Source organism: Rhizobium sp. BK212, assembly GCF_014197475.1.
Lineage (GTDB): Bacteria > Pseudomonadota > Alphaproteobacteria > Rhizobiales > Rhizobiaceae > Rhizobium > Rhizobium anhuiense.
Genome location: NZ_JACIFS010000009.1, coordinates 228,594 through 284,491, shown reverse-complemented (window position 1 = coordinate 284,491; position 55,898 = coordinate 228,594). Strand labels below are relative to the sequence as shown.

The following is a 55,898-nucleotide window of genomic DNA, read 5'->3' as shown; positions in this document are numbered from 1 at the left end:
CAATCACATAGAATACCTTGTTGACCGCCCCGACAGGCGGAAAAGCCGGCACTTTGTTGTAGACGAGCCAATAGGCTGCCAGCAAGGCAGCAGGCATTAGGAGGTCAGTGGGGCGCATCAGGCGGCGCCAGCGCATCAGGCCCGACGCGACAATGCCGACGAGCACCATGGCGAGCAGGGACGCGGCCAGCGCCTCCTGCGGGGAGTTGCCAAATCCAAACATGCGAAGTCTTCCGAATTGCGAGATGTATATCCTGCAGCGCCAGCACGCTGACGCGTGCACCCGGCGCCGACAAAACCGGTGCCTTAGCCTCCGGCTTGCGTGCTTCGACAGTTCACTGTCATCTTACCTTTGCTCATAATCCCCCCCATAGCCCGCATGCTCCTCAACAGCGGTCGACGCAGTCTGTAGTTTAAATACCAGACGGTTTTCACATACCAAATAGACTTTGAATGAAACCTAGTCTTTGAATTTTTAGATGTCAAGCTTGCTATAGGCGCAATGTGGGTGCTTTCCCCCCGCAGCGCCGCAGCTTCGACGATCGACAGAATGTTGACAGGTTAAGTGCGTGCGGGACGACTAAGGCAGAGCCGCCCGTTTCTCATGTCGACGGCAGATGGCCTCTGTCAGGCTTTTGCAGGGACACCGGGCGTGGTTGCCCGCGACGAGCGGTACATGTCTCGCAAGACGACCCGGACCATGTCCCCAGGCGCTCCGTCCTTGAGGAAGCTCGAAATGCCGCCATAGGTGAGCTCGAGAACGATACCGCCGATATAGAATGGGCTTGCAGGAGGCTGCATAACGAGATCCAACTTGTCGATGAGGATCTTACCTACGCCTTCCCATTGATCCCGGAAAAGCTTGATGTGACGATCTCCCAGCGTGTGATCATGCTGTGCCATGCGCAGCAGCTCGATCGCCAACATCCCCCACTTGCGGTCATCTCCGCGATTGTTCGCCCACGTTGCGAGAACGTCGATGAGGTCCATCGGGTCATCACATTTCCCGAGAAGTTCCGTCAGTTGGACCACGTCGCCACCGGCATTGCCGGCGAGGAGTTGGAGGAAGATGTCTTCCTTATTGGCAAAGTTCGAATAGAACGCTCCTTTCGAATAACCGGCCTCCTCGGCGATCCGCTCAATCGAAGCCCCAGCGTAACCGTAGCGTGCCATGACTTCATACGCCGACGCTAGAAGCTTCTCTTTCGTTCGAGCCTGACTTTGCTCACGTGTCAGCCGTGCCATTCGCAATTCCCGTTCTCGCGTATCCAGACACCGAGGCGTACCTCAAAATGCAGTGATCATACAAGAGCCGTTAGCAGACAAATGAGTGCCCAGAAGATCGGATACTCCGGCCCCATCTTCTGCCAGCGCCAGTTCATGCCGTTGATCTTCACGACCGCGTAGCCGGCCCCGAGCAATACCGAGGCACCTACGACGGCTGCAACCCTGGGGTAGACAGTAAAAGTCATGCCCACTGCGGCACATGCCTCAGCAACCATGGTAAGGCCCACGAAAAGTCTTCCGGGCTTGAAACCCGCCGCTTCGAATGTACTCCCGGCTTTCTCATAGTGCAGGCCCTTGCCGATGAGATGCGGAATGAACCAGACGCCGCAGAGAATGCGGAGCCAGTCAACCAAAACGAAATCCATTTCTCCTCCTTGACGCCGGCCTCCGCCGGGTCGGCGAGGATAGTTGCCATTCCCCGCTTGCCTTTTCAGATACTAAACGGTATTCACAATCTATATAGGATGTCAATACGACGCAATCTTTGAGTTTGGGAGGAATACCAATGGAACTGATGCGTGCCGCCCGGCTTCATGCCGTGGGTCAGCCGATGAGCATTGATGAGGTCGAGCGTCCGAAGGCCACCGGAAGTGACGTGATCGTCCGCGTGAAAGCCTGCGGAATGGTTCCGAATCTCGCGAATGTTCTGGCCAACTGGGAGACTTGGTATCCGCAGATGCCATTGCCGCCACGGCCCGCGATTCATGGCCTCGATCCAAGTGGAGTGGTTCACGAGGTCGGTCCCCAAGTGGTCAGTATTAAGCCGGGCGACAGGGTGTACGTGAATCCCGGCCGCTTCTGTGGTGCATGTCATCATTGTTCTTCGGGCAAGCCGCAGGCCTGCGAATATTGGACGCTTGGCGGTTACTTCGGCTACAACCAAAAAAGCATGGATATGTTCGCCCGTTATCCTTACGGCGGGTTCGGCGAATTCATGCTCGCACCGCAGGCTCAGGTCATCAAAATCCCCGACAATATGACGTTCGTCCAGGGTTCCCGTATGGGCTATCTCGGCACCTCCTATGCCGCGCTCAAAAAATGCGGTCCGCTCATGGGCAAGACTCTGATCATCAACGGCGCCACTGGGACGCTAGGCTTGGGTGCAACGCTGTTCGCATTGGCGATGGGCGTTGCCAAAATCTACGCCGTGGCCAGGGGCGAGACCTTGCTCAAGCGGCTGAAAGCGATCGCGCCGGACCGGATCGTCACGTTCTCGAACGTGAAGGGATCCTCAGGAGCTTTCGTCAAGGAGCAGACTAACGGGAGCGGCGCGGACTTGATGCTTGATACGCTCGGCGCCAAGGCGCCGCTCGACTCCATGCTGGACGCCATGGGTGGCGTCAAACGGGGAGGGCGCGTCGTCAATATCGGCGGCACGTCTGGGGCTTTGCCCGTCGACGTCAAATGGTGGATGGACGAGCAGATGGAATTGATCGGCTCGGTTTGGTTCACGGCCGCAGAAGGGGTGGAGATTGCGGCGATGGTCGAAGCAGGGATCATCGACATGTCGGTCATGTCACCGATGGTTTGGCCGCTGGAGAGGATCAATGAAGCCATTTCTGGTGTCGGAAAGGACGAAGGCGGCTTCACCTACTACGCTGTCGAACTGTAGCGAGTTCCAATCGAGCGGCCTAATCGCTGATCGGCCACCTGCCGATCTGAAAGCCGGGCGCAGTTGTCTGGCCAAATAGGAGGAAAGAAGCAATGGCAACCATACACCCTTATGTCGATGGGGGATTGAAAAAGGGCGGCGGCCCGTTCGCTGGAGGCACTCTCATATGTGAGTGCACGACGAACCCTGTAAAGGTGAAGATCAACGGCGATATCGCCCATAATCATGCCTGCGGCTGCACCAAGTGCTGGAAACCGGTAGGCGCAAACTTCTCGATTGTTGCAGTGGTACCCACGGAAGCCGTGGAAGTCGTTGAGAACGGCGATAAGCTCACGGTCGTCGACGCAACAGCCCTCATCCAGCGACACGCCTGCAAGGAGTGCGGTATCCATATGTATGGGCCGGTGGACCGGGATCATCCGTTCAAGGGCTTATCCTTCGTCCATCCTGAGCGTTTCGAAGAAGAAGGATGGGCGGAACCCGGATTTGCCGCTTTCGTATCCTCAATCATCGAGGCTGGCTATGACCCCTCGAAGATGGATGCAATCCGTGAGCGTCTCACCGAGCTGGATCTTGCGCCTTATGACTGCCTCTCACCTGGTCTGATGGACTACATCGCCACGTGGACGGCAAAGAAGAGCGGTGTCCTGGCGGCTTAGATCGCAAAGAGCCGGACAGCGGTCCGGCTCCCAACCGGAGCCAGTTCAGGAAAGTTCCATAATTCAGCTTATGCCGCAAATTGTTGTAGCCGCAAAGTTGAAGCGTCCTGTTTCTGCAAAAGTTGGAATGTCACTCTCCCCGAGTCTGAACGAGATCTGGGAGACGAGCGGATGGGATTGATAGCGACTTGAATACGTGATGACGGCGTCGTGTCTGGCGATCAGGCATCAAAGAATTTGGGGCCGTCATCTAGAACGAGACAGGACGCATTACTCGATATCCTTCAACGCATCGAGTGGGCCGATCAGCGCCGTGCGCGGCGGCACGAGTGTCGGCTGCACCAGATGGGTGATTGCCGGGCCGCGATCCGCATCGAGGATCGCAAACCCCCTGGTGATCATCGCCTCGCTATCCTGCCGGATCATGAAGACGGGGAAAGGCAGGAAGGAGCCGAAGGGATCGTAGTCGTAGCAGCCGACGATGATATCGGCGAAGGTCTCGTGCGGATGCAGCGCGAGGAAGCGCATCAGCCCTTCGAGATTGATCGAGGAATTGACGAAAAATGCGCGTGGCAGCTTTCCGTGGCCTTCGTAGAAGGCTTCGAAGGCGCGGGCAGTCATGGCGGGGGAATAGCCGGTCGGCTGGATGCAGATGTCCGGATCCGCGCCCAGCAGGGCGCGCTTTACGTCGCGGAACCCGCGAATTCGCTCATGGCTGGCATGGTCGTTGCGGCCGCCGAACAGGTACAGATCGTCGGGCGAAAGCGGGCCATCCTCCTGTGCGCGCTCGATGATCGCCTGTGTCAGCATGCGCGCGCCTTCATAATTGTCGCTGATGATCGACGGCGCCAGCGTGCCCGGCAGATCGATGTTGACATGCTTCAGCCCCGCCTTTTCGCAGACCTTGTGCACGCCATCCGGATCGGTCGCGCCGGCGATGAACAGCTCGTCGATAGAATAGGAGATCAGCGTCTCGACGACCTGGCGCTCCTCCTCCGGGTCGCGACAGGCGCTGACGACGAGCGGGCACTGGCCGCGGCTTCGGACCTGCGCCTCGAAAGACTGCGCCATGGAGGAGAAATAGCGGTTGTCGTGCACCGGCAGGAGAAGACCGACGAGGCCGGAGCGGGACGACCGCAGGCCACGCGCCTGCAGATTTGCCTTATAGCCGTGCTCGTTCGCCAGCTTCTGAATGAGCTGGGCCGTCGCCTCTTTGATACGCCGCTTCCGCCAGCTTCCGTTCAGCACGGCGCTCACGGTGGAAGGCGACGCGCCCGATAGGATCGAGAGATCGTAGATTGTCGCCTTTTTCTTGCTGATGTCCGTCATTCCCAGCCCTTCCTCTATCGTTCCCTTAGAAACAAACCCCTCTTGACGAAAGCCCCACCTTGATCGATAGTTATTGCACCATCGATTGTGCAAAAAAGAAAGATCGATTGTGCAGGATGGTTCGCCGGAGGAGGCGAGACGGGAGGCAAGGGTATTCCCTCGCCATGAAACAACCAGGAGCAACCTGCCGTGAAGCCGGCCGGTGGTCGTCGTTCGCATGAGCGACCTTTGAGGAGGAGTGAGGATGAGGAGCCTTATCGTAGCGGCATTTGCCGCATCGCTGTCGCTTGCCGGGGCGGTGGTCGCGTTTGCACAGGACGCGCCGAAGGTCGGCATTGTCGTCAAGATCGGCGGCATTCCCTGGTTCAACGCGATGGAAGCCGGCATCAAGGAACAGGGCCAGAAGTTAGGGGTCGATGCCTTCATGATCGGCCCGACCAGTGCCGACCCGGCGCTGCAGGTACGCGCCATCGAGGATCTGATCGCCCAGGGCGTCAAGGTCATCGGCGTGGTCCCGAACGATGCCAAGGTGCTCGAGCCCGTGCTCACCAAGGCGCAAGCCGCCGGCATCAAGGTCATTACGCATGAATCGCCCTCGCAGAAGGGCGCCAACTGGAATTTCGAGCTCGCATCGTCGACCGGATTTGGTGAGGCCCATGGCAAGCTGCTCGCCGAAAAGATGGGCGGCAAGGGCGAATATGCCGTCTTCGTCGGTTCGCTGACCGTCCCGCTGCACAATGCCTGGGCGGACGCCGCAATCGCCTATATCAAGGCGAACTATCCGGACATGAAACTCGTCGGCGATCGCTATGGCGTCGCGGAAGACGTCGACAAGAGCCGCTCGACGGCGCTCGACCTTATTGCCGCCCATCCGGATCTGAAAGGCTTCCTTGCCTTCGGCAGCCAGGGTCCAATCGGCGCCGGGCGCGCTGTCGAAGAACGCCGCAAGACGGGCAAAATCTTCGTGCTCGGTCCGTTCTCGCCCGGCCAGGGCCAGAAGCTGATCAAGTCCGACGCGATATCGGGCGGCTTCATGTGGAATCCGAAGCAGGCCGGCGAAGTCTTCGTCACGCTCGCCGATCGCTTGATCAAGGGCGAGAGCGTCAAGGAAGGTGATGACATTCCGGGTCTCGGCGTGATCAAGCCGGTTGGCAACGACATCATCGTCGATCAACTGCTGCCGATCAACAAGGATACGGTCGACGACCTGGCCGCAATGGGCCTCTGAAGAGGCCCCCTCCCCGGGTGTCGGGCCGGTCGACATGGACCGGCCCGACGTTCGGGAAAAGAGCGGTATCCGGCCATGGCTGGACCATTGACCTTTCATGGCATTCGACTGGACAGGCAACCGGCATGAGCATGGCAACGGATGATGGTGTGAAGGCCCCGCCGCTTCTTTCGCTTCGCGGCATCAACATGACATTCGGCGGTGTGAAGGCGCTGAAAAACGTCTCCTTCGAAGTCTTGCCCGGCGAAGTGCATTGCCTGGCCGGCGAGAACGGTTCCGGCAAGAGCACCCTTATCAAGGTGATATCAGGCGTCTATCGGCCTGCAGACGGCGCCGAGATCGTCTTTGACGGCGAGACGATATCCCACATGACGCCAGGCATGGCCCAGTCCCGCGGCATCCAGATCATCTGGCAGGACCTCGCGCTCTTTCCGGAAATGAGCGTGGCGGAAAACATCGCCTTCCAGACCCTTTCCGGTTCGCGCCCGCGCTTCGTCAATTATGCCGCGATCCGCGGAATAGCCGAGGAGGCGCTCGCCCGGCTTGGCGTCACCCTCGACGTCGACAGGCCGCTCAAGGATTTCGCCATCGCGCAGCGTCAGATCGTCGCCATTGCCCGCGCGCTGGTCGGAGAGGCCCGGATCGTCTTCATGGACGAGCCGACCGCCTCGCTCACCCAGTCTGAGACCGACCATCTGCTGGCGATCGTGCGCACGCTGTCGGCTTCGGGTGTTGCCGTGGTCTTCGTCAGCCATCGCCTTGCGGAAGTGCTGGATATCTCCTCGCGCATCACGGTGCTGCGCGATGGCGCGCTGGTCGGGGTCTATCCGGTGGAGGGCATGACCCAGTCTGACATCACCGAGCTGATGACCGGGCGCACCTTCGACCAGAATGTTCTCGCCCGCGACGTATCGCAGAACCCGGTGGTGCTCTCGGTCAGCAAGCTTTCCCGGCCTGGCGAGTTCGACGACATCTCCTTTGATCTGCGCCGTGGCGAGACGCTCGGGATAACCGGCCTGCTTGGCTCGGGGCGCACCGAACTTGCGCTTACGCTGTTCGGCATGCGCCGGCCCGCCGCCGGAACGATCGTGTTGGAGGGAAAGCCGGTGCGCTTTGCCTCCAACCGCGAGGCGATCACATCAGGTGTCGCCTATCTCTCCGAAGACCGCCTTTCGCTCGGTCTCAACCAGCCGCAATCCATCGCCGACAATCTGGTCATGGCCTCGCTCAACCGCATCCTGGGCCGGCGGCTCATTTCGCCGGAAAAGAAGCGCTCGCTCGTCGCTCGCTGGATCGCTGATCTCGGCGTCAGGATCGGCAAGCAGGACGATGCGATCTCGACGCTTTCGGGCGGCAATCAGCAGCGCGTCGCGATCGCCAAATGGCTCGCCACCGATCCCAAGGTGCTGATCCTCGATGCGCCCACGGTCGGCGTCGATGTCGGCGCACGCGCCGGTATCTTCGAAATCGTTGCGCGTCTCGCCGAGGCGGGGCTGGCTATCATCCTGATTTCGGACGAGGTGCCGGAGGTCTATTTCAACGCCGATCGGATCATCCATATGGAAAAGGGCCGCATCGCCGGCTGGCATGATCCGCGCGCGACCACACTGAAGGACCTGGAGGCGGCGGTCTATGCGTAAGCTGTTCCTGGCCCATACGACTGAATTCGTGCTCATCGCCGTCATCATCGCGATGAGCATTGTCCTGGCTTTCATGACCGACCGTTTCTTGACGCTCGGCAATGTCTTCGACCTGCTCAATATCAGCGCGGTCAACATTATCTTTGCCGTTGGCCTGCTCGTGGTGCTGATATCAGGCGGGATCGACATCTCCTTCGCCGTCGCCGCCTCGATCGTGCAATACGTCACTGCACTTGCGCTCGAGCGGATCGGCGGGGGTGGATGGATATCCGGCTTCCTGATTGCGGCCGGCATCGGCATCGTGCTCGGCGTGATCAACGCCTTCCTGATCCACCGCTTTCGCATCATCTCGATCGTCGCGACGATCGCAACCTTCAACGTCTATTTCGGCTTGCTGATGTTCTTCACCAAGGGTGTGTCGATCTACAATCTGCCCGACTGGCTGACGAGCCGCGTCATCATCTACGAGCGCGAAATGGCCGATGGGAGCTGGGCTGAGATCACCTTGCCTGTTGTGGTCATGGTCGTCTGCACGCTCGCCACCTGGTTCTTCATTACCCGCACGACGACCGGCCGGCAGCTCTATGCCTTCGGTGACAATCCGGAAGGCGCGCGCCGCTTCGGCATCAATATCGGCGCCATGCAGTTCATCGCCTTCGGCTGGCTTGGATTGATGGCAGGCATCGCCGGGCTGATGCAGGCGCATTATGCGCAGGAGGTCGTTCCGAACGCACTCTATGGCCGCGAGCTCGATGTCCTGGCCGCAGTGGTGCTCGGCGGTGCGCGGCTGGGCGGCGGCAAGGGCTCCGTGCTCGGTTGCGTGTTGGGCGTGCTGCTCGTCTCGATCACCCAGAACGGCCTCAACCTGATGGGCGTTTCGCCCTTCGCCTTCAAGATGATCGTCGGCGCGATCATCCTCGTTGCGATCACCTTGTCGAGCGCTCGCATCGGCAATCTGGTGCCGGTGTTTGCGACCCGCAAATCGACCGGTGACAGACCTGCAGAAAGGGGAGAGAGCTGATGAACGCGCTCGCCGCCCGCTTCAACGCCATCTTCGGCGCCGACATGGCCGGTCCCCTCGCCGCGCTGGCGGCGGTGCTTGTCGTCTTCGGTTTCGCTTCGCCCCATTTCCTGACGGGCGCGACCTTCGGATCGGTCGCCTTTCAGCTTCCGGAACTGGGCGTCTTGACGCTTGCGATGCTGATGCCGATCCTGACCGGTGGCCTCAACCTTGCGATCACCTTCACCGCCAACATCGCCGGCCTGACGCTCGCCTGGACGCTGCAGGCCAATGGCGGCATCGACGCCGGTCCGGGCGCCTTTCTGCTCGGCTCGGTTCTGGCGCTTGCCGTCGGCGCGGCAAGCGGCCTGGTCATGGGACTCGTCATCGCCTTTACCCGCGCCCACCCCATCCTCGTTTCGCTGTCGATGATGATCTTCCTGCGCGGCCTCGGTGAGTTCCTGACGCGCGGCGGCGATATCTCGGGCTTCCCCAGCTTCATCGCTCCCATCGGCCATGGCAGCATCCTCGGCATCCCGGTACCTTTGTTGATCCTGATCGCCTGCGTGATTGCCAGCCACATCCTGCTCTCGCGCTCCAAGCTCGGCTTTTCCACCTACATGATCGGCTCCAATATCGAGTCTGCCCGCTATTCCGGCATCAACACCCGCAAGATCCTGGTGCTGGTCTATATGCTCTCCGGGGTGATGGCTGCGGTTGCCGGCATCATCATGCTTGCGCGCTTCAATTCGGTGCGCGTCGGCCACGGCGAATCCTATCTGCTGATCACCGTGCTCGCCTGCTTCCTCGGCGGCATCAATCCTTTCGGCGGCTTCGGCCGCGTCCTGCCCGTCTTCGTGGCGCTCATCGTGCTGCAGCTTCTCTCTTCGGGGCTCAACCTGCTCGGCGCCAACCAGCATCTCACCACTGCCGTCTGGGGCATCCTGCTCATCGTCGTGATGGTGCTGCGGTGGTTCTCGGCCAAGTTCATCAGAATCATGAAATAGGAGATACGACCATGGAAGGTTTCGGCGTTCACACCAGCATGTGGACCATGAACTGGGACCGCGCAGGCGCCGAGAAGGCGATTGCCGGGGCCGTGCACTACAAGATGGATTTCATCGAGATCGCGCTGCTCAACGCGCCTGCCGTCGATGCCAAACACACTCGCGACCTGCTTGAAAAGAACAAGCTGCGCGCCGTCTGCTCGCTCGGCCTGCCGGAGCACGCCTGGGCCTCCATCCGCCCGGATGCAGCAATCGAGCATCTGAAGGTTGCGATCGAAAAGACCGCGGAAATGAGTGCCGAAGCCCTGTCCGGCGTCATCTTCGGCGGCATCGGCGAACGCACCGGCGTGCCGCCGACGCAGGGCGAATACGACAACATCGCCAAGGTGCTCGACGTTGCGGCAAAACACGCCAGGAAGTACGGCATCCAGCTCGGTGTCGAGGCCGTGAACCGCTACGAGAACCACCTGATCAATTCGGCGCAGCAGGCCGTCGACATGGTGGAGCGTGTCGGCGCGGATAACATCTTCGTTCATCTCGACACTTACCACATGAATATCGAGGAGAAGGGCGCAGCCAACGGCATCCTCATCGCCCGGGATCACCTGAAGTACATCCATCTTTCCGAAAGCGACCGCGGCACGCCGGGTTACGGCAACATTCCGTGGGATGCGATCTATGCCGCGCTCGCTGCAATCGGTTTCAAGGGCGGACTTGCCATGGAAAGCTTCATCAATATGCCGCCTGAGGTCGCCTATGGCCTGGCTGTCTGGCGCCCCGTTGCACGCGATATGGAAGAGGTCATGGGCAATGGCCTGCCATTCCTGCGCAACAAGGCGGAACAATACGGGCTGATCTGAGCGGATTGCCGGGTCACTTGAACACTCCGGTGGTGACCCTTACCGTTGTCGTAGGCCACCTGCCGTTCAAGTGCCGTGGACCCTTGCGCGGCGTCGCAAAGGTCATCTTGTCAGCCTGGTTCTTGCCTCGAAAAACCAGGCTGACCAAGTGGCGAAAGGCGTGCGGCCGCATGCTGGTGACGAGCAGCAGGGCAGCCGCGTCGAAAGAAGCGAAAATAGTTGATTGCTGCTCTCATCTTTAGTACCGACCTATCACCCGGTTAAAGGATGTCACGTGGCCATACTCCCCCCGATGCAAGATCCGCCTCGAGCGGCCGAAACTTTTGTCGCCGAAAATATAGGTCTTTCGATCGAGGGGAACGCAATTCTCTCCGCCGTAAGCCTGACATTTCCGGCAGGAGAAGTCGTGGCACTGGTCGGCCACAACGGCTCCGGTAAATCCAGCCTTCTCAAAATGCTGGCGCGCCAGCTCGTGCCGAGCGCCGGATCGATCTCTTACGGAAACCGCGATCTGAGGACGTATAGCGAACGCGCCTTCGCGCGTTCGGTCGCCTATCTGCCCCAGGACGTCACGACCGGAGCGGACATGACGGTCCGCGAGCTTGTGGGATGCGGCCGCTACCCGTGGCACGGCGCGCTTGGCCGCTTCACCAAGGACGATGAAGGGAAAGTCGAAGAGGCCCTTCAAGCAACGCATATCGAGAAGTTCGCCGACCGTATCGTCGGAACACTGTCGGGCGGTGAGCGGCAACGAGCCTGGATCGCCATGCTGATCGCTCAGGATGCCCGCTGCCTGTTGCTCGATGAACCGACGGCGGCACTCGATGTTGCCCACCAGATTGAGGTGCTCTCACTTGTGCGACGCTTGGCGCATGAGGGCGGAAGGAGCGTCGTCATCGTTCTTCACGACATCAACATGGCCGCGCGTTTCTGCGATCGGATCCACGCATTGAAACGCGGTGGCGTGGTTGCCAGCGGAACACCGAGCGCGATCCTCGCGCCGAAGACGTTGCAGGAGATCTATGGGATCGACATGGATGTGATCTCCGCGCCCACCCTGCCCTACCCGCTCGCCTATGTTTGCTGAGGTTGGGTGTTCAATGGGTGTTTCGCGGCGCTTCCTTCTGCAGTTCGCGGCGGCCTCGGCCATTCCGGCTCCGCTGTTTGCGCAGTCGATCGGCCCAAGGGTCGTCAGCCTCGACTACGGTCTTGCGTCCACGCTTTTATCCCTCGGATTGGCTCCGGTCGGGATCTCGGACCTCGCCGATTGGGACAGATGGGTTGTCGAGCCGCGAATGCCAGAATCCGTCGTCGATATCGGCAGTGCGTTCGAGGTCAATTTTGAAATTCTCGTCGCGCTGAAGCCCGATATCATCTTGACCACACCCTACCTCGATGAGCTCTTGCCCAAGCTGCAGTCGGTGGCGAAAGTCGTTCGGCTGGAAATCTTTGTGCCGGGCATTGGAGCTATTCTTCCCGCCGCCATTGCGGCGACGCGCAAATTGGCCGTTGAGCTTGGTCGTCAGAATGAGGCGGAGCAGTTCCTCGCGCGCGCCGACGCCTTCTTCGAGCGATGCCGCAGCCGCCTGGCGGACAAGAACCTGCCGCCGGTCGCCCTGGTGAATTTCATGGATGCCCGCCATGTCCGCATCTATTCGAGTCCCGGGCTGTTCCACAATGTGCTCGAGCGCATCGGTGTCCGGAACGCCTGGACCAGAGAGTCGAATTATTGGGGTTTTGAAACGATCGGCATTGAAGAGCTCTCCAAGATCACCGATCCAGATGCGCGTCTGATCGCCTTCGACCCCGTTCCTCCGGACGTTCTTCCGAAACTCGCTCAGAGCCCGCTGTGGAACAGGTTGGCCTTCGCGCGTCCCGGCCACCTGTCGATTCTGCCGCCGGCCCTGATGTTTGGCATGGTGAACGAGGCCATGCGCTTCGCGGGCCTTTTGACAGATCTTCTGGAAAAAGAAGCATGATGATATCCCGCCGCGACAATATCGGGCCAGCATTAGTCTTCCTCCTCCTAATTGGCGGTGGAGGCGTGGCATCGTGGTTTCTTGCCGCTCCTGCGCTGTCTGAAATGGCGCTACCGAATTACGATGTCACGCGAATGGTATTGTACTATTCGACGCTTCCCCGCCTTGCGACGGCGCTCGTTGCCGGCGCTATGCTTGCCTTGTCTGGTGCGCTGTTTCAGCAGGTTTTGCGAAACCCGCTCGCCGACCCTACCACCCTCGGCGTGTCGGCCGGAGCAAACCTGGCGCTGGTGGTAACATCGTTGTTTCTCCCGGACCTGCTCGGGGTCGGCCGTGATCTTGTCGCTCTGACCGGCAGTGCGACCGCGGCCGTGATCGTCGTTAGCCTTGGCGCGCGCCGCGGTTTTTCGCCTTATTCGCTTGTTCTGTCGGGGCTGGTTCTCAGTCTGTGGTGTGGCGGCCTCTCTGCGATCCTGATCTATCTGAACCAGCGCTACCTCTCGAGCCTGTTCATCTGGGGCGCCGGCTCGCTGGCCCAGCAAAGTTGGGTCATTCCCGTATCGCTTCTTTGGAAGTTGGGCGTCGCCGCCATCGTCTGCACTTTCGTGATCAGACCGCTTTCGCTGCTCGATCTTGGCGAGAGCAGTTCCACGGCGCTCGGCGTCCGATTGGTCCGTCTGCGTTTCATTGTCGTCGCCCTTGCTGTCGCGCTTGCTGCATTTGTCACCAGCGCTGTCGGGGTCATTGGGTTCATTGGACTGGTCGCGCCGACGATTGCACGATTGTCCGGAGCACGACGTCCCGCGCAGCTCATCTTCTGGTCTCCCCTGATCGGCGCCGGGCTGCTTCTCTTCGCAGACTCTGTTCTGCAACTGGTCGCAGGCGGGCTTGGTGATTTCTTGCCGACGGGAGCGGTAACGGCCATCTTCGGTTCGCCGCTGCTCCTCGCGCTCCTGCCGCGGCTGAAGATCCGTCATAGGTTGCAGCAATCGCCGGCGTTCGGACGGTCACGTCGATGGGATGGAACCGCACCGGTCGTCATCGCTGCTGCCGGCCTGCTTATGCTGTTGATGGTCAGCGTTTTTCTCGGACGTGACGTCAATGGCGGCTGGGCCTTCGCTTCCGGCGAATTCTCGTACGATGTCCTTGCCATCAGGATACCTAAAATCCTCGCCGCTCTGGCATCGGGCGCGATGCTTGCGGTCGCGGGCTCGATCCTTCAGCGGTTGACCGGAAATGAAATGGCAAGTCCCGAAGTTCTCGGGATCAGTGCCGGCGCGACCTTCGGCGTTGCGATTGCCCTCTTTGCCGTCGCTCCCGGATTTTCCGGTCAATTTGCGTTTGCCGTGGCCGGTGCGATCAGTGTGCTTGCCATCATCTTCGCCAGTTCCCGGCGATCGGCCTTCGCTCCCGAGCGGGTCCTGCTTGCGGGCATTGCCTTAAGCGCGATGGTCGATGCCGTCGTCGGCGTGTTGAGCTCGACGGGAGATCCGAGAGCCGTTCTGCTGATGCGGTGGATGAGCGGGTCCACCTACCTCATCGAAGGGTCGACCGCGGCAACGGAGGCAGCGCTCGGCGCTGTGCTGATTGCCGTTGCGCTCGCCGCCCGCCGCTGGCTTGACATACTTCCCCTTGGGCCGTCGCCTTCGGCGGCGGTCGGCGTACCATTGGCGAAATCGCGATTTGCGCTTTTTGGCCTCGCAGGATTGTTGACGGCCGCCGCGACGCTGACGGTCGGCCCCTTATCATTTATCGGCCTGATGGGACCTCACCTGGCGCGGGAGGCGGGACTGACGCGCGCGTTGCCGCAAATGGCTGGCGCCGCTCTGATCGGCGGGGGGCTTATGGTTGCCGCCGATTTTGTTGGTCGCACGATCGTATCGCCCTATCAGATCCCGGCCGGTCTCGTTTCCGCACTCATCGGAGCACCGTTCCTGATGCTGATGATGCGCAAGCGCGGTGTCGGCTGAGGGTTGCCACAGGAAGGCCGGTCATGAGGCAGACACCAGCAGGATACCGGTGCGATGTTCGGCTTCTTCCGACGATAGGGCGCTGGCAGCACCGATAGCGAATAGCTTCTATGGTCGAAGACGGTAAGGGCGGCCGTTCATCGAAAGATGAACATTCACCATGGCGTTCGGTATAGATGCCTTGGAACACTGGCTACAGCGCAGCGATCCTTATAACTTCGACGTTCAGATTGCGGACGCCGCCTTGATCGGACAAGGCGGCGTCCGTCACCTTTACCAGGAATACTTCAGCGTGCCGACGACCTTGCGCCGATCGCCGTAGAACTCGGTTCCGTAGTAGCTGCTGGCGATATATTTGCGATCGAACAGGTTCGTCGCGTTGACGGCGAGCGTCACGTCCTCGGTCACCTTGTAGCTGACCGCGGCATCAAACAGCGTGTAGGCGGCAACCGATACGGTATTTGCATCGTCCCCATAGGACTGGCCGATATAACGCACACCGCCGCCGAGCGTCAGGTCGCCGCGCTTTCCGTCTCCGGGGATCGTGTAGTCGAGCCAGGCGGATGCCAAGTGCCGCGGCACGCGTGAAGGCCGGTTACCGATGTTGCCGCCGGTGCCGTCCTCGCGGATTTCGGCGTCCCAATAGGAATAAGCAAGCGTGAGATTAAGCCTGTCGTTGATTGCGGCTTTGCCTTCGAGTTCGATGCCGCGCACACCCACCTTGCCGATCTGCTCCTGAACCAGAGGGGTGACATAGCTCGGCACATTCGTTTGGGTAAGATCAAACAGCGCCAAGGTGAAGAGGCCATCAAACCCATCAGGGCGATATTTGAGGCCAATCTCGTATTGTTCACCTTCCTGTGGCTTCAGCGAGCCCGTCACGGTGTATCCGTTTGCGGTCTGCGCGACGAGCGGCTGGAAGCTTTCCGAATAGTTCGCATAGGCTGCGAGATTCGGCGTAAATTTATACGTCAGCCCGGCACGCTTGGTGAAGGCTGACGCAGTGTCGTCGTCGCTTGTCCCGCTGTCGAGGTAATCCGCAGTCGTGTGGACATGGTCCCATCGTCCGCCCAGGGTAACGATCCATCGGTCGTCGAAGGTCAGTTGCTCCTGCGCGTAGATCCCGACCGCCTGCTGCTTGACGCGCCAGTTCACGTACGGGCCGAGATTGATGCAGGAGAGACCGCAATAGACGGGGTCGTTGATATCGATCGGTCCGGCCGTCCCGAACAGGATGTTCTCGCGCGTATTGTCGTTGGTGTAATCGACGCCGACCAGCGTCTTGCTGTCGATCCCGTTCCATGTCGCATCATATTGCAGCTGATTGTCGATGGCATAACGGTTGGACATGCCGTCGACCGAGAACGCCGTTCGATCGGCGGTCGGATCCAGTGATGCGCCATAGACTTCGGCATAGTCGAGCTCGAGATGCGTATAGCGGGCATTCGAGCGAAAGGTCAGATTTTCATTGATCTCGTGTTCGAACTGATAGCCGATGTCGGCCTGCTCCGTATTGAAGCGATTGAAGTCCGGCTCGCCGAGGAAGGTGTCGATATCGATATCGGCGTCCGTGGGAAATCCGCGTGCGCCCGTTCCATCGCGTTTGTAATAGTCGGTCAGGATGGTGAGCGAGGTCCCCTCTTCCGGTTTGATCGTCAGGGCCGGTGCAACGTAGGTGCGGTCGTCGTTCGAATGATCCCAGCCCTGATCACCGTCCTTGGCAAGTGCGGTAAGCCGGTAGCTCCACACGCCGTCGGGATCGATCGGCCCGCCGAAATCCGCGCCTACTTCCTTGGTGCCATCACCATAGGAGGTGTAAACTTCGCCATGCTTCTCATCCAAGGGCCGCTTGGTGATCGCATTGACCAGTCCTCCCGGACCGTTGAGACCGAAGAGGGTCGAAGTCGATCCCTTCAGGACCTCGACGCGCTGAAGACCATAGGGTTCAAGGCGGCTGGCCGTGAACCACGCGGGAATACGCGCCGCCAGACCATCCCGATAGGTGCCGAGCGCCGTCTGATCAAAGCCGCGAATTCTTATATAATCGTACCGGTCGTCGTTGCCGAACTCATCCGAAAAGACGCCGGCAGTATAAGCGACCGCCTGCTGAAGATTGTCCACATGACGCTCTTCCAACTCCTTTTGCGTCACCACCGATACGGAGGCCGGGACATCGATGACCGGAGTGTCTGTTTTGGTGCCGGTGGCGGTATTCTTGGCGACGATGGTGCGATCCGGGCCAACCACACGATCCGACTTGCCCGTTATGACGATCGGGGCCAATTGCGTCGCCTCTTCGGCCGAATTGTCCTGTGCCCAGCCGATGCCTGCCGATCCGAACGACACCGTTATCAACGCGCTGCTCGCAACCAATCGGCTTGTGAGCATGCGCAACTTTCCCTGTAGTCCCACTGTCATACTATCCCCTGTCAGACCAATATCGGGCAGTGTGACGGCCGCCCCTCCGGCCACTGCTAAGGTTGCGTTTACTCAAACAGGAGAATTGGAGTCAACTTAATAATCACGGTTTGTGACCATCTTTGCACCCAGTCGAACCTTGAGGTTTTGGAGCAACACGGGCCGCGCGCCCGGCAGTCTCGATCGGGCTTGGGGGCGGGCAACGAAGCGGCAACAGACCCGCACAAGCTTCAATTGGAAGGATCGGCAATGGGATGGTTTGAGATGAACCATTCCGATCTAAACCGCCTCCGAAAGATGCAAGCTAGCCTGATGATCAATACAAGCTTCGAGGAGTCCTGTGCGCGGGTTCGTCGTATAATCGTCGACACCGCGTTTCGGTGCGGACAGTCGGCGCACATCGGCGGTAGCCTGAGCATGGTAGAGCTGTTGAATACGCTCTTCGGCGACGTGCTTTCGCATCGCCCCCATGAACCTCAATGGGACGGTCGCGACATCTTCATTCTTAGCAAGGGGCATGCAGTGCTGGGCTATCTGGCGGTGCTGCATCACTTCGGCTATTTCGACGCCGAAAAGCTTGCGACCTTTCAGACAAACGGCAGCGATCTGATCGCTCACCCGGTAAAGAAGGTCGCGCTCGGCATCGAAAGCTCCAACGGCAGCTTGGGCCAGGGCCTTGCCTATGGCATGGGCATCGCCCTTGGTATGCGCAAGCGCAAACAAGATCGTCGTGTTTATGTGCTTCTCGGCGACGGCGAATGCAATGAAGGGTCCGTCTGGGAGAGTGCCGCTTCGGCTTCGGAAATGGGCGTCGGCAACCTTACCGCGATCATTGATGAGAACGGGTTCCGCAACGACGGGCCGAATGCCACCTATAGCAATAGAATTGCATTGACGAACATCTGGAAAGCTTTCGGCTGGAACGTCATCAATGTCGATGGCCACGATCACCATCAGATCCTGTCGGCGCTCCAGCAGGCAAAGCAGGTCGCGGATATACCGACCGCCATCGTCGCCCGTACCGTGAAAGGCAAGGGATTGTCATTCATGGAGAATAACAACGATTGGCATCACAATCGCATCACGGGAACTGTCTATGAAGAGTGCCTGAAGGCGCTCGGCGAGAGCGTCGGGTCGGAGCTGGAAACGGAAGGAGAATTCCGTGGTTGAGTTGTCGAACCGCAATGCCCGCACATGGTCGCGCATCGGGCCGCGGGCTGTTTATGGCCAGGCGCTGACGGCGCTTGCGACTGAAAACGAGAACATTATCGCGATGAGTGCCGATCTCGGCCGGTCTTCCGGTCTTGACCGCTTCTCCAAGGAATATCCGGACCAATTCCTCAATACCGGTATTGCCGAGCAGAACATGGTAGGCTGCGCTGCCGGTCTCGCGCGCATGGGGTTCGACGTGTTCGCCTCGACGTTTGCGCCCTTCGCTTCAATGCGGGCAAGCGAACAGGTGCGCATGAACATGGGTTATATGGGCGAGCCGGTGAAGCTCGTTGCACTTGGTAGCGGTCTGGCGATGGCTTATCTCGGCAATTCCCATTTCGGTCTGGAGGATGTCGCGGTCATGCGCACTGTGCCGGGCCTGACGATCATATCGCCGGCCGACTGCTCGGAAATTTACAAGACGCTGGAGGCTTGTGTCGGCTTCGACCAACCGGTCTATATCCGCCTGACCGGCACGCCCAATGCACCGGTCGTCTATACCGAAGACTACACGTTCGAAATCGGCAAAGCCGTTTGGCTGACGCCGCCACGCGAGGTGATGCTGATCTCGAGCGGCACCACGGTCGGCCATTGCCTTCTGGCCGCTGAAAAGCTGAAAGAAGCCGGTCTGGATGTCGGCGTCCTCAACATGCATACGATCAAGCCGCTGGATGCGGTCGCACTGGCTGACGTCGCCCGCCATGCCAGCACGGTTTTCGTCATCGAGGAGCACACGACGGTCGGCGGTCTCGGCAGCGCAATCCTTGATCACTACAATGCTTTGGGAACGCCGTTTCCGCGCATCGTTACGCACGGCATTCCGGATCGCTTCGTCGAGACTGGTGATTATGCCTTCATGCTGAAGGCTGCGCGCTTGGATGGCGAGGGTATCGCCGGTTTCCTGCAGGAAAAGTTGTTGCAATAGGAAATCGAAGCATGAGTCTGGATCATTGGTACATTTACGGGGCGGGCGGCCTCGGCATTGAAACCATGGACATACTGCAATCGGCAATCCGCCGGGGCCTGCAGCAACGTCACCATTGTGCATTCATCGTCGATCATCCGACGGCGACTGAGGTGCTTGGGTTTCCGGTCGTCGCCGTGGGGGATCACGTTCCCGGCGCCAAAGTGACGATCGCAGTCGGGGAACCTTTTGCCCGGAAAGCTCTTCTCGATAAGGTGGAAAGGTTGGGCCTCGTGCTTCAATCGATCTTCTCCCCCGATGCCTTCATTTCTGAGTATGCGGAGATTGCCGACGGCGTGATCGTCGCGCCGCATGTCTCCATCCAGGCGACGGCAAAGATCGGTCGAAACGTCGCCGTCAATACAGCTTCGATCCTTGGCCACGACATTGTGGTAGGAGAAAACTGCGTCGTCTCATCCATGGTCAATCTGGGCGGCGGCACGCAAGTCGGGACGTTGAGTTATCTGGGCATGGGCGCACTCGTCAAGGAACGCGTGCAAATCGGACACTCGTCAATTGTCGGCATGGGCTCGGTCGTGCATATCGACATTCCCGATGAAGTCATTGCGCTGGGCAATCCCGCGCGCGTCGTTCGCAGGAACGAAGACAAAAAAGTGTTCAAGTAGGAGCAAGACATGAGCAACAAAGAAAAATACGATGCCGCTTTCATCGAAACGTTCGGTATTGGCGCCGAGGATTTGAGCGACGGCCTCCAGTATCAGAGCATTCGCGCTTGGGACTCGGTTGGTCACATGGCGCTTATCGCATCTCTTGAGGATACGTTCGACATCATGCTTGATATGGACGACGTGGTCGATTTCGGCTCGTACAAGACCGGCCTGAAGACGCTCGAGAAATACGGCGTGTCGTTCTGAATGTTCTGGCAAAGCCTCTCGGATGGCGCCGATGACAGGACGTTCCTGATCGCCGATGGACGCCGCTACAGCTACAACGACGTTTTCGGGCTCGGAGATGCGCTATTCTCCAAGGCCGACAGGGCGATCGTACTGATTCTGTGCGATCGGTCGCCCGAAACCGTTGCGGCCTATCTGGGAGCCTTGCGGAAAGGCCTCGTGCCCATGTTGGTCGACGGTGAACTGACCCGTCACTCGCTGGAACGCACCGTTGGAGCCTATACCCCCCGTTACATCGTCGCTCCCGCAGAGATGGCGCTGGAAGACTATGCGCCAAACGGGCGATTGGGCACAAAGGCTCTGTTCGAGCGGTCGTCGGTCGTAAACACGACGCTGCATCAAGATCTTGCCTTGCTCATTCCCACCTCGGGTTCGACAGGCGACCCTAAATGCGTGCGACTGACGGCCAACAATATCGATGCCTGCACGCGTTCGATCGTCGAATATCTCGGCATGACTGGAGACCGCATTACGGTCAGCCTTCTGCCATTTCATTATTCCTACGGGCTTTCCGTTCTCCACAATACGATATTTGCGCGCGCCTGCATGGTGTTGACTGATAAGTCCATCCTCGACAGGAGCATTTGGCAAATGATCGAAGAGGAGAGAGTTACCGACCTTGCCGGCGTGCCCTTCACATTCGAAACATTGCGGCGCATTCGCCTGAGCGAGGCCTGCCTTGGCAATCTCGTCTGCGTGACGCAGGCCGGCGGGCGCCTGGCACCGGAACTGACTCGCCATTTCTGGCAGTATTTCGCCGATCATGGCGTGCGCTATTTCACCATGTATGGCCAGACCGAGGCTGCCCCGCGCATTTCCTATGTCCCCCCCGGCCAGGCGATCGAGAAGCTGGGAAGCGTCGGCATTCCGCTGCCCGGCGGTCGAGCTTTGATCGCGGAAACGGGCGAGCCGATCGGCGAAGGTGAGCTGCTCTATGTCGGCCAGAACGTGTCGATGGGCTATGCGACCTCCGCTCAAGACCTTGAAAAGGGCGACGAATTCCACGGTAAACTTTATACCGGCGACTATGCCAAAATCGATGAGGACGGGTTCATCACAATCGTGGGCCGTAAGAAGCGCTTCATCAAACTGCACGGAATTTCAGTCAATCTCGATCATGCGGAGTCCGTGCTGAAGTCCGGCGGGCTTGATTGCATCGTCATCGGTGCCGAAAACCGGCTGATGGTCTGCATCAGGGAGCCGGATGCGGAGCGAGCGCAGACGGCGTTGAAGGATAATTTCAATTTCCACCCGTCTGTTGCAAGGGTGGTTGTCTCCGAAACCCTACCGCTCACCTCCGCCGGAAAGCCGGACTACGTTACGCTGTCCGAGCGTTTCCTGTAGACCTCTGCGAAATCAAAGGCGGCAGAGCCGCATCTGTCCTGCAGCAGGTTATCGGCAATATCAGAGCTTCGCCAGCATGGCTTGCAAGTCGACGATCCGGGCCCTCAACTGCGGATAAGCGTTCTGCCAGTAGCCGTAGTGCTCGAGCAGACGGCGCATGGAGGCCGGCAGATCCTCTCTTGTCATATAGCCCTTTTCGAAGGCCATCTTCATCACTTCCTCATAGTAAAGAATGCCGTTGATGAAGAGCGGATTGATCTCGTGATTTGAGGTCGAATTGGCATGCTGGCGGAAATAGGAAAGCGGATGCGGATGTCCGATGATCGGGCCGCGTTTGGCGAGATCGATCCATGCCGATAGATCAAGGATGCCGCGGAAGATCCCATCCTCATCGACCCGAAACAGGCGGAATGCGCCGTTCTCGTCGAAGCAATCTTCCTTTCGGAACATCACGCTCGAGAACTCGCCAATCAGGTTCATGTGATTGACAGCTGTCACACGGATGAAGGCGCCGCCGTCGATGACCTTTGCCTGGTCGGCAATGCCGAAGTGATTGACCAGCGACGTGATGCGGTTTTTCCCATCGATCAGGTAACGCGGCGAAAAGGCGAGCCTCGTGCCGAGATGGCGGCTCTCCTCCAGTGTCTCGAGCAGGAACTGAACGCAGAATGGGTTGATAATGTCATCATCGAACAGAAACTTGATGTATTCGCCGTTCGCAAGATTGGCCAGCCGGATGACATTGGAAAACTCGCTCGGCTTCGGATTTCGGCTATAGGAGAGATGCTGCTGATATCGCTCGCAGATATTTGCGATTGCATCCGTTGGACAATCGTCTGAAACGATAATCTCCGTATCGCCATAGCTTTGCCCGATGGCACTCTTCAAGGCTTGCTCAAAGAAATCCGGCTTGTAGGCGGGGATGCAGATCGATACTCGGGGCATTGCTGGTCCTTTTTGCGGTTGTCTCACCCGTGAGTGGTTGGAAGTGGCATGACGCCGGCGCGGCGCGCGCAGTTCCCCAGCACGAGATTCAATGTCGGATGAAGTCGATGCCTGGCGACAGTCGATGGGGCGGCACGGCCAGTGCCCTGATTTCCGGCAGTCGTCGTCTGCTCAAAACGCTTGTTGTCGAAGAGCAGTTCGCTGCGGCATTTTCCACGGGCGCCTCATTGACGACGATACGGCGACCACTCGAAGCGTGTGAGATCATCAGGCGGACTGCACTTTCGGAAGCGGTTTCTGCGCGGAAACGGCCCATCTCAAACCATCTCGCCGCCGATTTTTCCAATTTAACCTTGTGCGAGTCTTTTGCCCTCTTGCTCACCGTCGGGCACCCCGCGCGCAAGCCACGAGAAAGCTAACCCCCCTAGTCTGCGGAGACAATCAAGGCCCGGTTTCCGCCTTGTGGCATATATCGTGATATGGAGCAGTGAAATGACGGCGAACGAACTACCCATTGTTCCAGTAACGAAGCCGCTCCTTCCCGATCTCGCAACGGTCAACCGTACCCTCGCCGACATCTGGGCTACCGCCTGGCTGACCAACATGGGTGCTCAGCACCGTGAATTGGAATCACGGCTTGCCCACTTTCTCGACGTTCCATTCGTCAGCCTGTTCAATAACGGCACCGTCGCCCTGCAGATCGCGCTGAAAAGCCTCGACCTGCCTGCCGGCGGCGAGGTCATCGTCACGCCCTTCACCTTTCCGGCGAGTGTACACGTCATCGATGCCTGCGGACTGACGCCGGTATTTTGCGATATCGATCCCGTCACGCTGACCATCGACCCGGTTCGGATCGAAAACCTTATCACGGACCGCACCTGCGCCATCCTCGGCGTTCATGTCTACGGCATTGCATGCAACGTGAAGGCCATTGATGCGCTCGCGGCAAAGCACGGCATCAAAGTCATCTACGACGCTGCTCACGCCTTTGCCACGCGTGTCGACGGGAAGCCGATCAGCCTCTTCGGCGACATCACGATGCACAGCTTTCATGCAACGAAGCTTTTTCACACCGTCGAAGGCGGTGCACTGATTTCACCGCATGCTGAACTTCAGCGCACCATCTACCTTCAGCGGAATTTTGGCATTGCCAACGAAGAAACAATCCTGCTCGCCGGCCTCAACGGCAAAATGAACGAACTGCAAGCGGGCGTCGGCCTTGCCGTACTCGACATGGTGAAGGATGAATGGGAACGTCGCCGGTCATTGCTCGAGCAATACCGCACGTTGATCTCCGCCATGCGCGGCATCACCATCCTCGAGCCACAGGCCGGTGTCACGCCGAGCTATCAATATCTGCCGGTACGCATCGATCCCGATCAATCCGGCTTCACACGCGACATCCTCTACAGCAGGTTCCGCGAAAAGAACGTGCTCGCGCGCAAATATTTCTACCCGCTTTGCAGCGATGCCCCGCACTATAAGAACCTACCTTCCGCGCAGGCTTCCAACCTGCCGGTGGCGACCCAGGCGGCGAAGGAGGTCCTTTGCCTGCCGTTCTTCGGCGCGCTCGCCGCCAGCGATCTGGCACGGATATTCAATGTCATGATCGCTACCTACGAGGATTATCACTCGGATTCGCTGCCCACGGCCGGCCTTGCCACGGCAGCCATGGGACGAAGAGGCTGAAACGCCATGGCCATGGACGACCAACTCGCCAATGATCCTGTTGTGTTCCTGAACGAAATCAATTCGTTGACCGAGCACCACAAGGCTTATTGCGATCTCTACGGTCATTATGTGCACACGATGTTCGGCGACCGCGCGGCGACGTCGCTCGCCGAAACACCCTATCTGCCAGTCCGGGCCTTCAAGAACTTCGACCTCAAAAGCGTCCCCGATAGTGAGGTCGTCAAAATCATGACCTCGTCCGGCACGACCGGACAGGTTTCCAGGATCTATCTCGACAAGGAAACGTCACAGGCACAATCGCGCAAGCTCGTCGAGGTCTTCTCGATCGCCTTCTCGAAAAGCCGCTTCCCGATGCTTGTCATCGATGCGGAGAACACTGTTGCCGATCGGCGGAAATTTTCCGCGCGCACGGCAGCGATCAATGGTTTCAGCATGTTCTCAAGAGGACGCGACTTCGCGCTCGACGACGAACTTTCCGTCGACATCGATCGCGTGCAGGCCTTCGCCGAAAGCAATCGCGACAACCGCATCTTCATCTTCGGTTTCACTTCTATCGTCTGGTTGAACTTTGTTCAGATGCTGCGCCGCCAGAATGTGCGGCTCAACCTGTCAAACAGTTTCCTGCTGCACGGCGGCGGATGGAAGAAACTCGCCGATCAGAAGATCTCGGATGCGATGTTCAAGGACGATGTCCGCGAATGGACCGGCTGTAGCGACATACGGAATTATTACGGCATGGTCGAGCAAACGGGTACGATCTTCATGGAGTGCGAACACGGCAATATGCATGCCGCACCCGGCTCCGATGCCCTCATTCGCGATACTTCGTCGCTCGATGCACTCCCGCACGGCCGGGAAGGCCTGATCCAGGTCTTCTCCTCCATCCAGAAGAGCTATCCGGGCCACTCGTTGCTGACTGAGGATGTCGGCTTCACGCTCGACGGCGCATCCTGCTCCTGCGGCAATCGAAACACGATCGTCAAAATCAACGGCCGACTGCAGAAGGCGGAAATTCGAGGATGCAGCGATGCCTATAATTCGTGACGACAGGTTCGAAGCGGGCGACTGGCTGAAGCAATTCGATCTTTCGTCACGCCACGCTTTCTTCGATGAGCGGGTTGTCGATTTTCTGCATGAGCTTTCCCGTCGTCTGATGAAGGACAACGATGCCCGGCATTATCCGGACCTCGTTACCTTCGCCTATTTCTGCCGCAAGGCGAATCTGCGGACACTCTCGCAGCAATATCGAGATGCAGAATATCGCAGTGGATGGGGTACTGTGGCCCATATCGCGCCATCCAATATTCCCGTCAATTTCGCCTTCTCGTTGGTCTTCGGCATGCTGTCCGGCAATTCGAACATTGTGCGCATGCCGAGCAAGGCGTTTCCACAGAACGATATCTTCTTGCGGGCATTCGACGGCGTTGCAGAGTCGGAAACATTCCGATCGATCGCAGTTGGCAATGTATTCATCCAGACGGCGCGGGGAAGTGCCAAGCTCAAGGAGATCGTTGCAGCGGTTGATGGCCTGACAGTTTGGGGAGGCGACGCGACCGTCGCCGAATTTCGCTCGCTGCCGAAGAAGCCTCGATCCGTCGAGCTTTATTTTCCGGACCGGACATCATCGGCCGTGATCGACGCCAGCGCCTATTCCGCGCTTGAGACGGAACAGAAGACGAAACTGGCGCGAGATTTCTTCAACGACACCTATCTGGTCGACCAGAATGCCTGCTCCTCGCCAAGTCAGATCTTCTGGCTTGGGGAACCGGCCGCGATCGCCAAAGCCAAGGTCGATTTCTGGCATCATCTCGACGAAGAGCTGCATCGCCAGGACTTTCGTCTGGATACGGTCGCACGACTGGACAAGTTTCTCGACCTGATGAATGCAATACGCACGACCGGGGGAACCCTGGCGCTCAACCGCTATTCGCCGGATATCTGGTGCATCGGCCAATCCTTGCCGAAGGAAACGCGGCTGCGCTTCGGCCAGTTTGCAGAAATTGACGTACAGGCGCCTTCCGACATCGCAGCGTTTCTTCGCCCGCAGGAACAGACACTGACCTATTTCGGACTGCAACCGCAGGCGCTCTTCCTCGCTCTCCAGTCGGGTTCTGCCAATCACGCGATCGACCGCATCGTCCCTATCGGCAAGGCGCTCGATATCAACCCCTTCTGGGATGGCAAGGACATTCTGTCGCTTCTATCCCGGCGCGTCGAAATAGTGGAAGGGCGCGAGAATGCAGCAATATCCGCAACGGCTTTAGCGAGTTTCCAGAACTGAGCGGTTCAGCTCGCGATTCAATGCAGCCCCCTGTCCAGCCGCAGGATCTGTCCGGTCATCTTTGATGATGCATCGGACACCAGATAGGCGACAAGTTCGGCCACGTCGGCCGCTTCGACCACTCCCTGCAATGCCGATCGCTCATCCAACGCTGTTCTTGCTTTCTCGTCCATCTGAAGAGCCATATCGGTTTCGACCACCGCGGGCGCAATGGCGTTGACGCGAATCCCGAATGGCCCCAGCTCGGTCGCCATCACCTTTGTGGCGTGGATCAGCGCAGCTTTGCTGCCCCCATAAGCGAGCGTTCCCGCGTCTGAAAGCAGTCCGGCGGTCGATGCGATATTGACGATGGAGCCCGCCTTCGCGCGCACCATTCTCTTCGCCACATATTGAGAAAACAGAATCTGGTTGAAGTAATTGACGTCGAATATCCGTTTCAGATCCTGGATTGAAACCATGGAAAACAGCCCGCCGGCAGCGACACCAGCGCAATTCACCAGCGCATCGATGCGCTGGTATTGCCGGTGAAGTGCCTGGGCACATTCCTTCACCGAATTAGGGTCGGCGAGATCGAGCTGGAAGAAGCGGACATCGCCTTCATCACCCGTCGGAAGCGCCGGAGACGGATGGCGGCTGCAGGCAGCGACTGAAAAACCGTCCCCGACCAGCTTGCGAACAACGGCGAGACCTATACCTCTGCTGCCGCCTGTTACGACCGCAACGCGTTCAGGATCGTTCGGCATCTGCAAGCCCTCCGCAATTGGCGATCACCGGTTCCAGGAGATCATAGTCGATATCGTCCATAACGGTCCGGTTCGGGAAAAGCGGAACCGGTTTGCCGGTGAGTGCCCTGGAAACGGCCGGCGTCGAAAAATAGAGGACCACCGCTTGCTCTGTGAAATGATCGACCAGATCCGGTGCGCCACTTCGCAGCGCCTTGAGCAAGACATTGACGTCCTCCGGCCATGCGGCCTCCGTCTCCTTCAGAATCAATGCATCAATCTCGGCCAGACCGGCAAACCGCTCTTCCAAGCGCGCGGCCGCAATTGCATCGAATGCCGGGACCGACCTTTCTGGTTCACCGGGAAACATCCTTGCCAGCAGTTTATAGAATGGTCTGTCTGACACGTTCATCGATACGATCCGAAAGGAGAAGGGCAACTGCCTGAATGGTATTGGCAGGATTAACGCAGGAACCGGTGACGAAGACGCTGGAGTCGATCACGTAGAGGTTGTCGGTATCGTGAACTTTTCCCGATGGATCGACGACGGAGTGCTGCGGATCGTCGCCCATCCGCGCGGTTCCGAGCAGATGCCATCCGGTGTTGCGGACCGGGCCATAGGCCGAACTTCTCACGGCTCCCGCCGCCGCCATGAGTTCGCGCCCGCGGGTCATGCCGCGCACCATCATCTTTTTCGTATTTTCGTGCAGCTTGTAGTGAACCTTGATGCCCGGATCTCCGAAACGATCCTGTCGTGTTTCGTCCAGCTCGATCCTATTCTCCACCTCCGGCAGATCTTCGCAGATGATCGCCACAACGAGTTGCTTGCCGTAGAGCGCATCGAAATCGCCATAGATATCGCTCCCGAAACGCAGCTTGCGTTTGCCGAGCGCAGACATCGCCGTCTCGACAGGGCCCGTGCCCCGCAATGCATGCATCATATAACCAAGCTTGTATCCCGCCTCTTGCGAACGGTAAAACTGCAGGCTGTAAAGCATGCACCCCTGCGGGCCGGCGTCCGTGTCCATCCGCTCGGCAAAGATGCCTTCCACATAACCAAGCGGATGGATCATCAGATTGCGGCCGACGAGACCCATCGTATTGCCGATCCCTGTCGGGCGCTCGGCATTCCTCGAGTTGAGGAGAATGCGCGGCGTACCGATAGCGCTTGAAGCAAGGATGATGTTGTCGGCGTGAAACGCATGGCGCTCGCCGTTCGCATCAAAACCCTCGACACCGTAGGCCGCACCGTCCTTGACAAGGACGCGCGACACAGCGAATTCGGGAACAATTGTTAGTCCTTGCCTCAAGGCATCCGCCAGATAGGTATTGTCGGCACTCGCCTTGGCCCCTTGCGGGCAGCCCGTGTTACAAGGGCCAAGGTTGAGACAGGCACTGCGCCCGCCCTTGTCCCGCGTGGCGATTGCGGCAAAGCTTGGCCACCAGTGCCAGCGTTTTTCATTGAACGCCCGAGCGAGCCGGGCACCCGCCACGCCAAGCGGCACAGGCGGAAGCGCCTCCTCGATGTGCGGATAATAGGGATCGCCGACGAGACCGGACATGCCCATCTGGCGTTCGTTCAACGCGAAATACGGCATCAGATCGGCATAGCTCAGCGGCCAGTCCTCACCGAGGCCCTCGTTGGTCTTCAACGTGAAATCAGGTTCAAGAAACCGTGGAAAATGACCGGAATACAACACCGTTGAACCACCAACAGCGTTGAAGTTGCATACCGCAATCGGGGAATCTGCGTCGTCAACCGGGTAATCGAAACGGTTCTGCCGTTCTGCAATTGCTGGATTGAACTCCGCCCTCTTTCGGATCTCCCAGTCCGGGCCTGTGGATGGGTAACTGGAGGGCTCCATCCGCGGGCCGCGGTCAAGGCACAGCACCCGATATCCCTTCGACGTCAACCGCCAGGCCGCTGCCGCTCCCGCGGCCCCGGCTCCGACAATGATGAAGTGGAAACGGTCCATTATTTCGGAAGAAACTGCTCTAGGATTTCCGGTATCGTAATCAACATATCGGCCTCGCAAGCGATCGTGCCGTTGGTATAGCCCGTCGCGTGACCCTTACATATGCCGCGTCGCCAGCTGTCCACGTAAGCCTCGATCTGCAGGCACTCTCCCGGCAGAACTTCCTTGCGAAACCGCACCGTGTGCTGAAGCGCATGTGTGACCATCCCCTTCAGCCCTTCCTGCGTGGTGATCGCGACGGTGAGCATCTGCGCCATCGCCTCAAGCTGCAGCGCGCCGGGCATGTTCGGACGGCCGGGAAAGTGAATGGGAAAATACCACTCGTTGTTGGAGAGGTTCTTGTAGCCCTTTGCATATTTACCTGGCTCGACATCGGTGACGCAGTCGATCATCAGGAAAGGATATCGATTTGGCTGATAATCCTTCAGCGCTTCCGCGTTCAACATGAATCCCAATGTTCTTACTCCTGTCTGACAGCTAAATTCAGCATATGCGGCAGCACGATCCTGGATAAGCAATGTTCATTGATCTGACTCGCGAAGTGAAGGCGTACTGCGACTTAGCAAGCCAACCCTGCCGCAGGCTTGCGCAGAAACCCCGCCCAACTTGCGCTGCAAAGGCGCCTATAGGCTGGTTTCACCAGCCAGTGTGGCTCTCATTGAGAACGAGAACAACGGCTTATCAAAGCAAACGAACTCATGCTTCCGGAGTGCCGTCAGCTATACCGAAAATGCGATAACCGTCGATGTCATGGATTGCAATGGTGCGCCTACCAGCGCATCGGCCCGAAAATCGGAATCGATTTTCGGGCCGATGCGAGGATTGAAAGTGTTAGGGCGTCTTAGGCAGCTCACGAAAGCTGGCTGAGGGTAAAGACAGAATGCTCGCCGGCGTTCGAGAAGCGGGGAATTTCACTCGCCCTTTCGCTTTCGCAGGACATAGCTGCTCTCGTACTCCGGCAATTGACCCAAAACATCATAATTTTCGAATAGGCCCGCTGCACCTATTCTATCTACGGCGGGTCCTACTTCTGGTGAATGGGCAAAATCGCCATAGTCGTCGAAGACGATATACCCACCAGGTACGACAAATCGCTCATAAAGAAGGAAATCTGCCCATACATTCTCGCTCGCATGACCGCCATCGATATGCAAAATCTTGAACCGTTTGGTGGCCTGAAGCGTGCGCTCGATGGCATTTTGCGAGTAGCCTCTTACCAAAATGCAGGTTCTATAAAGAACATTGCGAAAATAATCGACTTCTTGAAGTTGCCCTGGCAATTCGAATGGATCGATTCCAACGAGTTTTGTCGAAGGCGACGAAAGCCTTTGCATAAAGGCGAGAGACTTGCCTTTCCAGACGCCGATCTCAACGATGTCTCCCTCGAGTGAGGCCACGTCGATACTGAGAAATCCCAAAAGCTTCACGTAGGAATGAAAGGACAATTCTGTTCGGGACATGTACTTGACTGGCATCGCGGCATAAGCTGCGGCAAAATCTGTCTCCAGCTTATCCCATTCATTGTCGACGCGTGCCCGCACTGCAGGGTCCGTCATCAGCGTTATTAGACTATCCATTACCCAGTCCCCTGCCAGATTTTTTGCCATTTCTTCGATGTGTTATTGCTCTGATTCTGTCAATATGGAGTGCCCCCACCAACTCCCGAGGGGAGGCCATTTCGCCGATGAAGCCTTTGCAGAGAGCGTTATCTGTCGGCCAAATCCTGGACGGCGAACGCAATGCTCACCGCGCGATTGACGGCCGCCGCAAGAACCGACATATGGGTCTCGCCGGCATACAGCTCGAATTCGGTACGCAATCCGTCGGCGGTGCCGTTTAATCGCTCCGCCATCTCCCGCGCCAGGAGGACGGTCCGCTCGATCTTCCTCTTCTCCAGACGTGTCGCGGCATCCTCGTTCCGGTACTGGAAGGGTGCCAGCTCATCGCCTTCGTGTTCTCCGGCGGACAAATGCAGGAAGGATGCCTTTCCCGGTATGACTTGGCGGTTCGCCTCATTCTTGAGAATTTCACTGTTCTCCCAATAGATGGTTGGGCTGGCGGCAATCCAGTTGGCAAACAGACTTGGACGCTCGAACAGGCCATAGAGAGTAAAGAGGCCGCCGAAGGAATGTCCGAAAAGCGATCGGCGCGTCGGATCCAGGATCGCCATCTCCGCAATCCGCGGTATGAGTTCGTCCTCGATGAAATCCAGCAGTTTACCGGTCCCTCCGATGACAACCGGCGGACCGCCCTCAACGAAGGGCGGATAGGATTTCACCGGCGGAGGCCCGAGATCCCAAGACCGGCGGAGCGGATCATAGGGCGCGTCGCAGGGGTAGCCGATCGCCGCGATCACCCCCCAGCCGACATTCGTTCCCGTGGGATAAGGTGCCTGCGTGACCAAGCTGGCGACCGCGAAGGGGAAAGTGGCGTTGCCGTCGGTCAACACGAGAAGCGGCCATCCTTCCGCTGGTGGTCTCTCTGCCGGAATGGACAGGAATATGCGATAGGGCTCGCCGCCCGCGACAGGAGCCAGATCGAAAAAACACGTTCCGGGCATTGAATAGACGCTGGAAGGAATGGTCATGAGAATCGCCTTGTCGATATGCGCGCCAACGGGAAGAGCCAGTACACGATGCCGAGTGAATATCTGGACGCCCTTATTCGCGAAGATATGGCACGCGAAGAAGATGGCCGCTATGCCATATGCTCGCTGTTGCGGGCGGAAGAGGAATCCCGGCGCGGAGAAATGCTGCCCTTTCCGGCTCTGGATGCCGTCGACGCGGAACTGGATGAAGAGCTGCGCTAGTGGCTCAGTGCGTTCTCATCCTGCCGGCCGCACGACGCCGGCCGGCATAAGCGAGAGCGTGGCGTCGTTTCTTAACTGACGCCGAGGAATTGCTTCAGCTCTGCCGTCTGCGGATTGGCGAAGACTTCCTCCGGCCGGCCTGCTTCGTGGACCCGGCCCTGATGCATGAAGACGACACGGTTGCAGACGTCGCGGGCGAACTTCATCTCGTGGGTTACCATCAGCAGTGTCATGCCCTCGGCGGCAAGCTCGCGCACGACGGCCAGAACTTCGGCGACCAGTTCCGGATCCAGCGCGGAAGTGATTTCGTCACAGAGAAGGGCTGCCGGCTGCATGGCGAGCGCGCGGGCGATGGCGACGCGCTGCTGCTGGCCACCCGAGAGCTCGTCCGGATAGGCGTCGAACCTGTGGCCCAGCCCCACCCGCTCCAGCATCTTGCGGGCGGTGGCTTCGGCTTCGGCCTTCGGGGTCTTCTTGACCACGGTCTGCGACAGCATGACGTTGCCGCCAACCGTCAGGTGCGGGAAGAGGTTGAACTGCTGAAAGATCATGCCGACCTTGAGGCGCAAGGCCTTCAGATGCACTTCGTCATCGAGGAGCTGCGCGCCGGCCACGGAGATCGAGCCGTCGGTGATGGTCTCCAGGCCGTTGATGCAGCGAAGCAGGGTCGATTTCCCCGAGCCGCTCTTGCCGATAATGGCGATGACTTCGCCAGCCTCGACATCGAGATTGATGCCCTTCAGCACCTCGGTGGTTCCATAGCTCTTGCGGACTTCAGTGATTTCGATGAGCGACATTGAGCTTCCTTTCCAGGATCTGGCTGCTTTTCGACAAAGGCCAGCAGAGGGCGAAATAGATGAGGGCGACGAGCCCGTAGACGGTGAAGGGCTGGAAGGTGGCATTGGTGACCACGGTGCCGGCTTTCGACAGTTCGACGAAGCCGATGATCGAGGTCAGCGCCGTACCTTTGACGATTTGAACGGAGAAACCGACCGTGGGCGGTATGGCGACCCTCAGCGCCTGGGGCAAGATGACGTAGCGCATCTGCTGCAGCCGTCCCATGCCAAGGCTGGCGGAGGCTTCCCATTGCCCCTTGGCGACCGCTTCGACGCAGCCGCGCCAGATCTCGGCGAGGAAGGCAGCACTCCACAGGATGAGCGCCAAACCTGCGGCAAGCCAGGCCGGCACGTCGATCCCGAAGAGGCCGAGGCCGAAAAAGGCGATGAAGAGCTGCATCAGCAGCGGCGTGCCCTGGAAGAGCTCGATATAATATTTCGCGATTGCCCTGAATGCCTTGCGCTTGCTGATGCGCAGGAACAGCAGCCCCAGTCCGACCACGCTGCCGCCGATGAACGAGACGAGCGAAAGCAGGATCGTCCAGCGGGTGGCGAGCAGCAGGTTGCGCAGGATGTCCCAGAGTGTGAACTCGATCATCGTGCCGCCCTCCTCGGGAAAATGAACCCGCCGACCACTCCCAGCAGCTGCCGGAGCAGGATTGCCAGGACGAGATAGATTGAGGTCGAGACGATGTAGGCCTCGAAGGCGCGGAAGGTTCGTGATTGTATGAAGTTCGCTGCAAAGGTCAGATCCTCGGCGGCGATCTGCGACACGACCGATGAGCCGAGCATGACGATGACGACCTGCGACGATAGCGCCGGCCAGATGCGCTGCAGTGACGGCACGAGAACGACATGGCGGAAGGTTTCGAAGCGCGTCATGGCGAGGCTCTCGCCTGCCTCGAACTGGCCCTTCGGGGTCGCCTGGATGCCCGCACGGATAATTTCGCAGCTATAGGCGCCGAGGTTGATGACCATCGCGAGATTGGCGGCCGTCAGTTCGGGAAGCTGGAGGCCGAGCGACGGCAGACCGAAAAAGATGAAAAAGAGTTGGATCAGAAAGGGCGTGTTGCGGATCAGTTCGACATAGGTCGCAACGACAGGTTTCAGCCAGGCCGGGCCGAGTGCGCGCACCCAGGCGCAGAAGATGCCGAGTGCAATGCCGAGCACGCTGCCGATCGCGATAAGCTCCAGGGTGACCAGTATGCCCTTGATGATTTCAGGGTAATATTGCAGCAGCCAGCCAAATTCGAAATGATAGCTCAAGGAATTGTCCCCTCTTGCGGTGACCGAGCGTCACGTCATCCCGCGTGCGGGCGCGGGATGACGTTGGTAAGACCGGGTCCTTAGAGATCCGACGGGAGATCAGCGCCGAGCCACTTCTGCGATATGGCGTTGAGCGATCCATCGGTTTTGGCGGCGGCGATAATACCGTTCACCTTCTCCAGAAGCGCCGCCTGCTCCTTGTTGAGGCCGATGTAGCAGGGCGAATTCTTGATGAGGAACTTCAGCTCAGGGCGCTTGGGAGGATTTTTGGCGAGGATCGCAGCGGCCACGACGTTGCCGGTGGCGATGGTGTCGACCTGGCCGGACAGGAAGGCGGAGATGGTGCCGTTATTGTCCTCGTAGCGCTTGATCGTCGCATCGGCCGGCGCGATCTTCGTCAGTTCGAGGTCCTCCACGGCGCCGCGCGTGACGCCGATGCTCTTGCCCGCAAGATCCTCCGCCTTGGCTATCGAAAGATCGGCCGGCGCGAACACGCCATTGAAGAAGGGGGCATAGGCTGTCGAGAAATCGATCACCTTTTCGCGCTCCGCATTCTTGCCGAGGCTCGATATGACCAGATCGACTTTGTTCGTCTGCAGATAGGGGACGCGGTTGGCGCTGGTGACCGGCACGAGTTCGGTCTTGACGCCCAGCTTTTCGGCAATGAGATTGGCCACATCGATATCGTAGCCCATCGGCGCCATATCGGTGCCGACGCTGCCGAAGGGCGGGAAATCCTGCGGGACGGCGACACGCAGCGTCCCGCGCGCCGTAATGTCGGCGAGAGCATCGGCGTAGGACGCCGAGCCGAAGCCGAAGGTTGCAGCCAGGGTCGCGATTGCGAAGAAGACTCGTCTTGTCAGCATGTTTCAATTGCTCCTTTGAAGTTGTGATTTTTTGGGTTTGACGGTTGGGGGGACGGTCCTGGGAGGAAGGGACAGGGAATTGCGCAGTTCCGAGAGCGGATCCGGACGCGCGGTGAGGTCGAGGCCCATTTCCACTTCGTCGAGATGTTCGACGGAGAGCTCCGCAGCTCTGCCGAAATCGCCCGCCTGCATCGCTTCGAAGATGCGGCAATGCCCTTCGTGAGACTGTGCCGCATGAAATTCAGACTGATAGAGCATCGAAATGAGGATCGTCCTCGCGGTGAGATCGCGCAGGATATCGACGATGATGGCGTTCCCGCTCAATTCTGCGATGCGGATGTGAAAATCGCCCATCAAATAGGTCAGGCGCTGGCGGTCGCCCGCAGTCATGGCGCTTTTTTCCTCGTTCAAATGCGCGTCGAGAGCTTTGTGTCCCTCGTCTGTCAGCACGCGCATGCTGCGCAGCAATCCGGCCTCGATGACGCGCCGCGCCTCATAGACCGCGATCGCCTCTTCGGCAGACGGCTCGACGACGAACCAGCCCCGTCTCGGACTGACATGTACGATGCCGCGTGTTTCCAGGCGCATCATGGCTTCGCGAACGCGGGTGCGGGATACGCCGAAAAGGCTTGCCAGCTGGTTTTCGCTGAGCCGCGTACCGGGCCTGATCTTGGCTGACAGAATCCCGGAAACGATCGTTTCCTCGATGGTCTTCTGCGTGGTCTCGGATGTCTGGCTATCTTGCATACAAGACAGAAAGCAAAGCGCGTGCCAAAATTCTGCGTTCAGGATTTCCAGGATATCTCGGATTCGGCGCCTGGAATTTGCACCCTGGGAATGCAGACTGAACGTAAATTGAGCGAGTGCCGGCAACTCGTTGTCAATCCGGATCGGCGCCGGCCGCCCAAAGCCCCTTCCCTCTCGAAAAGCTGCTTGCGGCAAGACCGGTTCGGCCGAGGAATGGCAGCGGAAGACCGCGCGCAAGGGAGCCCTTGCAGAGTTTCTGATGCAATCGCCTTTGCGTGGTGCCGATCTGGATCTCGAACGGCAGCGCGACGAACCGCGTGATCTCCACCTGTGAGACTTCTGCTGGCCACGAATGTGCCTTCCGAGGTGACGAGGCCGCGGCCCAATACACATGCCTTACAATGGCTGGACAGTCTCGATGAGGATCGCTCGTTCATCAGCGTTGTATCGATCGCGGAGATCCGGCGTGGCGGTGCATTGATGGAAAGCGGCCGGAAGCGCGACGTGCTGGCCGAATGGCTTGCCCAGGGCCTGCCAGCCGGTTGCGATAGGCTGGGGCGATTTGATGGGGTTCGCAAAGCGAAGCGGACGCGGCTTGTCGTCAATGGGCGGCCTGATTGCCGCCACCGCGATTGCTCACGATCTCACCCTCGCCGCCCGCAATATCAAGGATTTCGAGGGCTTTGGGATCGAGCTTGTCGATCCTTGGACCGAGCGCCCGTGACGATCCGCAGAGCGGAGCGCCGCGGGATCTTTAAGTTTTGTTTATGCAAATCGTTGTCCCAAACCGCTGCGCACTTTTGGGCGACATGCATTAGAGCATTTCCGTGGAAATGCTCTATCTCTTTGTTTTCACGCAATTCCGAACGCAAAACCGCTACGCACTTTTGCTGAATATTGCTCTAGTTGAAACTCGAGGTCTTGAGGAATTCCGCGAGCCGTTCGGTCTTCGGATGCACGAACATCTCCTTCGGATTGCCTTCCTCGCAGATGACGCCCTGGTTCATGAAGATGACGCGTGACGAAACGTCATAGGCAAAGCGCATCTCATGGGTGACGAGCAGCATGGTCATGCCGTCGGCGGCAAGCCCCTTGATGACCTGCAGCACTTCGCCCACCAGTTCCGGATCGAGTGCCGAGGTCACCTCATCGAACAGCATCAGCCTGGGCGACATGGCGATGGCGCGGGCGATCGCGACACGCTGCTGCTGGCCGCCGGAAAGCTGTCCGGGATAATGGTTCGCGCGGGCGGCAAGGCCGACACGATCGAGCCATTTCTCCGCGATGGCGCGAGCGTCCGGCTTCGTCATTTTCTTGACCTTGACGAGGCCGAGCATGACGTTTTCAGCGGCGCTCATATGCGGGAAGAGATTGAACTGCTGAAACGCCATGCCGGTCAGCGCGCGCTGTCGAGCGATTTCCTTCTCGCTTTTGCGTCGCCGCGTTGTCCCTTCCGCGCGGTAGCCGATCTCCTCGCCATCGAGGCGGATCGTGCCGCCCTGGAATTCCTCCAGCATGTTGATGCAGCGCAGCAGGGTGGTCTTTCCGGAGCCGGACGAGCCGATGATGGAAATGACTTCGCCTTCCTCCACGGCGCAATCGACGCCCTTGAGGACTTCGTGGATGCCGTAAGTCTTGCGCAGACCCTTGATGTCGAGAATGGTCTTGGCCATCGGGGGAGCTCCTCAGGACGGCAGGGCGGTCTTGCGCTCGACATATTTGCCGAAGTGCTCGATGCCGTAGTTGATGATGAAATAGAGACCGCCAGCCAGGAAATAGAACTGGAGGCTCATGAAATTGCGGGAGATGATTTCCTGCGTACGCAGGAGAAGCTCCGCGACGCCGATGACGGAGAGCAGCGTCGAGGCCTTCACCATCTCGGCCGCCGTATTCACCCAGGCCGGCAGGCACTGGCGCATGGCCTGCGGCCACAGCACCGAGGTGAAGGTCTGGGTAAAGGTCAGGCCGATCGCCTTGGCGGCTTCGGTTTGTCCCTTCGGGATCGCCTGAAGCGCTCCACGGACGATTTCGCCGACATGGGAGGAGCAGAAGATAGCAAGGGCGAGCACGCCTGCCGAGAACGGCCCGAGATCGAGGCCGACGGCGGCAGAGACGTAGTAGCTCGCCAGCACCAGCACGAGCACCGGCGTGCCGCGGATGATATCGGTATAGGCGCGCACGACCAGACGCAAAATGACGCCGCCGTAGACGAGCGCCAAGCCGACGAAAACGCCGAGCACGGAGCCCGCGAGGATGGCCAGCAGCGAGATCGACACGGTCACGCCGATGCCGTTCATGATGACGTAGCGAGCAATCCAGAGTTGTTCGAGAAAGGTGTGGGACATCAGGGTCTATCTCGGCAGGGCCAGACGGCGTTCGACGAAACGCATCACGGCGGCGATGAGGAAACAGGTCGCGACATAGAGGGCCGATGTGACCATCCAGGTTTCGATGACGCGGAAACTCTCGACATTGATCTTGCGGGCGGCAAAGGTCAGTTCCGGCACGGCGATGGCGGCGGCGAGCGAGGTGTCCTTGAAGAGCGAGATGATCGTCGAAGACAGCGATGGCAGCACGTTGCGCAGCATCAGCGGCGCGATGATGGAACTGCGGATCTGCATGCCCGTCAGGCCGATGGCAAGGCCAGCTTCCGTCAGTCCTCTTGGAATCGACAGCAGTCCGGCACGGAACACCTCGGCCAGATAGGCGCCGGAATAGAGGGATAGAACCAGGACGAAGCTTTTTATCTTGTCAAGGCGCAGGCCCATCTGCGGCAGCGCGAAAAAGGCGAAAAGCACCAGGACAAGAATCGGCAGGTTGCGAATGACAGTGACATAGGCCCGGGCCGGCACGACCGCAAAGCGGCTCTTGGAGGTCAGTGCGAAGGCCACGACGAGACCGATCACGGCTCCGATCAGGATCGAGATCACCGCGAGGCCGAGACTGAGCGCAAGCCCGCTCAAAAGAAAATCGAAATTGCGCCAGACGGCCGAGAAATTCAAAGTGTAACCCATACGGGCTGCCCTTTCAGATCAGAGCATGATGCCGAGAAGTGTGAACAGTTTTCGGACGACGTCACACTCTCACTCTTTAATCGAGCGGAGCGGGAGCAAGTCCCGCTCCGCATGGATGTTACTTGAACTCGACGGGAAAGCCGATCTGCGGCGGCGTTAGATCCTTGCCGAACCAGGTCTTGAAGGACTTGGCGTAAAAGTCGAACTCAACGCCGGTCATGGCTTCGTGCAGGGCGGTGTTGACGAAGTTCAGCCAATCCTGATCGCCGCGCTTGACGGCGCAGGCATAGGTCTGCGGGTTCCAGCCGTAGCCGGCATCCTTATAGCGGCCCGGATTCTGCGTCATGTACCAGGCGAGCGACGACTGGTCGGTGGCGACTGCATCGGCACGTCCCGACTCCAGCGCCTGGTAGATCAGGTCGACGGATTCGTACTGGTCGACGGTCGCCTCCGGCAAGGCCGCATGCACCATGGCCTCGGCATAGACGTTCTGAAGGACGGAGATGGTGACGGAGGAGCCGGCGGCCTTGAGGGCGGCGTAATCGGCATATTTTCCGTCCGCTTTCAGCATCAGGCCCACGCCTTCGCGATAATAAGGAATGGTGAAGGCAACCTGCTGGGCGCGCTCGCCGGTAACGGTCATGAACTGGCAGGTGATGTCGACCTTGTCAGTGGTGATGTTCGGGATGCGGGCGTCTGAGGACTGGTTCACATACTCGATCTTTTCAGGATCGCCGAAGAGGGCCTTGGCGATGATATGGCCCATGTCGACGTCGAAGCCCTGAAGCTTGTCGTCGGCGCTCTTGAAGTGCCAGGGCGCATTGGTGCTGCCCGTGCCGAGGACGAGGTGGCCGCGGGCCAGCACTTCATCGAGCTTGCTGCCTTCAGCCAGCGCAGGCGTGGACAACAGGGCGGCAGCGATCAGCGACAGCACGCCGGTGCGAAAGGAAATGGTCATGGCGTTCCCCTTAATGGATGTTTCCAGCTAATCCAATATACCGGACACATGTCTATTTTATTGGATGGACTTATCAAGTGCCATCAAGGAGAAATTGTCAATGGGGCATGCCGAAAAAACGCGCAGTGGCGCGCGTGGCGATTTTTTCGGCAGTGCAGCATTTCCCTCTTGTTTCAGAGGTTCACCGCCATGACCTTGCCGCCAGCGACTTGGCGGTCATTGGCGGGTTTCATTTTCGGGTTGAAGGAGGTCGAAGATGCAGCCCTTGGAGCCGGCGCCTCACGATCCGGCTGCCTTGCGCCTTCTCGCCATATGGTCGCGGCTAGATCGAGCTGGCCCGGAGGCTCCCGCCCTTCCCCAACGAATCCACGCCGCTGCCGCTCGCAAGGCACGTTGATTTTGGAAAGATGCTGCCGAGCCGGAGGAATGTTATGAGCGCCGCCGAGTTCATCGAGATCGTCACGCGCTCTATGATGCCAATCGATACCGATTATGTCGGAGAGGATTTCCGCTCCAATCCGGAGCTGCCGCCGCTTGCGTCACCGACAGCCATCCAGGCATCGCGAACGGCCTGACGCAGATAACGTTCACGCGTCGCCAAAGGTTTTGGCGACGTGCCGCGCTTTGGCCGTTTCGCCGATCCAGCTGTTGAGCAACGACGCAGCCGCATGGCTCTGCAAGACGATCTGAGGCACCAGATCGATATCCGGAAGGCTGCCCAGGCCGAGCGGCCCCATCGCAAACAGCCCGTGCAACGCGCTCGCCTTGGTCCGCCCGCATTCGTCGACGACGATACCGATCTCGAGTTCGTCCCGCGTTGCAAGGCCTGCAACGATAAGCGAGCGAACCAGCGGGCTATCGGTCCCGGACGGCCGGAACCGGCAGTCTATCGTCAGATCCGCGGGAAGGACCTCGAGCCCGGTCGGCGCTGAAAACAGCACGCCGTTGGTGGCGATGCAATTCACTTTGCCCTTCCTGACGGCGATCGCGCCGCTGGCGATCGCATGATGCAGGCGCTGATAGTGCTCCGGCGGCAAGCGGTTGCGATGGCTGTCGTAAATGGCCTTCACGTGGCGTTTGAACCGCGCTCGCTCTTCCGGCGTCAATCCCGCCCAAAGATCGCGCGCACGTGAACGAAAGCCGTTCATAATGCCTTGCCATCCCGAACCTTCCAGATCGGCTTTGCTGGCGGCCTCACGCAGGAAACGGAACGCGCCGCGCAGCGTCCGCGGCATGGGTTGGTCGGTGACAACAGCTCCGACGGCGGCGGGAGCATGCGACTGAGGCAGGAAGCCCGATTCCGAGATCAACGTGACATGGGAAATCTTGGCATCCGCCAGCAAGCCGAGCGCCCTGTCGACCGCGTGGATGCCGCCGCCGATCACGACGGCGCTTCGCACTCCGCCGGCAGGCGCCACGTCTGTATTGTCCCGCATGCCGTAACCGGTCGCGAGAAACACGACATCGAAGCGGGTTCGTTGCTCTCCTCCAAGGCAAACGGAATATCCCCCTTCCAGATGCCTGTCGATCGCCGTGACCGCATCCGAGCCAAACTGGACGATCACATCAGGCCGAAGCGTCAGGGCTTCGGAAAAGCGTTTATACACATAGGTGCTGAAAATATCTCCGGGTACAAAGGCGTGTTCGAGACCGGCAGGATCCGAGATCAGTCGATCGCGCCATGTGTCATTCGTTTCCAGCCAGCGGCGAAAATCGTCCGGGAGTCCGGGATCGACGGAAAGGTCGCGAACGCGGCTGGTCAGCACCGTCGATGCGGGCTGACTGATGCCCTCGCCGATATCGATCTTTGCGCGCGGATCGAACATCACCAGATGGAAGGGCCGATCGACTCTCTTGAAAAGAGCGATTGCGGTCATGATCCCGGTAAAGCCCCGGCCGATGATCGCAATCCTTGCGAGATGGTCGGCATCTCGGTTCTCCGAATTCGAAGAGCGTGACGAGAGAAGAGTCATTCATCGGCTCCTTCTGCGTTGGATCGCTCCGTTCGGTATCCATCAAAACCGACCGGCTGCATAATTCTCTACTAAAACCATAGAAAGTTATATCCGGAACGCAAGCACTATTCGACTTCAAGTGATGACGGCCCGGCTTTGGTGTCTGGCGAGCCTTGGCTTCCTTGCGGCTGCTCGCTTCAAGCCTTCCGGAGCACTGGTGACGGGTGATGCGGCGACTTGGAAATAATTTCCCGTTTCTCACGAAAAAAGAGAGGAATTTTGGAGCTGCTGCGAAGATCCACGTAATTATAGACCATCTATCGGGGGCCGGATTCACCTAACCTCATGCCGGACGTCACGACGTTCGCCTGTAGAAGGAAGGTGCTATGACGGTTCCACTGGTCAGCTTGAGCAATCTGTCGACCGAGCCATCCCCCTCGCCTCAGGTTGCCGCCATATGGGAGGCTCTTTGCGGGGAGGCCGTCAATGCTTCGGCCAAGGACGCAGCACTCACGCGCGCCATGAATTCCGCCGTGCTTTATCATGCGAGTTTCGCCCAGGCGCTGGCCCAGCGGGTCGCGATCAAGCTGGCCAATCACGACCTCGACCATGACGAGCTGTTGGCGGTGATTGCCCAGGCGTTCATCGGCAATCGCAATATTGTCGCCGATGCCGCCGCAGACCTGACGGCAATCAAGGAGCGTGATCCGTCGAACGCGGAAATCCTGACGCCATTTCTGTATTTCAAAGGCTTTGTGGCTCTGCAGGGCCAACGCGTTGCCCACTGGCTATGGCACCATGACCGCCTCCATTTGGCGCGCCATATTCAAAGCCGCATTTCCGAAGTTTTCGGCGTCGACATTCATCCCGCCGCAAAGATGGGCCGGAGCATCATGCTCGATCATGGGAGCGGCCTGGTCATCGGCGAGACGGCTGTCGTCGAAGACGATGTATCGATCCTCCAGAACGTCACATTGGGAGGAACGGGTAAGGAAACCGGTGACCGGCACCCGAAGGTGCGGCGCGGCGCTCTGATCGGAGCGGGAGCCAAGATCCTCGGCAATATCGAAATTGGCGTCGGCGCGAAGGTGGGTGCAGGCAGCGTGGTCGTGAATGCCGTTTCCGATTACACATCGGTCGCCGGCATTCCGGCAAAGCAGGTGGGCAGGCGTCACTTCAACCTGCCGGGTATCACCATGGACCAAACCTTGTGCGAACCGGAGTATATGATCTAAGGGCGCGATGCGGATATACGCTGGTCCGGATCGAGCATCCCTACTGCGCGGCGGTCCGAAAGGGTTTCGACGGGAGATGGCGAAGGCGGAGGTCCCAAAGGTCCCTCATTGTCTCCCCTGCCCCGGATTGACCGATAAATAAAAGCGCAGAGCGACCATCAACCGCATTTGTCTCTACGGCCAGTTCGGCGACGGCGCATAAATATCCCGCATCTCTGCAGTTCACTGAAAATATGATTAATTGATCGCTATAATGAACCTAATTAGACAATTATTTCCGCTACTGCGGAATGGGATGGAAGTGCCTCCCTCATGCTATCGCTAGGGGTCCAATATCGCTAGTGATGGATCTGGCGCCGCAAAGACCTAAAACAGAACAGATCAGAGCCATGTCCGGAGATTTGCCCATGCCCAGTGCAATGTTCACGGCCGACGACCTTGCGGTGATCCGCCGCGCTTATGCCCATCAGGTGGCGGCTACCGCCGGGACGACGAACCCGCGGATCGAAGCTGCCTTTGCCGCTGTGCCACGCGAGAAATTTCTCGGTGCTCCGCCATGGCAGATCGCCAATCTGGGCGGCGGATATCGCCCCCTCCCCTCCTCCGATTTGGTTCTGGCCTATCAGGATGTGTTATTCGCCCTGCAGCCCGACAAGGGCGTCAACAACGGCAGTCCCTCACTGCATGCCCGGCTCCTGGGCGAACTGGACGTCAAGGTCGGTGATCGTATCGTCCATATCGGTGCCGGCACCGGTTATTATAGCGCCATCCTCGCGGAGCTGGTCGGTGCTGCCGGTCATGTCTATGCCGTCGAGATGGACGCCGATCTGGCCGGCCACGCTCAAACGGCGCTTGCCGACCGAGCCAATGTCAGCGTCATCATTGCCGACGGCACTCAATGGCCGCAGCAAGAGGTGGATGCGATCTATGTGAATTTCGCCGTCACGCGTCCCGCGGCATCATGGATCGAAGGGCTGCGGCCCGGAGGGCGCCTAGTGCTGCCGCTTGGCGTGCCGCGCCAGGGCCGACCGTCGAATGGCTGCCGTCACGCATCCCACGGCGCCGCGCTTCGCATCGAGCGCGGCGAGAATGGATTTGCGGTGCGGTGGATCAGCACGGCTTATTTCGTCTGCGCCGAGGGCGGTTTGACGATCGACGAGAACGAAATCGAAGCGCTGACGGCTGCCTTCAAGCGCGGCGGTATTGAGTTCGTCAAAAGCCTGCTGTGGAAGGCGGATCCGCGTCTCGGACGCTGCTGGTATATCGGCGACCAATGGGCGCTTTGTTATGACGACGTTTGAAACATCCGTTCCGCCCGAGTCGACCGCTCCATCTTCGTGAGGAATGGGAGCGATGCAGCGCATCGCCGTGCCGGGAGATAAACGCCCTCGACGCCGCCCTGCCCTTCGGCGGCGCAATCACCCGGTCACACTTCTGGCCGGCAATGGTATCGCCACACCCAAACACTCTGCCCAGGACGGCATGGGTGATGACAAAGCTTGGAGTGACGACGTCCGACTCACCCTCCCTAAGCTGAGTGCAGGCGCGTCACGGTCTCCCCTGCCCTGGGGCCGGAATGCTTACCGGTGAGATTTTACTGCCGGTGCCTTTGAGATTGGCCAAGTGCGCCGAGGTGTCCGAGCCACGGCCGTGTCCGCGGAGGACGAAGCGGGATTGCTCTGGTCCGCATGGATCTGGATACGGCGCGTCCGCGCACGAGCTGCTGGCCGATCCGAGCGTGCGCGGTCTCGCCGCGGCATTCGAGGCTCCTCTGGGAAGGCGGCGTTCAGATGCCAGTGAAGATCAGCAGGCGACGGGTGCTAAGTCGCTTCCGCCGGCTTCGCAGGTTCATGGCCTATCGCTTGAGGAGCGTCCACAAGAATGGAGAAATTAGGAAGCGTTGCTGGCTCGCCGGCGACGGAAGGCGGTCAAAACGACAAAAGCCCGGCGCGGGAGAGATGCGCCGGGCTTCGATTGTGACCGACAGCCGGGGAGGAGAGATGCTGTCCGTCGGACCGAAGCTGCTCGGAGGGGTTAAGCGCTTCAGTCCGTCACGAGGTAGTGCCGCAATGCGGCAAATTCAAGCCTGGCGGTTGCGCCGATCTTTATGTGGATCACGCTGCGGACGAAGGCGGTCGGGCAGGTGCAGCTTTTCTCGCAGGTGATTGGGCCGGCATGGTGTTGTCCGCGGACAACCAGCCGAGGTGCGATGCCGGAGGAAGGGCTGCGCTTCGCTGTGAGACGACGGAGGTCGGCTCGGTCCGGGGTGAAGCGATCGGTGAGAGCATCAGTGATCGCATTGCTGCGCGTCAAGCGCCGGGGTGCGCGAAGGTGAGGGCGGCTCGGTGGTCGACGATGACGATCCTCTCTTGGTCTGTCTTGGTTGGGCCTTTCGCTCGGTCGAACGCGTGACCTTACGCATCGCCGTCCAGCTGATGGGTGCATTGGTCGAATATTCGACAGACGGTCGCCAAACTGACCACCTTACACTGGTCATTTGCGGCAGGGACCGGCCCATCGGCTTCCACCGCATGCGGATGCTGCCGCTGTCATCAAGCCAGTTTCGCTTCGGCCTTGATCTGTGCCCCTGAGAAAGAGTGCCTGCTGGCGTATCGGAGACCTCAGAGCTGGCCGATGTGCAGCGAGGTGGCAGGCTAATGGGTCCGTCGCCACGACATGCCACCGCGGTCTGGGGCTAAAGGCCCGCAGGACCCGAAGATGAGTCTGGCCATTGGCTCGCTTGACCCACGGAGTTGACCGGGTCCGCAGCGGGTGGTCGATCTGTCGAAGGCCGCAGGCAAGCGTTGTCAATTGGTCCAGTGGCTTCCCACCGCGCGGTGGATGAGTTCGTTTCCGCCTCGTCGCCGAGCCAGCCGACGATCATCCGTGGAAGCTTTCGGCGAGAAAAATCACTACGCCGGCAACTGCGCGGCTTTTCGAATGGGCCGCATTCCGTCCCTTGTGGAACGAGCGGGCAGATCTGCCGGCTGGTCCGATCTTTACCAAATTCTTTGCGCCCATTCACGAAGCTGTTCGACAAGGCGCGAGAAGCCGCTGCTCTGCGATGGCTGGTGGCGCCGCCACGGCGGTCATGGTGCTGCGCGTCCAGGATGCCGGCTGGCAAGGTGACATCAGGGGTATCTCGTCGGTCGCGCCATCAATTGCTGTGGGGCTGTTCGCGCAAATGATCTGATTGGAATCACGTTGATCATCCCGTTGTCCGCGGACAACGGGGTCCATCAGGCAGTTGTCCGGGCGCAGGGATTGCCGTCCGGCCATTGAGGCTGCCGTCTCGGTGTGATGCGGTCCAGCGGCGCAGCTGTCATCTGCAGTCGGGTCCTTATGTGATTGAGTGGAAGGATTGCGCGGCAGGGGAGGGCATCCTTCCATCCCGCAGGATCGGCAGTTCGCGGACGAGAGCTTCGGGGCGCGTCCGTTGCGAGTGAGTGGCCACTGACCTCGCGATCGTCAGATCCTTGGCGCACATGAAGCTACGGCGACGTTCAGCGATTTGCCCGCGGTGGCGAGCCGAACGCATGTGTGAAAAACGGCGGCCTCCGGTTCATTCTCGTGGGATAGGCATACGTGGCGCTAAGGCCGCGCCGCCATGGCAGATGGAGCAGCGCCCGACAGTGGTGCGCGTATTGATGGGGAAGTCCCTTGCTCTCAGGCAGTCTGGGGAAGACCTGCGTCAATCCCGGCCACTATACCTGGAGATGATCCTGCGCCGTGCGAAAGGGGTGCCCACGAGGCGCCTGATACTGAACTGCCGGAGCAGCGCCGCCGGAGACGGTCGAGGCGCCGATGGCTGAATGACGCCAGGCTGCGAACTGGTCGCCATCCGGAGTGGGCAGCTGGCTTCGCCATCTTGCTACGCAGATGCTTGCGTGTTCGTCGATCGCTGGGCGTATTCCGTCGATTGCCGACAATCTGGTACGCGACAACGAGGCCTTCGAGATCGTGTCCGTGAGCAGGCAGCGTCTCGGTCTCGACGACGCCTGGTCGTGAGCTGTGTCGGGCGAAAGCAATCGGTCGTGGATGCTCTGAGCCGATATTTGTCGGGTGAAAACGCAAGCGGCTATTGCAGGCCATCGTCGCCGGCGCTATTCTTTTGGCAGGCTTGTAATCAACGCTTCATCTGCGGATGCCGGTCGCCGAAAGGTGCCGGAATCGGGATGATGGGGAGTGGATTGTGGATCCAAATTGCGCTCCCGATGTGAGCCGAGCGCCAATCTATGGCCTCGTGGCCGCCAGAAACCCCAGTTGGCAGCCCTGTCAGACAGGCCACCGGCAACGTGGTAACGAAACCAAAGTCCGATTTTGCTTCCGTAGTCTTATATGATTGAAGTGATATCAATGACTTATGGATTTCCGAATTGCTCCTGCTTTCGTGTCCATTCCCCCGCAGCCTGACCCGCCTGGGAACAGACTGACGTCGCCCCCGCATCAAATGTCCGTAGGAAAGCAACGGCTTGCATCCTTTAGCGGCGGCCTGCGTTATGTCAGCACCAGACCGGAGAACATCTTCATGTCCGATGTGCTTCACCTCAAGAGGCTCTCCATTGCCGCGACAGTGATGGCCGCGGGGATCGGCGCGCTTGTCTTGATGCAGGCAAAAGAGCGCAGTTCGGTCGCCCCGTCTGCGAATACCGGCCACCGGGGTGACGATCATGGCCGCAGTGCCAGTGTGCCCGAGGCCATTCCTCTCAGCGGTCTGCGCGACGTGTTCTGGCGTGTCTTCCACGAAGTCCTCGTTGACCGAGTGACGTTGATTGCGGCGGGCGTGACCTTTTATCTGTTGCTGGCGCTGTTTCCAGCCATGGCGGCCTTGGTCTCTCTTTACGGGCTGGTTGCCGATCCGATCACCATATCCGAACACCTTCGCGAATTGGCCGCGCTTTTGCCGCCCGGCGCGTTCGATCTTCTTGCCGACCAGATCAGGGAACTCGTCAACCGGCGCGACGCCACGCTCGGCATCACCTTCTTCGTCGGTCTCGGCATCGCCCTGTGGAGCACGCATAGCGGCACGCTGGCGATCTTCGACGCGATGAACGTCGCCTATGAGGAGGAGGAGAAGCGGGGGCTTGTCCGGTTGAACCTGATAGGTCTCTGCTTCACCTTGTGCGCGATTCTTTTGATGGTGGTCATGGTGGTGCTCGTCGGGGTCATGCCGGTGGTCCTCTCCTATCTCTGGCTCGATCAATTCAAGGAGCATATGGCTCTTCTCATGCGATGGCCGCTGCTTCTGCTGGTCGTCGCGGTGGCGGTCACATCAGTCTACCGCTTCGGCCCCAGCCGCGAGCCTGCCACGCTCCGGTGGATGACGTGGGGCGCGGTTCTGACCACGGTCGCCTGGGCGGCCATGTCCCTCGGTTTCTCCTTCTATCTGGATCATTTTGCCAATTACAACGCGACATACGGCACGCTCGGTGCGCTGATCGGCTTCCTCATCTGGATCTGGCTTTCCGTCGTCATTCTTATCGTCGGAGGGGAGCTTAACGCCGAACTGGAGCATCAGACCGCAAAGGACACGACGACGGGCACGCCGCGGCCGATGGGAGCGCGTGGCGCTTATGTCGCGGACACTCTGGGCGAGACCATGAGCTGACCGCGATGATTGCTCCTCTCATATGGTTTTGATGTATTCTGCCGTTTCTGCAGTCCCGAAACAGGAGACGATGATGACCGCCCCGCATCCTTCCAAAACCCATATCGGCAATCATGCCCTGCATCCCGAAACACAGATGCTGAACTACGGCTACGATCCGGAACTCTCGGAAGGGGCGGTCAAGCCGCCGGTGTTCCTCACCTCCACCTTCGTGTTCAATACCGCGGAGGATGGCCGCGACTTCTTCGATTATGTGTCGGGCCGCCGCGAGCCGCCCGAGGGGAAAGGGGCCGGCCTCGTCTACTCGCGTTTCAACCATCCAAACAGCGAGATCGTCGAGGACAGGCTTGCCGTCTACGAACGGACGGAAAGCGGCGTGCTGTTTTCATCCGGCATGGCGGCGATCGCCACCACTCTGCTTGCCTTCGTCCGGCCTGGCGATGCGATCTTGCATTCGCAACCGCTCTATGGGGGAACGGAAACATTGCTGGCGAAGACCTTCCTCAACCTCGGCACCGCCGCCGTTGGATTTGCCGACGGCGTCAGCGAAGGATCGGTGCAGAAGGCGGCGGAAGAGGCGATGGGCAAAGGCCGCGTCTCCGTCATCCTGATCGAGACGCCTGCCAATCCGACCAACAGCCTGGTCGATGTCGCGATGACCCGGCGGGTGGCCGACATGATCGATGCAAGACAGGGCCATATGCCGATCATCGTCTGCGACAATACCCTGCTCGGACCGGTCTTCCAGCGGCCGATCGAGCACGGCGCCGATATCTCGCTCTATTCGCTGACCAAATATGTCGGCGGTCATTCCGATCTGATCGCCGGCGCCGTTCTTGGTCGCAAGGCAGTGATCAAGCAGATCAAGGCTCTGCGCGGCGCGATCGGCACGCAGCTCGATCCACATTCCTGCTGGATGCTCGGCCGTTCGCTGGAGACGCTGCAGCTGCGCATGGAGCGGGCAAACAGCAACGCGCGGGCCGTTGCCGATTTTCTGCGTGATCATCCGAAGGTTGAGAGGGTCCACTACCTGCCCTACCACGATCCGGAATCGCCGGCCGGCCGGACCTTCAGGGCGCAATGCACCGGCGCCGGCTCCACCTTCTCTTTCGATATTCGCGGCGGTCAGCCCGCTTCGTTCAAATTCCTGAACGCGCTACAGATCTTCAAGCTCGCGGTCAGCCTCGGCGGCACGGAATCGCTTGCGAGCCATCCGGCCGCCATGACGCATTCCGGTGTGCCTGCCGATGTCCGCCAGCGCATCGGTGTGTTGGAATCGACGATCCGCCTGTCGATCGGCATCGAGCATCCGGATGATCTGATTGCCGACCTGGAACTGGCGCTGCAGGCGGCCTGAGACACGGCGAGGAAGTGATGCCCGGCGCCGCCGGGCATCACGCATGGCGTCACTTGTCGTCGATCGTCAGCTCCGTCTCGTCGGTGTTCAGCACGAAGACCGCAAGCAGGCGCGCCGGCTTTGTCTTGCTGGCGTTTTTGCTGACGCTGTGATGATCGCCGGGAAATTCGGGAAAGCTTTCGCCGGCCTTGTAGACTTTTTCCGGCCCGTCATTCACCTTGCTGGTGATCGCTCCTTCGAGAACGGTGGCATAGATGAAGGCCGAAGCCGGATGCGTATGGCCGGGCGAGGAGCCGCCTGGCCCATATTCGACAAGCACCGCCCGCACGCTTTTGCCGGGAACATTGGGGAGCTTCTGGTCGTAAACGACGCTTACCTTCGCGTCGCCGCCTGCCGCGTGAGCCTGAGTGCCGGCAGTAAGGACAACGGCGAGCGCCGCCGCCGAGATCATTTTGGTGAGCATGTCTGGTCTCCTACGTTGATGGGAATGGGTCGGACGCCCGGTATCAGGCGCTCTTTTTCTGGGCCGGCTGACGGCTGAGCCAGTCGTCGAAGCGGATCCGGCCGAGCCGTGCCTTGGGGCCGGTCACGAGCGAATTGTCCTCGAGCTCCACGCCGAAGTAGCGGGCGTGCGGATCGGCGATCACCTGGCGCGGATCGTTCGTCGCCTTGAACAGACGCGTTACGATGTCGGTAAGGCGGATTTTCTCCGGCCCGCCGATTTCGATCGTGCCGTTGACAGGCGGGGCGAGCGCCACCTCGGCCATGACGTCAGCAACGTCGTCAGAGGCGATCGGCTGCAGATAGGCCGGCGACAGATGCGCCGCCTGGCCGACAGTGTTCGACTGAGCGATGCCAGCCATGAATTCATGGAACTGTGTGGAGTGCACGATGGTGTAGGGTAGCCCGGAGCTCTTGATCAGCTCTTCCTGGGCCATCTTGGCACGCATATAGCCACTGCCCTGCAGCCGCTCCATGCCGACGATCGATAGAGCGATGTGATGCTTAACGCCGGCAGCAGCCCCCGCCTTGAGCAGATTGCGGCCCGAGGTCTGGAAGAATTCCAGAACGGCCTTGTCCTCGAAGGAGGGTGAATTTGCGAGATCGAGCACCACCTGTGCGCCTGCGAGCGCTTCCGTCAGGCCTTTGCCGGTGATCGTGTCGACGCCCGAATTCGGCGAAGCCGCCAACACCTCGTGCCCTTTGTTGCGCAATCTTTCCACGGTCTTCGAGCCGATCAGGCCGGTGCCGCCGATAACGACGATTTTCATGGGTAGTCTCCTTGTCCTTGGCGAGGATTATCCTCTGGTGACTTGAAGGTGAGCAGGCAGCTGCTCGGCGTGCCCACCGCGTCCTCGATGAGCGAAGCGACTTCGTCGGCGCCGTCGCACGCAAGATCTCCGGTGCGGCCGGTAAACCGATGGATTGGAGAATGCGCCTGATCGCAGTCCCAAACCATTCTCCCTCGGTCGCTGTCACCCTATGCGAACGCAGTAGGGCAGCTGGCTCTGCGGTCCATGCATCCGGCCGAAATGGAGGAACGTGTCACGTCGACAGGCATCGGCCGAACTTACCGTCGGGGCAGATAGCCGACCTGGAGGGCAAGGCGTATCCACTGGCCTGCAAACCTTGGCTTGCACCATCAATCCTCTCACGATGGAGACAAGAATGATCAAGCGTCTGAACTTCATGGCTTATAGAAATAGCGGCATCGATGGCCTCGTGGCGGTTGAAGCCTGGATTGCCAAGAGCTTCGATCCGAAGTTGCTCGAGCTCGTCAAAGTGCGCGTGTCCCAAATGAACGGATGCGCTCACTGCCTGCATATGCACCGCCAGGACGCGCTGAAGCTCGGCGAAACGGACGACCGGCTGCTGCTTCTGAACGCCTGGCGGGAGTCGCAGCTCTTCACCACTCGGGAGCGGGCCGCGCTCGCCTGGGCCGAGGCTCTCACCGAGATCGCCAAAAGCCATGCGCCGGATGATATTTATGAAGAGGCGCACGCCAACTTCTCGGATGACGAGTTTCTGGCGCTTTCGATCGGCGTCGCGATGATCAATGCCTGGAATAGACTGGCGATCGGCTTCCGGCTACAGCATCCGGCGGATCACAAACGCGCCGCCGCCTGATAGCAGCTGAACGACGAATGAGCCGGGCGAAAGACTTCGTCCGGCTATTGACTGGTTTCTTTTCAACTCGCCGGGATCTGCCGGAATAAAGTGATGGATCAGCGTTCGATGGGCAATCGCAGCGTCACGACCGTGCCTCGGCCTGGCTCGCTTTCCAGATGGAGATTTCCCCGGGCTTCCTGGGCGAAGCGTTTGACCATCGGCAGGCCGAAGCCTCCAAGCCCCGATGCTTTCGTCGTGAAGAAGGGATCGGTCGCCCGGTGCAGCACATCCTCTGTCATCCCGAGACCGTTGTCCGAAATCCGCAATTCGATCCCGGCGCCTTCGCCTTCGCCGTCGATGGCGGCGGCTGCGATCGAAATCACACCGCCATCCGGCATGGCGTCGCGCGCGTTGAGCAGCAGGTTCATGATGGCGCTTTGCAACCCCACGCGGCTGCATCTGAGCATGGGAAGCGTCTCGCTCGCATATATCTCGAACGCGATATCGCGGTCCCAGGTGGCTCTCGCCAGGGCTTCGATTTCCATCAGGCAAGCCCGGATGTCGATTGGCTCGGCCGCGGCATTGCCGTCACTCGCAAGGCGCATCGTCTGCTGAACGAGCGTTCCCGCCCGCTGAAGCGAGATCCTGGCGCTGGCGAAGACCGGCACCATTGTCGAGCCCATCTCGATGTCGGGACTGCGCGACATCATGTTCAGCGCGGAGGTGGCGACCTGGATCAGGTTACCCAAGTCGTGGACGATGCCGAGTATCGCATCCGCAGGATTTGCATTGAGGGAGATCGCTTCCGGTCGCGTGTGAGAAAAGTAAGCTTCACCGGCGAGGATATTCGTATCTGATTCCGACATGCTTTGCTCCTCATCCGCTCCATCGACAGACATGTCGTTCCCGAGCAAATGGAGGCTATGATACGAGCGGGGCTGTAGTCGATTGGTTCAAGGGTGAGGGCAGGCAATACCGTCGTATGGTCTCGCGCCGGACGCTGTTGCCCCTTGGGTTCAGGAAAGCTCGACAGCCTCAAACATGGCAGTCAGTCCGATGCCGCCGCCAATACCGATCATCGCAAGCCCGGTCGCGCCTGTCATCAAGGTTCCCCCGGTGTCGCGGATCATCTGGCTGTATAGACGGGTCACGAGGACGGCGCCGGAGGCCCCGAATGGATGGCCCAAGGCAATGGCGCCGCCGTTCCTGTTGACCGCGTCGGCCGGGATTTCGAGCTGATCCAGCGACGCCAGAACCTGGGCCGCGAAGGCCTCGTTGAATTCGATGGCATCGATGCCCGCGAGCAAGAGCCCGGGCTGACGCTGCATGAGTTTCCTGGTCGAGGCGACCGGCCCGATGCCGAGCAGATTGGGATCCACACCGGCAGCGGCACTGTCGATGAAGGCCAGGCCCTCGTCGATGCCCATGCTTCTTGCCATTCCGCGGCTCATGACAAGCACCAGGCAGGCGCCGTCGTTCAGCGGACAGGCATTGCCTGCCGTCACCGAACCATCCGGCAGGAACACTGGCCGGAGGTTTGCAAGCGCCTCAAGAGATGTCGCGGCGCGGGGGCACTCGTCCCGTTCTATCAGGCCGTGGCTGGTGGAAATTTCAACGATCTCGGGTCGAAAGATGCCCGCCTCGGCCGCCTGCACGGCGAGCCGGTGGCTGCGCAGGGCGAATTCATCCTGTCGCTGGCGCGATATGCCGAACTGACGTGCGACGTTTTCGGCGGCAATTCCCATTTCCGGGTCGCCGATCGTTTCAGGCGAAAACCGGGCGCGGCCATAAAAGCGCGGCAGCGCCCCATTCGCCTTAGGTCTTTCGACGCGCCATGGCGCGGTGCTGACGCTCTCCACGCCGCCGGCCAGAAAACACGAGCCCGCTTTCGCCTGGATCAGCCGGGCTGCCATGATGATCGCTTCCAGGCCCGAGCCGCATTGCCGGTCGATCGTCATACCCGGAACCACCATGGGCAGGCCGGCGGTGAGGGCTGCCAGCCGCGCGATGTTTCCGCCGCCGCCTGCGGCATTGCCGACCAGCACGTCGTCTATTGTTTCGGGCGCAATTCCCGTTTCGGCAACAATGCGACGGATGATCGGCGCAAGCAGGTCTTCCGCCGCGACGGTCGCAAGCGATCCGAAAGCCCGGCCGATCGGGGTGCGGTAAGCGGCAACCACGACAGGCTGCCAATCCTCGTCAGGCTGATAGGCGTAAGACAAGATCGCCTCCAGAAACCACTGATGTCTCCACTTGCCCCCTCGAGATCTTGCCGCTGCTCGTCATCGGCCAGGTTCCGATATAGTAGAATTGCTTGGGGATCTTGTACCTGGCGAGCTCTCGCGCGCAATGATCGGCCAGGATTTTCGCGTCCTTCATCTCTCCCGAGACGACAGCAATGATCCGCTGACCCAGATAGGCGTCCGGTAGCGCGAAGACAACGGCATCTTCGACCCCTGGGCAGGCTTTCAACGCGCTCTCGACTTCGGCAGGATAAACGTTGTTGCCGCCTGATATCATCATGCCGCCCGCCCGGCCGATCACCCGCAACATGCCGTTTGCATCGAGTTCGCCGAGATCTCCGACCGTCGCTCCGGCTTCCGTGACCCGGAACGCCTGACCGTCGTCGCCCCAGAGATAGCCATCGGCGATCAGGTCGCTTCTGACGAAAATGGTGCCCGGCACGTCGCTCCCGACGTCGTTTTCATTCGGATCACGAATGGAGATTTCGACGCCGGGATAGGCTTGTCCAACCCGGTCGATCGGAAAATCGAATGCGCCGCCAACGAGGGTCGAGACCGTCATGAAGCCGATCTCGGAGGCGCCGTAATATTCGCTAATGCGCGCCTTCGGAAAGAGGCGGCGCATGGAGTCGACGCCGTTCACGTCGAGTTTTGCGCCGGCGGTCAGCACGTCGCGCAGCGATGTCAAAGCGGGCTCCGTCGACCAGGCCCGCGCGATGCCCGCTATATGCGTCGGCACGGCAACCAGCCGTTCTATCTGCGCGGAGGAGAGAATACGCGCGACCGTGCCGGGTTCCCATTTCCTGACCGAATGGAAGGTCGCCCCGGCATCCAAGGCTTCGACCAAGGCGTAAAGCGCCAGCCCATGCGCGAGGGCTCCCGGGCACATGGTGGAGGGTGCGTCTTCCAGTTGGAAAACGACGCGCCCCCGGTCGAGGCTTCGGCGCCACTGCTCGCGTGAGCGATAATAGGCTTTCGGCTCGGCGGTGGTGCCCGAGGTAAAACCGATCAGGAAGATTCCGTCGGTATCGACAGGCAGGTCGTCTCCCGTCGCGGCGAGGTCGAAGGGCTCCGCACTGGCCGTGATCACCGGTATGCCGAACCTGCGGCCGATTTCGGCGCTTGGGCCTGCAGCATCGTCAACAACAAGCACGTCCGGCGCCAGGCGCTCGACAATGCGTTCGATCCTTTCCGGCGGCATCATCGGATCGATCACCGCGCAAGCAGTCGGGAAGGCGGTAGCAGCTGCAAAATATTCGGCAAAGCCGATATGGTTGCCGAGGCTGAGAGCGGCAAGCTTGTCCACACCGGGTAGATCGAGCATGCGGCGGTTCGAGCGGGGGAGCTTCTGGAGAAACCGATAGATTGCCTTGGCGCGGGAATAAAGCTCGCCGTAGCTCAGGGAATGCCCGTCAATCACCAGCGCCGGCTTGTCCGGTGTCTCCGTTGCATGTCGAAGAAGCTGCGCATGGAGCGGCATAAATACCCACTGGGCTTGATTGATCGGCGACTAACCCAGAGACAAAGCGGTTTTGGTCGCGTCCGGTATTGGTGTCGGGCGGCTGTCGGAAAGACTGACACATACCCAGACGAGGCCAGCCGATGCGCAATGGGCGCCGTCGCGCTGGCGAAAGAGTTCGATTGCAAATGAGAGGCTCGATCGCCCGATTTTCTCGATGCTGACCTTCGCTTCGACGACGTCATCGACGTCGATCGGGTTGTGGAAGGTGATCTCCGCCTTCTTCACGTGATAGGCAACGCCGGAGGAGGTATGGCGGAAATGGCTGAGAATTTGCCGGTGCCGCAGGAACTCGACGACCGCATCCTCGCAATAATCGAGATAGACGGAGTTGTGG

The 55,898-nt window shown here is 59.6% G+C and carries 56 protein-coding genes and 2 pseudogenes (2 of these 58 cut by a window edge); 30 read left to right on the top strand and 28 right to left on the bottom strand.

What is annotated here, in order from left to right:
• From FHT79_RS25895 to FHT79_RS25885, 3 genes are all read right to left on the bottom strand, one after another.
• A protein-coding gene (locus tag FHT79_RS25895; RefSeq protein WP_183904441.1) for a hypothetical protein crosses the window boundary here: on the bottom strand, positions 1–223 show its 5' end (the start). Its footprint begins 632 nt before the window's first position; only the first 223 of its 855 coding nucleotides appear in the window; it begins with the start codon at positions 221–223; its stop codon lies beyond the left edge, outside the window.
• Between the two features lie 404 nt (positions 224–627).
• Positions 628–1,245 (bottom strand): TetR/AcrR family transcriptional regulator, encoded by a 618-nt coding sequence (locus FHT79_RS25890; RefSeq protein ID WP_052213400.1) that lies wholly within the window; start codon positions 1,243–1,245, stop codon positions 628–630.
• 56 nt (positions 1,246–1,301) lie between these two features.
• Positions 1,302–1,652 carry a DoxX family protein gene (locus FHT79_RS25885; RefSeq protein WP_047613853.1) on the bottom strand — a complete coding sequence of 117 codons (351 nt, stop codon included), beginning with the start codon at positions 1,650–1,652 and terminating at the stop codon, positions 1,302–1,304.
• 140 nt (positions 1,653–1,792) lie between these two features.
• Here FHT79_RS25885 and FHT79_RS25880 point away from each other — a divergent pair, with 140 nt between their 5' ends.
• Positions 1,793–2,899 carry an alcohol dehydrogenase catalytic domain-containing protein gene (locus tag FHT79_RS25880; protein ID WP_183904440.1) on the top strand — a complete coding sequence of 369 codons (1,107 nt, stop codon included), beginning with the start codon at positions 1,793–1,795 and terminating at the stop codon, positions 2,897–2,899.
• Positions 2,900–2,991: 92 nt separating this feature from the next.
• Positions 2,992–3,558, top strand: a complete 567-nt coding sequence (gfa, locus tag FHT79_RS25875) for an S-(hydroxymethyl)glutathione synthase (RefSeq protein WP_183904439.1) — start codon at positions 2,992–2,994, stop codon at positions 3,556–3,558.
• Between the two features lie 270 nt (positions 3,559–3,828).
• On the opposite strand, the gene FHT79_RS25870 is transcribed toward gfa, so the two are convergent.
• Positions 3,829–4,887 carry a LacI family DNA-binding transcriptional regulator gene (locus tag FHT79_RS25870; protein WP_047616954.1) on the bottom strand — a complete coding sequence of 353 codons (1,059 nt, stop codon included), beginning with the start codon at positions 4,885–4,887 and terminating at the stop codon, positions 3,829–3,831.
• A 244-nt stretch (positions 4,888–5,131) separates the two neighbouring features.
• Here FHT79_RS25870 and FHT79_RS25865 point away from each other — a divergent pair, with 244 nt between their 5' ends.
• The 8 genes from FHT79_RS25865 to fhuB all read left to right on the top strand — a co-directional run bounded on the left by FHT79_RS25865 (position 5,132) and on the right by fhuB (position 14,571).
• Entirely contained in the window at positions 5,132–6,115 is a 984-nt protein-coding gene (locus FHT79_RS25865) for an autoinducer 2 ABC transporter substrate-binding protein (protein WP_168333058.1), read from the top strand.
• A 125-nt stretch (positions 6,116–6,240) separates the two neighbouring features.
• Positions 6,241–7,755: a sugar ABC transporter ATP-binding protein gene (locus tag FHT79_RS25860; protein ID WP_132574759.1), complete on the top strand. Its 1,515-nt coding sequence runs from the start codon at positions 6,241–6,243 to the stop codon at positions 7,753–7,755.
• Complete coding sequence (locus FHT79_RS25855) at positions 7,748–8,776, top strand: ABC transporter permease (RefSeq protein WP_028758916.1); 1,029 nt, start codon at positions 7,748–7,750, stop codon at positions 8,774–8,776. The genes FHT79_RS25860 and FHT79_RS25855 overlap by 8 nt, the downstream gene beginning before the upstream one ends.
• Complete coding sequence (locus tag FHT79_RS25850; protein ID WP_183904438.1) at positions 8,776–9,762, top strand: ABC transporter permease; 987 nt, start codon at positions 8,776–8,778, stop codon at positions 9,760–9,762. The genes FHT79_RS25855 and FHT79_RS25850 overlap by 1 nt, the downstream gene beginning before the upstream one ends.
• A gap of 11 nt (positions 9,763–9,773) precedes the next feature.
• Positions 9,774–10,622 carry a sugar phosphate isomerase/epimerase gene (locus tag FHT79_RS25845; RefSeq protein WP_028758654.1) on the top strand — a complete coding sequence of 283 codons (849 nt, stop codon included), beginning with the start codon at positions 9,774–9,776 and terminating at the stop codon, positions 10,620–10,622.
• A 292-nt stretch (positions 10,623–10,914) separates the two neighbouring features.
• Positions 10,915–11,709, top strand: a complete 795-nt coding sequence (locus FHT79_RS25840) for an ATP-binding cassette domain-containing protein (RefSeq protein WP_028758655.1) — start codon at positions 10,915–10,917, stop codon at positions 11,707–11,709.
• 13 nt (positions 11,710–11,722) lie between these two features.
• On the top strand, positions 11,723–12,601 hold the full coding sequence (locus tag FHT79_RS25835) for an iron-siderophore ABC transporter substrate-binding protein (protein WP_028758656.1): 879 nt from the start codon (positions 11,723–11,725) through the stop codon (positions 12,599–12,601).
• On the top strand, positions 12,601–14,571 hold the full coding sequence (fhuB, locus tag FHT79_RS25830) for a Fe(3+)-hydroxamate ABC transporter permease FhuB (protein WP_183904450.1): 1,971 nt from the start codon (positions 12,601–12,603) through the stop codon (positions 14,569–14,571). Before FHT79_RS25835 ends, fhuB begins: the two co-directional genes overlap by 1 nt.
• Before the next feature lie 273 nt (positions 14,572–14,844).
• Here fhuB and FHT79_RS25825 read toward each other — a convergent pair whose 3' ends face one another.
• On the bottom strand, positions 14,845–16,989 hold the full coding sequence (locus FHT79_RS25825) for a TonB-dependent siderophore receptor (protein ID WP_028758657.1): 2,145 nt from the start codon (positions 16,987–16,989) through the stop codon (positions 14,845–14,847).
• A gap of 264 nt (positions 16,990–17,253) precedes the next feature.
• On the opposite strand from FHT79_RS25825, the gene FHT79_RS25820 reads away from it, so the two are divergent.
• The 5 genes from FHT79_RS25820 to FHT79_RS25800 are packed head-to-tail and all read left to right on the top strand — an operon-like array spanning position 17,254 to position 21,423.
• Positions 17,254–18,159 carry a transketolase gene (locus FHT79_RS25820; RefSeq protein WP_246714056.1) on the top strand — a complete coding sequence of 302 codons (906 nt, stop codon included), beginning with the start codon at positions 17,254–17,256 and terminating at the stop codon, positions 18,157–18,159.
• Entirely contained in the window at positions 18,152–19,126 is a 975-nt protein-coding gene (locus FHT79_RS25815) for a transketolase C-terminal domain-containing protein (RefSeq protein ID WP_028758659.1), read from the top strand. Before FHT79_RS25820 ends, FHT79_RS25815 begins: the two co-directional genes overlap by 8 nt.
• A gap of 11 nt (positions 19,127–19,137) precedes the next feature.
• Positions 19,138–19,791 (top strand): acyl-ACP--UDP-N- acetylglucosamine O-acyltransferase, encoded by a 654-nt coding sequence (locus FHT79_RS25810; protein WP_028758660.1) that lies wholly within the window; start codon positions 19,138–19,140, stop codon positions 19,789–19,791.
• 9 nt (positions 19,792–19,800) lie between these two features.
• A complete protein-coding gene (locus tag FHT79_RS25805; protein WP_007637453.1) occupies positions 19,801–20,040 on the top strand; it encodes a hypothetical protein in 240 nt (79 codons plus the stop codon).
• Complete coding sequence (locus tag FHT79_RS25800; RefSeq protein WP_028758661.1) at positions 20,041–21,423, top strand: AMP-binding protein; 1,383 nt, start codon at positions 20,041–20,043, stop codon at positions 21,421–21,423. It begins immediately after the preceding gene.
• 60 nt (positions 21,424–21,483) lie between these two features.
• Here the strand turns inward: FHT79_RS25800 and FHT79_RS25795 are convergent, their stop codons facing one another.
• A complete protein-coding gene (locus tag FHT79_RS25795) occupies positions 21,484–22,368 on the bottom strand; it encodes a glycosyltransferase (RefSeq protein WP_028758662.1) in 885 nt (294 codons plus the stop codon).
• A 107-nt stretch (positions 22,369–22,475) separates the two neighbouring features.
• Between FHT79_RS25795 and FHT79_RS25790 the strand changes: the two genes are divergently transcribed.
• The 4 genes from FHT79_RS25790 to FHT79_RS25775 all read left to right on the top strand — a co-directional run bounded on the left by FHT79_RS25790 (position 22,476) and on the right by FHT79_RS25775 (position 26,341).
• A complete protein-coding gene (locus FHT79_RS25790) occupies positions 22,476–22,787 on the top strand; it encodes a hypothetical protein (RefSeq protein WP_183904437.1) in 312 nt (103 codons plus the stop codon).
• A 73-nt stretch (positions 22,788–22,860) separates the two neighbouring features.
• Complete coding sequence (locus FHT79_RS25785; RefSeq protein ID WP_080759820.1) at positions 22,861–24,057, top strand: DegT/DnrJ/EryC1/StrS family aminotransferase; 1,197 nt, start codon at positions 22,861–22,863, stop codon at positions 24,055–24,057.
• A 6-nt stretch (positions 24,058–24,063) separates the two neighbouring features.
• Entirely contained in the window at positions 24,064–25,104 is a 1,041-nt protein-coding gene (locus FHT79_RS25780; RefSeq protein ID WP_168333327.1) for a long-chain fatty acid--CoA ligase, read from the top strand.
• The gene (locus FHT79_RS25775; RefSeq protein ID WP_028759009.1) at positions 25,088–26,341 is read left to right on the top strand and encodes an acyl-CoA reductase; all 1,254 of its coding nucleotides are present in this window, start codon (positions 25,088–25,090) and stop codon (positions 26,339–26,341) included. Before FHT79_RS25780 ends, FHT79_RS25775 begins: the two co-directional genes overlap by 17 nt.
• 17 nt (positions 26,342–26,358) lie before the next feature.
• Here FHT79_RS25775 and FHT79_RS25770 read toward each other — a convergent pair whose 3' ends face one another.
• From FHT79_RS25770 to FHT79_RS25745, 6 genes are all read right to left on the bottom strand, one after another.
• Entirely contained in the window at positions 26,359–27,084 is a 726-nt protein-coding gene (locus tag FHT79_RS25770; RefSeq protein ID WP_028759008.1) for an SDR family oxidoreductase, read from the bottom strand.
• Entirely contained in the window at positions 27,068–27,373 is a 306-nt protein-coding gene (locus FHT79_RS25765) for a hypothetical protein (RefSeq protein WP_246714055.1), read from the bottom strand. The genes FHT79_RS25770 and FHT79_RS25765 overlap by 17 nt, the downstream gene beginning before the upstream one ends.
• Before the next feature lie 73 nt (positions 27,374–27,446).
• Positions 27,447–29,039: a GMC family oxidoreductase gene (locus FHT79_RS25760; RefSeq protein ID WP_028759006.1), complete on the bottom strand. Its 1,593-nt coding sequence runs from the start codon at positions 29,037–29,039 to the stop codon at positions 27,447–27,449.
• Complete coding sequence (fabZ, locus tag FHT79_RS25755; protein ID WP_174824469.1) at positions 29,039–29,485, bottom strand: 3-hydroxyacyl-ACP dehydratase FabZ; 447 nt, start codon at positions 29,483–29,485, stop codon at positions 29,039–29,041. Before fabZ ends, FHT79_RS25760 begins: the two co-directional genes overlap by 1 nt.
• Positions 29,486–29,950: 465 nt before the next feature.
• Complete coding sequence (locus tag FHT79_RS25750) at positions 29,951–30,616, bottom strand: class I SAM-dependent methyltransferase (protein ID WP_063474007.1); 666 nt, start codon at positions 30,614–30,616, stop codon at positions 29,951–29,953.
• A gap of 128 nt (positions 30,617–30,744) precedes the next feature.
• On the bottom strand, positions 30,745–31,626 hold the full coding sequence (locus FHT79_RS25745; protein ID WP_183904436.1) for an alpha/beta hydrolase-fold protein: 882 nt from the start codon (positions 31,624–31,626) through the stop codon (positions 30,745–30,747).
• Positions 31,627–31,644: 18 nt separating this feature from the next.
• On the opposite strand from FHT79_RS25745, the gene FHT79_RS25740 reads away from it, so the two are divergent.
• Entirely contained in the window at positions 31,645–31,848 is a 204-nt protein-coding gene (locus FHT79_RS25740; protein WP_183904435.1) for a CopG family transcriptional regulator, read from the top strand.
• A gap of 71 nt (positions 31,849–31,919) precedes the next feature.
• Here FHT79_RS25740 and FHT79_RS25735 read toward each other — a convergent pair whose 3' ends face one another.
• The 5 genes from FHT79_RS25735 to FHT79_RS25715 all read right to left on the bottom strand — a co-directional run bounded on the left by FHT79_RS25735 (position 31,920) and on the right by FHT79_RS25715 (position 35,563).
• Positions 31,920–32,645, bottom strand: coding sequence for an amino acid ABC transporter ATP-binding protein (locus FHT79_RS25735; RefSeq protein ID WP_047613813.1), 726 nt, complete (start codon positions 32,643–32,645; stop codon positions 31,920–31,922).
• Entirely contained in the window at positions 32,623–33,282 is a 660-nt protein-coding gene (locus FHT79_RS25730) for an amino acid ABC transporter permease (protein ID WP_047613811.1), read from the bottom strand. Before FHT79_RS25730 ends, FHT79_RS25735 begins: the two co-directional genes overlap by 23 nt.
• Positions 33,279–33,950 (bottom strand): amino acid ABC transporter permease, encoded by a 672-nt coding sequence (locus FHT79_RS25725; protein ID WP_183904434.1) that lies wholly within the window; start codon positions 33,948–33,950, stop codon positions 33,279–33,281. The genes FHT79_RS25730 and FHT79_RS25725 overlap by 4 nt, the downstream gene beginning before the upstream one ends.
• Positions 33,951–34,030: 80 nt before the next feature.
• Positions 34,031–34,816, bottom strand: a complete 786-nt coding sequence (locus FHT79_RS25720; RefSeq protein ID WP_047616947.1) for a transporter substrate-binding domain-containing protein — start codon at positions 34,814–34,816, stop codon at positions 34,031–34,033.
• 3 nt (positions 34,817–34,819) lie between these two features.
• Complete coding sequence (locus FHT79_RS25715; protein WP_168333338.1) at positions 34,820–35,563, bottom strand: GntR family transcriptional regulator; 744 nt, start codon at positions 35,561–35,563, stop codon at positions 34,820–34,822.
• A 202-nt stretch (positions 35,564–35,765) separates the two neighbouring features.
• On the opposite strand from FHT79_RS25715, the pseudogene FHT79_RS25710 reads away from it, so the two are divergent.
• Positions 35,766–35,897: pseudogene (locus FHT79_RS25710) on the top strand (prevent-host-death protein); the annotation flags it as partial.
• Positions 35,894–36,287, top strand: a pseudogene (locus tag FHT79_RS25705) (type II toxin-antitoxin system VapC family toxin). The pseudogenes FHT79_RS25710 and FHT79_RS25705, both read left to right, overlap by 4 nt.
• Before the next feature lie 178 nt (positions 36,288–36,465).
• Here the strand turns inward: FHT79_RS25705 and FHT79_RS25700 are convergent.
• The 4 genes from FHT79_RS25700 to FHT79_RS25685 form a co-directional block, all read right to left on the bottom strand.
• A complete protein-coding gene (locus tag FHT79_RS25700; protein ID WP_183904433.1) occupies positions 36,466–37,236 on the bottom strand; it encodes an amino acid ABC transporter ATP-binding protein in 771 nt (256 codons plus the stop codon).
• Between the two features lie 12 nt (positions 37,237–37,248).
• A complete protein-coding gene (locus FHT79_RS25695) occupies positions 37,249–37,908 on the bottom strand; it encodes an amino acid ABC transporter permease (protein WP_028758971.1) in 660 nt (219 codons plus the stop codon).
• A gap of 6 nt (positions 37,909–37,914) precedes the next feature.
• On the bottom strand, positions 37,915–38,577 hold the full coding sequence (locus tag FHT79_RS25690; RefSeq protein WP_028758972.1) for an amino acid ABC transporter permease: 663 nt from the start codon (positions 38,575–38,577) through the stop codon (positions 37,915–37,917).
• Between the two features lie 118 nt (positions 38,578–38,695).
• The gene (locus tag FHT79_RS25685) at positions 38,696–39,535 is read right to left on the bottom strand and encodes a transporter substrate-binding domain-containing protein (RefSeq protein ID WP_028758973.1); all 840 of its coding nucleotides are present in this window, start codon (positions 39,533–39,535) and stop codon (positions 38,696–38,698) included.
• A 431-nt stretch (positions 39,536–39,966) separates the two neighbouring features.
• On the opposite strand from FHT79_RS25685, the gene FHT79_RS25680 reads away from it, so the two are divergent.
• Complete coding sequence (locus FHT79_RS25680; RefSeq protein WP_179867815.1) at positions 39,967–40,110, top strand: hypothetical protein; 144 nt, start codon at positions 39,967–39,969, stop codon at positions 40,108–40,110.
• Between the two features lie 12 nt (positions 40,111–40,122).
• Here the strand turns inward: FHT79_RS25680 and FHT79_RS25675 are convergent, their stop codons facing one another.
• A complete protein-coding gene (locus FHT79_RS25675) occupies positions 40,123–41,508 on the bottom strand; it encodes an FAD/NAD(P)-binding protein (RefSeq protein ID WP_028758974.1) in 1,386 nt (461 codons plus the stop codon).
• Between the two features lie 368 nt (positions 41,509–41,876).
• Here FHT79_RS25675 and cysE point away from each other — a divergent pair, with 368 nt between their 5' ends.
• The 6 genes from cysE (at position 41,877) to FHT79_RS25650 (ending at position 49,690) form a co-directional block, all read left to right on the top strand.
• Complete coding sequence (gene cysE, locus FHT79_RS25670; protein ID WP_183904432.1) at positions 41,877–42,725, top strand: serine O-acetyltransferase; 849 nt, start codon at positions 41,877–41,879, stop codon at positions 42,723–42,725.
• Positions 42,726–43,114: 389 nt separating this feature from the next.
• The gene (locus FHT79_RS25665) at positions 43,115–44,026 is read left to right on the top strand and encodes a methyltransferase domain-containing protein (protein WP_183904431.1); all 912 of its coding nucleotides are present in this window, start codon (positions 43,115–43,117) and stop codon (positions 44,024–44,026) included.
• 1,044 nt (positions 44,027–45,070) lie between these two features.
• Positions 45,071–45,316, top strand: a complete 246-nt coding sequence (locus FHT79_RS25660) for a hypothetical protein (protein WP_183904430.1) — start codon at positions 45,071–45,073, stop codon at positions 45,314–45,316.
• 1,288 nt (positions 45,317–46,604) lie between these two features.
• A complete protein-coding gene (locus FHT79_RS32435) occupies positions 46,605–46,733 on the top strand; it encodes a hypothetical protein (protein WP_281414618.1) in 129 nt (42 codons plus the stop codon).
• A 520-nt stretch (positions 46,734–47,253) separates the two neighbouring features.
• Positions 47,254–48,333 (top strand): YihY/virulence factor BrkB family protein, encoded by a 1,080-nt coding sequence (locus FHT79_RS25655; RefSeq protein WP_183904429.1) that lies wholly within the window; start codon positions 47,254–47,256, stop codon positions 48,331–48,333.
• A gap of 73 nt (positions 48,334–48,406) precedes the next feature.
• Complete coding sequence (locus FHT79_RS25650; RefSeq protein ID WP_183904428.1) at positions 48,407–49,690, top strand: cystathionine gamma-synthase family protein; 1,284 nt, start codon at positions 48,407–48,409, stop codon at positions 49,688–49,690.
• Positions 49,691–49,739: 49 nt separating this feature from the next.
• Here the strand turns inward: FHT79_RS25650 and FHT79_RS25645 are convergent, their stop codons facing one another.
• Positions 49,740–50,153: a cupin domain-containing protein gene (locus FHT79_RS25645; protein WP_047616942.1), complete on the bottom strand. Its 414-nt coding sequence runs from the start codon at positions 50,151–50,153 to the stop codon at positions 49,740–49,742.
• A gap of 43 nt (positions 50,154–50,196) precedes the next feature.
• Complete coding sequence (locus FHT79_RS25640; RefSeq protein WP_063474021.1) at positions 50,197–50,961, bottom strand: SDR family oxidoreductase; 765 nt, start codon at positions 50,959–50,961, stop codon at positions 50,197–50,199.
• 397 nt (positions 50,962–51,358) lie between these two features.
• On the opposite strand from FHT79_RS25640, the gene FHT79_RS25635 reads away from it, so the two are divergent.
• Positions 51,359–51,817: a carboxymuconolactone decarboxylase family protein gene (locus tag FHT79_RS25635; RefSeq protein WP_183904427.1), complete on the top strand. Its 459-nt coding sequence runs from the start codon at positions 51,359–51,361 to the stop codon at positions 51,815–51,817.
• 98 nt (positions 51,818–51,915) lie between these two features.
• On the opposite strand, the gene FHT79_RS25630 is transcribed toward FHT79_RS25635, so the two are convergent.
• From FHT79_RS25630 to FHT79_RS25615, 4 genes are all read right to left on the bottom strand, one after another.
• On the bottom strand, positions 51,916–52,665 hold the full coding sequence (locus FHT79_RS25630; protein ID WP_168333312.1) for an ATP-binding protein: 750 nt from the start codon (positions 52,663–52,665) through the stop codon (positions 51,916–51,918).
• Positions 52,666–52,815: 150 nt separating this feature from the next.
• Positions 52,816–54,021, bottom strand: coding sequence for a thiolase family protein (locus tag FHT79_RS25625; RefSeq protein ID WP_168333311.1), 1,206 nt, complete (start codon positions 54,019–54,021; stop codon positions 52,816–52,818).
• On the bottom strand, positions 53,999–55,522 hold the full coding sequence (locus tag FHT79_RS25620) for an AMP-binding protein (protein WP_183904426.1): 1,524 nt from the start codon (positions 55,520–55,522) through the stop codon (positions 53,999–54,001). Before FHT79_RS25620 ends, FHT79_RS25625 begins: the two co-directional genes overlap by 23 nt.
• Before the next feature lie 30 nt (positions 55,523–55,552).
• Positions 55,553–55,898, bottom strand: the 3' portion of a protein-coding gene (locus FHT79_RS25615; protein WP_183904425.1) for a thioesterase family protein. 71 nt of this gene lie beyond the right edge of the window; 346 of the gene's 417 nt are visible here — the last part of the coding sequence; its start codon lies off the right edge, out of view; the stop codon is at positions 55,553–55,555.

Bases quoted from the DNA above. Each gene is read 5' to 3' on its own strand.
- FHT79_RS25890 (WP_052213400.1), bottom strand. From the start codon at position 1,245: ATGGCACGGCTGACACGTGAGCAAAGTCAGGCTCGAACGAAAGAGAAG.
- FHT79_RS25885 (WP_047613853.1), bottom strand. From the start codon at position 1,652: ATGGATTTCGTTTTGGTTGACTGGCTCCGCATTCTCTGCGGCGTCTGG.
- FHT79_RS25880 (WP_183904440.1), top strand. From the start codon at position 1,793: ATGGAACTGATGCGTGCCGCCCGGCTTCATGCCGTGGGTCAGCCGATG.
- gfa (WP_183904439.1), top strand. From the start codon at position 2,992: ATGGCAACCATACACCCTTATGTCGATGGGGGATTGAAAAAGGGCGGC.
- FHT79_RS25870 (WP_047616954.1), bottom strand. From the start codon at position 4,887: ATGACGGACATCAGCAAGAAAAAGGCGACAATCTACGATCTCTCGATC.
- FHT79_RS25865 (WP_168333058.1), top strand. From the start codon at position 5,132: ATGAGGAGCCTTATCGTAGCGGCATTTGCCGCATCGCTGTCGCTTGCC.
- FHT79_RS25860 (WP_132574759.1), top strand. From the start codon at position 6,241: ATGAGCATGGCAACGGATGATGGTGTGAAGGCCCCGCCGCTTCTTTCG.
- FHT79_RS25855 (WP_028758916.1), top strand. From the start codon at position 7,748: ATGCGTAAGCTGTTCCTGGCCCATACGACTGAATTCGTGCTCATCGCC.
- FHT79_RS25850 (WP_183904438.1), top strand. From the start codon at position 8,776: ATGAACGCGCTCGCCGCCCGCTTCAACGCCATCTTCGGCGCCGACATG.
- FHT79_RS25845 (WP_028758654.1), top strand. From the start codon at position 9,774: ATGGAAGGTTTCGGCGTTCACACCAGCATGTGGACCATGAACTGGGAC.
- FHT79_RS25840 (WP_028758655.1), top strand. From the start codon at position 10,915: ATGCAAGATCCGCCTCGAGCGGCCGAAACTTTTGTCGCCGAAAATATA.
- FHT79_RS25835 (WP_028758656.1), top strand. From the start codon at position 11,723: ATGGGTGTTTCGCGGCGCTTCCTTCTGCAGTTCGCGGCGGCCTCGGCC.
- fhuB (WP_183904450.1), top strand. From the start codon at position 12,601: ATGATATCCCGCCGCGACAATATCGGGCCAGCATTAGTCTTCCTCCTC.
- FHT79_RS25825 (WP_028758657.1), bottom strand. From the start codon at position 16,989: ATGACAGTGGGACTACAGGGAAAGTTGCGCATGCTCACAAGCCGATTG.
- FHT79_RS25820 (WP_246714056.1), top strand. From the start codon at position 17,254: ATGAACCATTCCGATCTAAACCGCCTCCGAAAGATGCAAGCTAGCCTG.
- FHT79_RS25810 (WP_028758660.1), top strand. From the start codon at position 19,138: ATGAGTCTGGATCATTGGTACATTTACGGGGCGGGCGGCCTCGGCATT.
- FHT79_RS25805 (WP_007637453.1), top strand. From the start codon at position 19,801: ATGAGCAACAAAGAAAAATACGATGCCGCTTTCATCGAAACGTTCGGT.
- FHT79_RS25800 (WP_028758661.1), top strand. From the start codon at position 20,041: ATGTTCTGGCAAAGCCTCTCGGATGGCGCCGATGACAGGACGTTCCTG.
- FHT79_RS25795 (WP_028758662.1), bottom strand. From the start codon at position 22,368: ATGCCCCGAGTATCGATCTGCATCCCCGCCTACAAGCCGGATTTCTTT.
- FHT79_RS25790 (WP_183904437.1), top strand. From the start codon at position 22,476: ATGCCTGGCGACAGTCGATGGGGCGGCACGGCCAGTGCCCTGATTTCC.
- FHT79_RS25785 (WP_080759820.1), top strand. From the start codon at position 22,861: ATGACGGCGAACGAACTACCCATTGTTCCAGTAACGAAGCCGCTCCTT.
- FHT79_RS25780 (WP_168333327.1), top strand. From the start codon at position 24,064: ATGGCCATGGACGACCAACTCGCCAATGATCCTGTTGTGTTCCTGAAC.
- FHT79_RS25775 (WP_028759009.1), top strand. From the start codon at position 25,088: ATGCCTATAATTCGTGACGACAGGTTCGAAGCGGGCGACTGGCTGAAG.
- FHT79_RS25770 (WP_028759008.1), bottom strand. From the start codon at position 27,084: ATGCCGAACGATCCTGAACGCGTTGCGGTCGTAACAGGCGGCAGCAGA.
- FHT79_RS25760 (WP_028759006.1), bottom strand. From the start codon at position 29,039: ATGGACCGTTTCCACTTCATCATTGTCGGAGCCGGGGCCGCGGGAGCG.
- fabZ (WP_174824469.1), bottom strand. From the start codon at position 29,485: ATGTTGAACGCGGAAGCGCTGAAGGATTATCAGCCAAATCGATATCCT.
- FHT79_RS25750 (WP_063474007.1), bottom strand. From the start codon at position 30,616: ATGGATAGTCTAATAACGCTGATGACGGACCCTGCAGTGCGGGCACGC.
- FHT79_RS25745 (WP_183904436.1), bottom strand. From the start codon at position 31,626: ATGACCATTCCTTCCAGCGTCTATTCAATGCCCGGAACGTGTTTTTTC.
- FHT79_RS25740 (WP_183904435.1), top strand. From the start codon at position 31,645: ATGCGCGCCAACGGGAAGAGCCAGTACACGATGCCGAGTGAATATCTG.
- FHT79_RS25735 (WP_047613813.1), bottom strand. From the start codon at position 32,645: ATGTCGCTCATCGAAATCACTGAAGTCCGCAAGAGCTATGGAACCACC.
- FHT79_RS25730 (WP_047613811.1), bottom strand. From the start codon at position 33,282: ATGATCGAGTTCACACTCTGGGACATCCTGCGCAACCTGCTGCTCGCC.
- FHT79_RS25720 (WP_047616947.1), bottom strand. From the start codon at position 34,816: ATGCTGACAAGACGAGTCTTCTTCGCAATCGCGACCCTGGCTGCAACC.
- FHT79_RS25715 (WP_168333338.1), bottom strand. From the start codon at position 35,563: ATGCAAGATAGCCAGACATCCGAGACCACGCAGAAGACCATCGAGGAA.
- FHT79_RS25700 (WP_183904433.1), bottom strand. From the start codon at position 37,236: ATGGCCAAGACCATTCTCGACATCAAGGGTCTGCGCAAGACTTACGGC.
- FHT79_RS25695 (WP_028758971.1), bottom strand. From the start codon at position 37,908: ATGTCCCACACCTTTCTCGAACAACTCTGGATTGCTCGCTACGTCATC.
- FHT79_RS25690 (WP_028758972.1), bottom strand. From the start codon at position 38,577: ATGGGTTACACTTTGAATTTCTCGGCCGTCTGGCGCAATTTCGATTTT.
- FHT79_RS25685 (WP_028758973.1), bottom strand. From the start codon at position 39,535: ATGACCATTTCCTTTCGCACCGGCGTGCTGTCGCTGATCGCTGCCGCC.
- FHT79_RS25680 (WP_179867815.1), top strand. From the start codon at position 39,967: ATGAGCGCCGCCGAGTTCATCGAGATCGTCACGCGCTCTATGATGCCA.
- FHT79_RS25675 (WP_028758974.1), bottom strand. From the start codon at position 41,508: ATGACTCTTCTCTCGTCACGCTCTTCGAATTCGGAGAACCGAGATGCC.
- cysE (WP_183904432.1), top strand. From the start codon at position 41,877: ATGACGGTTCCACTGGTCAGCTTGAGCAATCTGTCGACCGAGCCATCC.
- FHT79_RS25665 (WP_183904431.1), top strand. From the start codon at position 43,115: ATGTCCGGAGATTTGCCCATGCCCAGTGCAATGTTCACGGCCGACGAC.
- FHT79_RS32435 (WP_281414618.1), top strand. From the start codon at position 46,605: ATGCTTGCGTGTTCGTCGATCGCTGGGCGTATTCCGTCGATTGCCGAC.
- FHT79_RS25655 (WP_183904429.1), top strand. From the start codon at position 47,254: ATGTCCGATGTGCTTCACCTCAAGAGGCTCTCCATTGCCGCGACAGTG.
- FHT79_RS25650 (WP_183904428.1), top strand. From the start codon at position 48,407: ATGACCGCCCCGCATCCTTCCAAAACCCATATCGGCAATCATGCCCTG.
- FHT79_RS25645 (WP_047616942.1), bottom strand. From the start codon at position 50,153: ATGCTCACCAAAATGATCTCGGCGGCGGCGCTCGCCGTTGTCCTTACT.
- FHT79_RS25640 (WP_063474021.1), bottom strand. From the start codon at position 50,961: ATGAAAATCGTCGTTATCGGCGGCACCGGCCTGATCGGCTCGAAGACC.
- FHT79_RS25635 (WP_183904427.1), top strand. From the start codon at position 51,359: ATGATCAAGCGTCTGAACTTCATGGCTTATAGAAATAGCGGCATCGAT.
- FHT79_RS25630 (WP_168333312.1), bottom strand. From the start codon at position 52,665: ATGTCGGAATCAGATACGAATATCCTCGCCGGTGAAGCTTACTTTTCT.
- FHT79_RS25620 (WP_183904426.1), bottom strand. From the start codon at position 55,522: ATGCCGCTCCATGCGCAGCTTCTTCGACATGCAACGGAGACACCGGAC.